The sequence below is a fragment of the Bacillus sp. LB7 genome (assembly GCF_030449715.1).
Taxonomy (GTDB): domain Bacteria; phylum Bacillota; class Bacilli; order Bacillales; family Bacillaceae; genus Bacillus; species Bacillus paralicheniformis.
In genome coordinates this window covers 57,672-113,789 of record NZ_JASGCA010000010.1, presented here as the reverse complement: position 1 = coordinate 113,789, position 56,118 = coordinate 57,672, and the positions used below count along the sequence as shown (strand labels likewise).

Below are 56,118 nucleotides of genomic sequence, written 5' to 3'. Positions count from 1 at the left end.
GGACTTACCATGCTGTTGTAGAAGGCGGGAAGTTACTTTTGACCTCAATAGAATAGTATAGTAAAGCAGATATAAGGGAATTGTATTTTAAAAAGATCAGGCTGTTGTATAAATAAGATGACACGAAAAAATTAATTGCGGACAGGATGGCATGTCAGTTTTGCTTGTAGAGAAAGCACTGTCTTCTCTGCAAGCTTTTATTTTATCTAGAAGGAATAACCCCAAATAAAATAATATACATCTTGGCTGGAACTTGCCTAAATCAGAACCATTTTTTGTGAGGATTGTGATCTACTTTAAACCCTAAATAATGAAAAACAATTAAAGAACACCATCAATAGTATCCATAAACTTAAAAAAGAGCTGTTGAAAGAAGGATTTTTAAGTCAATCGACGAAAATGTTATTCAATCAACAAGATGATGAAGTGCAAAATTAACGATGAGACATTTTTAATCCAGAAAGCAGGTGTAAAAGATGAAGGCCAAGCTTTGCATGGTATCCATTAAAGCAACAGATATGAAAGAGGCGAAGAAGTTTTATTGTGAAAAAATGAATTTCAATCTAGAAAAAGAGTATGGAGAGAATATCATTGAATTAAATGTAAATGGCTTTCCAATCATTCTTGAGAAAGCTTCGAAACCGAATACCTTAGAGTATGGAGAAAATTCACAAGTCGTACTTGGATTACAAACCGATGATCTTAATAAGGACTTAGATCATCTGAAAAAAAACGGTGTGAAAGTTTTGTACGAAGAACCGCAAAAATGTCCGCCGGGTCATTATACTGTCATTGTGGATCCGTTTGGTAATAAAATTGAGCTGCTTGAATTCTCCAAACCGATGGCATAACGGTTGTAGAATGCATACAACGTTCTTCATTTGCCATCAAATTCAAAACAGCGCCTCATCGACATCGCCAGTCTTTTCATCGGGGAATTTGAATAAATACATAAAACAGGCCGGTTTATCATAATCCGACCTGTTTTGGTGTAAACCCCTTTTTCCCTTGAGTCCTCTAAAACAACCGCCCTAAAATAGAGCCTCCGATCCTTCCGAAATATTCAAGAAACAAATCTCCCATGATCCGCACAGACATAAAGGTCAGCAAATAGACGATCAGCGTCGCGTAAATCGTATCAACAGAGCCTGCCGCTTTTTCGTGGTAGCTCAAGATGACAGCCGGCGGAATTAAAAAGGCGATACCGCAAAGGGCAAAGAAAAGAACGTATACAAACAAACCCGTTTGCATGAATGATAAGAGCAACGCGGCGAGCAGAAGCGCGACGAAAGGAATAAGAACCGTTCCGAACCGTCCGAGCACTTCTTTAAATGTCGCTTGCACACCTCGAATGCGCACACCTGCGTATGTAAAAACAAATAATAAGAAAATATAAATAGCAAAGGTAAAAGCGGGCTTGACGACGATATCAAAAAATGTCGGCATTGCGTAGGATCGGCCGAATAATCCGGAATAGTCCCCCAGGGAGTCAAAAAAGCCTTTGAGACCGAAATAAAACATTAGCGGCACTGTAAGCGCAAAGATCACCATTGTGATGATGCTGTTGAGGACGTGCTGTTCCCCCGCGTTTTTCATTTCGGTATACGGTCGTTTCAATACCTTTAAACAAAAGGAAAAGTACATGGAAGACGCTTGTTTTGCTGCCTCCGTATACCTCGCCGCCTGCGGCGTTTCAGCGGGACCCTTGCTGTCATCTACGCCGCCGGCCAAGCTTGTCCCGCACTGCTCGCAAAATTTTCCGCCATCTGTCTGATGGCCGCACTTTGAACATGTCATAAAACTAAAATCTCCTTTGAAATAGTTATTTTATCCTATAAAAAATTATTATAAAGGAAAGTGCCGCAAGATGACATTGTTTTTGAAAGTTTAATCGGTCAACGTCAGAGGTAAAAATCGATTACCCGCATTTTTTTAATGAGAAAGGAGTGGCAAACTGTGTTTGCTTTTATCATCCATGTTTTTGTATCATTGTTCGCCGTCACAAATCCGATCGGCAATGTTCCGATCTTTTTGGCGCTCACAGAAGGCTACGAAGCAAAAGAACGCACCGCATTGGCGAGAAAGGCTGCGATTTTATCGTTTTTGATTCTGATCGCGTTTCTCATATTCGGAGAATTCATCTTCAGGCTTTTTGACATCAACATCCATGCGTTGCGAGTTGCCGGCGGTATTTTTATTTTCGGAATTGCCTACAACCTGCTGAACGCGAAGCAGTCTCATTTGTTCAGTCGCTCCATCATGATGAGCACCGCGAGAGCAAGGAAAAAGAGGATATCTCGGTGACGCCGCTCAGCATTCCGATCATTTCGGGGCCCGGAACGATCGCAACGGTGATGAGCCTTTCGGCCGGCAGCCGCAGCCTCGTTCATTTTGGCGGTATGATCATCGGCATCGCCGCCGTCCTCCTGCTGACGTTTGCGGCTTTTCATTATTCGACGCTGATCAGCAACAAATTGGGGCAGACGGAAATGAATGTGATCACCCGGCTGATGGGCTTGATTTTGGCTGTCGTGGCGGTCGGCATGATCGGCACGGGTTTGAAAGGGATGTTTCCGGTTTTGGCGGGATGATTGGAGAAAAAGCAAAAAAAGCTGCTTCATTCTATGCAGCTTTTTTCGGTTTATGAAGGTTTCGGCACATGCTTGAAGATTTCTTCGCTTTCCAAAAACGCGATCAGATTGTCAAGCCACTCGCAGTAATCGATCCATTGTTTTGTTTCTGCCAGCAGCTCGTTGATTTTAGCTTCGGTTTCGGGTGAAATGCCTTCTTCCTCAAGGGCTTCCACCAGCTCTTTTCTAATTTTCTTTCCGATCATCCTGTTCTTTTTGACGACTTTGCTCCAGTTGGCCGTAAACAATGAAATAAACGTTTGATAATAATCTTGTTCGACATCGTACAGATCTTTGCGGACGCCTTTTTCAAAAACCTTTTCGGCGATATTTAAATCGAGCATTTCGCGGACGACCTGGCTCATTCTCGTTTTGCTCATGCCCGTTTCTTCTGACAGTTCATTTAAAGTCATCGGCTTTCTGTTCATATAGATGATCCCGAGCACGCGGCCGACAGTTGATGATATACCGTACGTATTCATGTTTTCCGCGATTTTTTCTATGAAATGTTCTTCCGCTTGTTTAATCGCCTTTAAAGCGTTTTCCTCCAAAGCACATCATCCCTTCGGGCAGCCAATTTTATTGTCAATATATCATAATTTTGTGAGCGGTTGAAAACACTAAAACGGCAGGAAAACAAAGAAATCAGCCGTAATTTTAAGAATAACCGGCAGATCGATGCCGTTAACATATATTTTTATGCCTTATATATATAATTTAAACACTTTGTAAACTTTTTATTTTATAAAGTGTATTTTATAATGAATGAGATGTTGAAATTTTTAAAAAACAGATGGAGGTGTGCGTTTTGCTGAAGCTAGAGAATGTATCGAAGGTTTATAAAGGCGGAAAAAAAGCGGTCAAGAACATTGACCTTGATATAGCAAAAGGTGAATTTATCGTCTTTATCGGACCGAGCGGCTGCGGGAAGACAACGACGATGAAAATGATCAACCGTTTAATTGAACCGACTTCAGGAAGCATTTACATCGACGGAGAAAACATAATGGATCAGGACCCGGTGGAGCTGCGCCGAAAAATCGGCTATGTCATTCAGCAAATCGGACTCTTTCCCCATATGACGATTCAGCAGAATATCACGCTCGTTCCAAGGCTTTTGAAATGGCCGGAAGAAAAACGGAAGAAGCGGGCGGAGGAACTGCTTCAGCTCGTTGATATGGGGCCGGAATATTTGAACCGCTATCCTCATGAACTAAGCGGCGGACAGCAGCAGAGAATCGGCGTGCTGCGGGCGCTTGCGGCGGAGCCGCCCCTGATTTTAATGGATGAACCGTTCGGAGCGCTGGACCCGATCACCCGTGATTCGCTTCAGGAAGAGTTCAAAAAGCTGCAGAAATCGCTGGACAAAACGATTGTCTTTGTGACCCATGATATGGATGAAGCGATCAAGCTTGCCGACAGAATTGTCATTCTTCGCGCCGGCGAGATTGTTCAAGTCGGAACGCCTGACGACATTTTGCGGAATCCGGCGGATGAATTCGTTGAGGAGTTCATCGGAAAAGACCGGCTTCTTCAGTCCCGTCCTGACATCGAGCATGTCGAACAAGTGATGAATCCGAATCCCGTTACGATTACGAGCGAGAAAAACCTGACTGAAGCGATTCAAGTGATGAGGGAGCGCCGCGTCGATTCACTGCTCGTCGTGGACGAACGCAATGTCTTAAAAGGATATATCGATGTTGAAATCATCGATCAGAACCGTAAAAAAGCCGTCACAGTCGGAGAGGTTGTCAATGAGAATGTTTACTCCGTTCAAAAAGGCACGCTCATCAGAGATACCGTCCGAAAAATTTTGAAAAGGGGATTCAAATATGTTCCCGTGCTTGATGAAGAAGGGCGCCTTGTCGGAATTGTCACAAGGGCAAACCTTGTCGACATCGTGTACGACTCGATTTGGGGAGATGAAGAAACCCTTGTCCAACGTTAAATGCAGGGAGGTGCATCAATTATGAATCAGATCGTCCAATTTCTCCAGCACAACGGCGGGGAAATGCTTTATAAAACATGGGAGCACTTATATATATCCATTTTTGCGGTGCTGCTCGGCATCATTGTCGCGGTTCCGCTCGGTGTCGTTTTAACGAGAATGAAAAAAGGGGCCGGCGCCGTGATCGGAATTGTCAATATCATTCAGACGCTGCCGAGTTTGGCGATATTGGCGTTTTTTATTCCGCTCCTCGGAGTGGGAAAAATTCCGGCGATTGTCGCGCTGTTTTTCTATTCAGTCCTACCGATTCTGAGAAACACTTACACGGGCGTAAAAGGCGTCAATCAAAATTTGCTTGAATCAGGAAAGGGAATCGGTATGACTGCATGGGAACAAATCCGCCTGGTCGAACTGCCGCTGTCCGTGCCGGTGATCATGGCAGGCATCCGGACATCCACCGTTTACTTAATCGGCTGGGCGACGCTCGCGGCTTTTATCGGCGGCGGCGGTCTCGGCGACTATATTTTTATCGGGCTCAACCTGTACCAGCCTGAGTACATTATCGCCGGAGCGGTGCCGGTTACGATACTGGCCATCTTGATCGACTATATGCTGTCGAAAACCGAAGACAAAGTCACGCCCCAAGGATTAAAAGGGATGAAGGAAGTATCATAAGGAGTGGGCTCTTATGCAAATAAAAAAACTGAGACGGCTCGGCGCCGTCATGCTGGTTCTCTCGCTTTTGATCAGCGGCTGTGCGCTGCCGGGTCTTGGCGGAGCTTCCGATAAAACGATCAAAATCGGGGCGCAAAACCTGACCGAATCCGAAATTCTTGCCAATATGATCTCGCTTTTGATCGAGCATGATACAGACCTCAATACGGTGCTTGTCAAAAACCTCGGCTCAAACTATGTGCAGCACCAGGCCATGCTCGGCGGAGACATCGATATTTCAGCGACGCGCTATTCGGGAACCGACCTGACCAGCACCCTTGGAAGGGAAGCGGAGAAAGACCCGGAAAAAGCGCTTCGCATCGTACAGCAGGACTTTAAAAAGAAATTCAACTACAAATGGTTCGATTCTTACGGATTTGACAATACGTACGCTTTTACAGTCACGAAAGAACTCGCTGAAAAAGGGAACTATGAAACCATATCCGATCTGAAAAAAGACGCGGATAAACTGAAGCTTGGCGTTGACAATGCCTGGCTGAAACGAAAAGGCGATGGATATCCGGGATTTAAACAAGAATACGGATTTTCATTCGGCTCGACCTTTCCGATGCAGATCGGACTTGTTTATGACGCCGTCAAAAACGGCAAAATGGATATCGTTCTTGCCTATTCAACAGACGGCAGGATCAAAGCCTATGATTTAAAGCTGTTAAAAGACGATAAACGCTTTTTTCCGCCGTATGACTGTTCGCCGGTCGTGCCGGAAAAAGTGCTCAAGGAACATCCAGAGCTTAAAGAGACCATCAATAAACTGATCGGAAAAATCGATACCGAAACGATGCAGGAGCTCAATTACGAAGTTGATGGAAAACTGAAAGAGCCTTCTGTCGTCGCGGCCGAGTTTTTAAAGAAGCACAATTATTTTGAGTAAAAGGAGGGGCTGACAAATGGAAGTGCTGCAACAGCTTTGGACGTATTACGCGCAAAACGGCGGCTATGTGCTGGGGGAATTTTACCGCCACTTTTTAATGTCGGCATACGGCGTATTGTTCGCCGCCGTCGTCGGCATCCCGGTTGGTATCTTGATCGCCAGATACCGGAAGATCAGCAAATGGGTCTTTTCCATCACCAATGTTATTCAAACGATTCCGGCGCTTGCGATGCTCGCCGTCTTGATGCTAGTTATGGGACTCGGCGCCAACACGGTGATTCTTTCATTGTTTTTGTATTCGCTTTTGCCGATCATTCGAAACACATATACGGGGATCGTCAGCATTGAGCACGCCTATCTGGAATCAGGGAAGGCTATGGGCATGACGAAATTTCAAGTGCTCCGGATGGTGGAGCTTCCGCTCGCCTTGTCGGTCATTATGGCAGGGCTCAGAACCGCGCTCGTCATCGCGATCGGCATCACGGCCATCGGCACGTTTGTCGGCGCAGGCGGCCTCGGGGACATCATTGTCAGGGGATCAAACGCGACGAACGGAACAGCGATCATTCTGGCAGGCGCGATCCCGACGGCGCTGATGGCGATCATCGCCGATCTGTTCATGGGCTGGCTCGAGCGTGCGCTGAGCCCGGTTAAGTATCGTAAAGGCAAGACGCCGAATCCGGATGCCGCTTAAATGGCAGCCGAAAAAAGCCGAATTTCTGCTAAAAAGAAATTCGGCTTTTTATGATTGGCGCTTTTTCGCTTCATTCACCAAAAAATGAAAGTACTGTTCGAGGCTGAGCAGGTCTTCGCGGGACAAACAGTCCCATTTTCCGGGCTCAAACAGCCACAGATCTTCGACGCCGTGCTTGGCCGCGATGTCCTGCATCGTGACATAGCCGCGCGGCTGTTCGCGAACCTCGTCAGCCCTCATATAACCGGCGATATCCATGAGCTGCTCGTACGGCATTTTAAGAGCATCGGCCAATTTTCTGATTGTCGCGGGCTTCGGAACGCCGCGGTGGCCGTTTTCGATTCTGGAAATGGCTGCGGCGCTCACACCGGCATAAATGGCAAGCTGATTAACCGACAGGCTTCTTTGTTCCCTCAGCTCTTTGAGCCGCTCGCCGAACATTGTCATCGCCATCCCCCCGCAAATTCATGATATGAACATTTTAATATAAATATTGACTAAAGGAAATACTTCGGCGGGAAAAACATTGACAAAAGTTAACATAAGGGATAAAATAACAGCAGGGTCGAAAACAGACGATAATGATAAAAAGGGGGGCGTGCGCTGCGGAGAAGGTATTCAGTTTTTGTTTCGGCTGCTTGCTTCCTGCACGAGAAAGTCGAAATATTTGTCCAGGTTTTCGATGTCTTTCTTTGAAAGCACCTTCCACTTTTCGCTGTCAAACAGAGAAAGGTCCTCTAAATCGTACTGTGAAACGATGTCGTAAATGGAATCGTAGCTGCTTCTTGCTTCCTGGACTGTAGACGCGCTGATATAGCCTGCAGATGCCATCAGTTCCTCATACGGAACTTTCAAAGCGTCCGCCAGTTTTCTGATCGTCGCCGGCTTCGGCACGCCGCGCTTTCCGTTTTCAATTCGCGAAATGCCGGCCGAACTGACGCCGGAATACATCGCCAGCTGATTGACGGTCAGTTTTTTCCGTTCTCTTAATTGTCGTAAATGGTATCCAAAGTTCGTCATGGCCAAAACCTCGCAATCTCTTATTATAAAATATTTTAGTACGAATATTGCCTATAGGAAACATATGGATGATAAAAGTATTGACAAAAGTTAACAAATCATTTATGTTCAATATAGACAAAAAGAAACGTAAGAGATTAGAAAGGGGAGTAATCATGGTAAAAAAGATTCATATCAAAAGAGATTTTGTTCTCCAGTATATGATTGAACACAATCTCTCCTTAAATCAGCTTGCCATTGAAATCGGCGTATCCCCGGCGACTCTGAGCAGAGTTTTAAATGGCGAAAGGAGGCCCGGACAGCTTGTGATCGGAAAGATGATTCAGTATTTCAACAAAAAATTTGAAGATCTCTTTTATTATAAAGATGTTGACAAATGTCAATGAATAAAGGAAAAAAGGAGGCTTTTCAAACGTGAAAAATACGGGAATTGTCCGGAGAATCGATGAGCTCGGCAGAGTCGTTCTCCCGGTCGAAATGCGCAGGGTGCTGAATATCAATGAAAAGGACCCGCTCGAAATATACACCGACGGAGAAAACATCATTTTGACAAAATACGCCGCCAACATGGCATGCTTGATGACCGGCGACATTACCACGAAAAATAAAACGTATGCGGGCGGCAAAATCGTACTCAGCCCGCGGGGAGCGGAAATGCTGCTGGAAGATATGATGGCGGCCTTGTCAGAAAAGTTATAAATGTGATTACATATTCCGCCTGATAAGGAGCATAGCCGCTCCTTTTTTTGTATACCTTATTCAGGCGCTGGGAAAAAATAAAAAAAGCTGTTCGAAACGCTCGTGACATGCGCTTGCTTTTCATGTAAAATAAAACTATTGTCAGCCAGTTTGTCTGGAGGTGTAGGTTATGGCCGCATTTTTAACGGTCTTATTAGTGATTGTAAGTATCGTACTGATCGTTGTCGTTTTACTGCAATCCGGCAAAAGCGCCGGATTATCAGGCGCGATTTCCGGCGGGGCCGAGCAGCTTTTCGGAAAGCAGAAAGCAAGAGGACTTGATTTGATTCTCCACCGGATGACGGTCGTTTTAACCGTGCTTTTCTTTTTCTTAACGATTGCGCTTGCTTACTTTGTATAAGACAATGAAGCATGAGGTCTGATGTTCAAGTCAGGCCTTTTTCCTATTTGCAGGTCTTTGTATGACGGGACCGGCCGATTGATAAAGTTTGTTTCAAGACTAAACGTGGAAGAATACATATGAAAAGGAGACAGTGAATCATGAAAATCGTCAAACCACAACCTTTCACATTTAAAGGCGGAAAAAAAGCCGTCCTGCTGCTGCACGGATTTACGGGCAACACGGCGGACGTGAGAATGCTCGGAAGATATTTGAATGAAAAAGGCTACACATGCCATGCGCCCCAATATAAAGGCCACGGCGTGCCTCCGGAAGAACTTCTCTCCACAGGTCCGGAAGACTGGTGGAAAGACGTCATGGACGGGTATGAATATCTGAAATCGGAAGGGTATGAACAAATCGCGGCTTGCGGTCTGTCTCTCGGAGGAGTTTTTTCATTGAAATTGGGTTACACTGTACCCATAAAGGGAATTGTTCCAATGTGCGCGCCGATGTATATCAAAAGCGAAGAGACGATGTACGAGGGTGTGCTTGAGTATGCCCGCAATTATAAGAAATTTGAAGGCAAGACAGCGGAACAGATTGACGCTGAGATGGAAGAATTCAAAAAAACGCCGATGAACACGTTGAAAGCACTGCAGGATTTGATTGCCGATGTCAGAGAGCATGTGGACATGATCTATTCGCCTACATTTGTCGTGCAGGCGCGCCACGATCATATGATTAATACGGACAGCGCGAACATCATCTACAATGAAGTTGAAACGGATGATAAGCAGCTGAAATGGTATGAAGAATCCGGTCATGCCATCACATTGGATAAAGAACGCGAAACACTGCACAAGGATGTGTATCAATTTTTAGAAACGCTGGATTGGCAGACATAAGGAGGTCTGGTTAGTGGAAAAAGAAGAATTTATGGATAAGCTTCTCTCCTTTATGAAAGAAGAAGCGTATAAACCTCTTACAGTTCAGGAACTGGAAGAGATGCTGGACATCACCGATTCTGACGAATACAAAGAGCTTGTCAAAGCTCTTGTTACCCTTGAAGAAAAAGGGCTTGTCGTCAGAACGAGAAGCAACCGCTACGGTTTGCCCGAAAAAATGAATTTGATCAAAGGGAAGGTGTCGGCGCACGCGAAAGGCTTCGCGTTTGTCCTCCCCGAAGATTCCTCGCTTGACGATGTCTTCATTCCGCCGTCTGAGCTGAACACGGCAATGAACGGAGATACCGTGCTTGTCCGCCTGAGTACGGAGTCCGGCGGTACAAAAAAAGAAGGGGCCATCATCCGCATCATTGAGCGCAGCATTCAGAAGATTGTCGGCACGTATACAGAGACGAAAAACTTCGGCTTCGTCATTCCCGACGATAAAAAAATCACGAATGACATCTTTATTCCGAAGCACGCCAAAAACGGCGCCGTTGAGGGGCACAAAGTCGTCGTCCGCCTGACAAGCTATCCTGAAGGCCGGATGAGTGCGGAAGGGGAAGTTATCGAGATTCTCGGCCACAAAAACGATCCCGGCATCGACATTCTTTCCATCATTCATAAGCACGGCCTCCCGGGAGACTTTCCGGCTGAGGCGATGGAACAAGCCGGCAATACGCCTGATACAATCGATGAAAAGGATCTTGAAAGCAGACGGGATCTGCGCGATCAAACGATCGTAACGATCGACGGCGCAGATGCCAAAGACTTGGACGATGCCGTTACCGTCACAAAACTCAAAAACGGCCATTATAAACTCGGCGTCCACATTGCCGATGTCAGCCATTATGTCACAGAAGGGTCTCCGATTGACCGGGAAGCGTATGAACGCGGTACGAGCGTCTATCTTGTCGACCGGGTGATTCCGATGATCCCGCACAGGCTGTCGAATGGAATCTGCTCTTTAAATCCGAAAGTCGACCGCTTGACTTTGTCGTGCGAAATGCTCATTAATCCTCAAGGGCAAGTCGTCGAGCACGAAATTTTTCAAAGTGTCATTAAAACGACCGAGCGGATGACTTATTCTGACGTGAACAAAATTTTAGTCGATGATGATGAAGAGCTGAAACAGAAGTATGAGACGCTTGTCCCGATGTTTAAAGACATGGAAGACTTGGCTGCGATTCTGCGCGGCAAGCGGATGGAACGCGGAGCCGTCGACTTTGACTTTAAGGAAGCGAAGGTTCTCGTCGACGAAGAAGGAAAAGCGAAGGACGTCGTCTTGAGAGAACGGTCGACAGCAGAAAAGCTGATTGAAGAATTTATGCTTGTCGCCAATGAAACGGTCGCCGAGCACTTTCATTGGATGAATGTTCCGTTTATTTACCGGATTCACGAAGATCCGGATCAGGAAAAGCTGCAGAGATTTTTGGAGTTCGTTACGACATTCGGCTATGTCGTCAAAGGGACGGCGGGAAGCATCCATCCGAAAGCGCTGCAAAGCGTGCTTGAAGAAGTCAGGGACCGTCCTGAAGAAGCCGTGATTTCGACGGTTATGCTCAGATCGATGAAACAGGCGAAATACGATCCGCAAAGCCTCGGACACTTCGGCTTGTCGACTGAATTCTACACGCATTTCACGTCACCGATTCGCCGCTATCCTGACTTGATCGTCCACAGGCTGATTAGGACGTATTTGATTCAGGGCAAGACAGACGAAGCGACAAGGGAGAAATGGGCCGAGAAACTGCCTGAGATCGCCGAGCATACGTCAAATATGGAACGCAATGCTGTAGATGCAGAGCGGGAAACGGATGATCTGAAAAAAACCGAATTTATGCTGGATAAGATCGGTGAAGAATTTGACGGCGTCATCAGCTCCGTCACGAACTTCGGCATGTTCGTCGAGCTGCCGAACACGATCGAAGGGCTTGTCCACGTCAGCTTTATGACGGACGATTTTTACCGTTATGATGAACAGCACTATGCGATGATCGGCGAGCGTACGGGCAACGTCTACCGGATCGGAGATGAGATTACGGTCCGCGTCGTTGACGTCAATAAAGACGAACGGAACATCGATTTTGAAATCGTCGGCATGAAAGGCTCCCGCCGCCGGCAGAAGCCGGAGCCAAAACAGAAAAAGGGTCCAAAAAAGGAAGCTCCATCGGCTGACAAAGGGGAATGGTTCACCAAGCCGAAAAAGAAAAAAGTAAAGAAAAAACGCGGTTTTCAAAACGCGCCGAAACAAAAACGCAAGAAAAAGAAAAAATAGACGGCACACGTCAAAAAAAGGGCGGCGAAATTGTAAGACGAACGTTCATTTGATAGAATAATACGTATTCGCCGCCCTTTCGAATGTGAGATTGAAGGCGGGAGGAGGTTGCCGTATGCCAAAGGGAGAAGGGAAGGTTGTTTCCCAAAATAAAAAAGCAAATCACGATTATTTTATAGAAGAAACATACGAAACAGGCATCGTGCTTCAAGGTACGGAAATCAAGTCCATACGCGCCGGACGGGTGAATTTAAAGGACGCGTTCGCCAAAATTGAACGCGGAGAAGTGTTCCTTCACAATATGCACATCAGCCCGTATGAGCAGGGGAACCGCTATAACCATGATCCGTTGCGGACGAGAAAGCTTTTGATGCACCGCAAGCAGATCAATAAATTGATCGGTTTGACGAAAGAGCAGGGATACTCGCTCGTACCGCTCAAGATTTATTTGAAGAACGGCTTTGCGAAAGTGCTGCTCGGACTCGGAAAAGGGAAGAAGAAATTCGACAAACGCGAAGACTTAAAGCGCAAAGACGCCAAACGCGAAATCGAAAGAGCATTCCGCGACAGGCAAAAAGGCTTGATCTAAAGCCAGAACCCATGTTATCCTATATGAACGTGATCACAGACATTACCATTTGGAATTGACGCGTGATCTTGTTATAATAGTGATGCAGCCAGTTATCCGACTTCCTTTTCATCCAAGGGGACGTTACGGATTCGACAGGGACGGATCGAGCTTGAGTTGCGAGCCGAGAGGCGATCTCGTAAAAACGCACCTAAATATAACTGGCAAATCTAACCAGAACTTAGCACTAGCTGCCTAATTAGCGCAGCGAGCTCTTGCCCGCATCGCCTATGTGCCGGTTAAGAGCCCATAACGAAGTAGGCTACGCTTGCGCTCCCGTCTGAGGGCGCAGGAAGAGACTCTTCAGACTAGCTCTCCGAGGGCCTGCCCGCAGGCACGAAGATGAGCGAAACTAAATATGCAGGGCTACGCTCGTAGACGCTGAAGCAATCGACGTTTCTGGACGTGGGTTCGACTCCCACCGTCTCCACCATACATATGATGGTGGTTTTTTTGTTTTTTGGGGAGTTTTGATGTTTGTGCAAGAGCCTTTGAAAGGCTTAATGAACATGTATGATACTGCGGAATATGTCGGGTCATCGGTCCTCATATCATGAGAAAAACGTTTTTACTGGAACTATAAAAGCTTTATTGAAATAATCAAAAAAGCCCTCTTTCAAGGGGGCTTAGGTTTATAAATTCCAACTTTTTAATTGTTATTCATCACTATCCATTTCCCATATTTTCTGACCGTCTGCTAAATATACTGCACTTGGTGGATCATCGTAAAGGGAAATTTCAACTAAGGAGCTTTCTCCTTGTCTCAACCAATCATATACACTGCCTTCGTTGTTAGTAGGGTGAGATATAATGTTATTCACTCTAAAGGCAACTGCATAATACTCTGTGTAATTGATATCGTCATCCTCTAATCCATTATCCGTTTCATAAAGTGTGTCTGGATTACCGATAATCTTTAATCCATTTTTCCATTCTAATCGCAGTTCTCTACCACCATATTCATCTAGTGTTTTTATTAAAGAGTTATATTCCATGAGTATCAATCCTTTTCTTATGGTTCTAACGGTTTTGCAGGAACTATGTGAGCACCGTCTTTTGAATAATGTATTGTTCCTCTGGTAGTTTCAATATATTTACCAGTTTTCATGTCATATGCTTTACCTATTTTTTGGCCGAAGTCAACAACTTCCCTTCCGTTCCTTGGGAATTCTCCCGTGCCAGCATATTTATCAAGCAACTCTTGTGCTTTTTTATTATCCCCATAGAAGATGCTCTTGGTTCTGCCATTGGCAACTTCTTGTTTGTAGTTTGGTGTTCCTGGAATATGTTTTTCTTGAGCTCCTGGTTTTACTTTTGCAGGGAAACCATTTACTTCACGGTACGGACCTTTTGGTACGGATTGTTTGCCGTAGGAAGGAGTTTTATCTACCTTCGCAACTTTCTTTCCAGCTTCTTCACCTTTAAATAACTTGAAGCCGCGCTTTCCGTACTTAAATGCCTTTCCAAAAGGAGTGACATTCAATGCGTCCATCAAACGGTCACCACTACCTTTAACGATTTCACCTGTCGCAAGGTCGTATCCAAACACTGCTCTTACTCCATCATACACACCTGTAAATTCCAAAGCGGTCTCTAAATATTTTTCCCATTCGCTTTTTTCAACATGATCAGGAAGGGTGTATGCAGGTTCTATCTTAACGATTGTATCACCATCTATGTATGCCCGGTAAAGCGTATCGTTAAATACTCTATACTCTTTTTTAAGTTCATTCAATTCCTCTTGAGTGTACTCTTTCTTGGAAACCTTTTGTGTCGCCAATTTTTTTAATCGATCTGGATCGGCAAGAGTGTTAATTTCGGCATCTTCTTTGTCTCCGACTTTTTTCAGCATGGCACCCATCGCTGTTTCTTGATTTCCACTCAAGGTATCCATCTCATCCGGCTTTAAAATCGCGCCTTTTTGATAACCGGTAATCTCGATTTTTGGGCCGGTATACATCTTTTCGAGCCGCGCCATGTATTTCTGCATCGTCTCAAGGTCATTTTCAGCGGTTTTAAGAGCGTTTGTCTGTTCGCGGTCAAACGCGTGCAGCTTTTCAAGAGTCGTGCTGATTTCCTTTAACGCTTTCTGATTCTGTTCATGAAAACCGCTGTCATTCAAATCCGGTAAGTCGACGATATGGCTAACTTTTGCGATTGTGGCGTTGGCCTTAGAAACCAAATGTTTTGTTGTACGATCGGCCGCATTTAAGCCATTCTCCAGCTCGTGTTCGAGAAAGGACTGTGAAATAAATCCGTTATGGTTGGGTTCCAGGGAATTCAGCGCGCTTTTCATTTTCTTCAGCGCGGAACTGTATTCCTCTATGAAAGTATCATAGAACTGTAGAAAAGGGGTGTGACATTCCTCGTAAAAGGCGCGGATCGCGTCGCCGCCTTTTCCTTTTAAAGCATCATCAAGTGATGTGATGCCGTCAACGGCTTTTTTGACTTTCGCGAATTCGTCTGATTGGTGTTTTAATTGTTCCAGCGTTTGATCTATTGCATGGTGCAACGCCTGAACATCCAGAGTCTTCATGGCATTCTCCTTTAATCCATTTTGTTACAACCCCTGCTCACTTTTACGAAATGAAAATGGATATACAAAAAAGAGAAATCCATCTTCTTAAGATTGCAATTTCAATTTTTTGGCCTGCCCATATGTAGTCACAAGCTCTCTGAAAGAATGAAGTTCATTTTCAAATGTGAAAAAGCGTTTCGGTATCAAAATCATCTGGCTGCTTGACGTTTTCATGAGAATGAGGCGTTTATATTCTGTTACTGCTGTCACTTCATACCATTGAAACAACGTATCGAAATTCTTAAATTGAATCTGAATTCCTTGTGGATTGATAGTGTAAGTTCTTTTACGTTTTAGCCGTTCATTTTTCCGATAGACAATTTGCATCCGGATATAAAAAAAACCAATTAAAAGTGAGGTTAATATGATTGAAAGTACAATCATGAGAAGTCCATTCAACAACAATTCGAGTGTTTCACTATAATAAACGGTAATCGGCATCTTCCCATCGACGGAAAACACCCAGACCAACAATAGAAAAATAAGAATAAAATAAAGGAATGCGTATTTTTTAAGCCAATAAAAAAAGAAGGATCTCATATCCTGTAATGTATATTCTCCCTCAAGAAAGACACTGTGTTGGATCGTAAGTTTACTGCACCTCAAACCTGTTTTCCTTTAATTTTAGCATAAAGTTTCATTTATTCGCAGAAATTGGCTTTTCTTTGGAATCGGTATAGCAGAGGCACCGTGTAATCGACTTAGGGATCGCTAAAAAAGGATCAGAGGGTATTATGTCGAACTTTGATTGTATATACATTCGAAGGAGCTGACCAAAAGGAGGTCTACCATGCTCATCATTGAATCGCTAATAGGATACGTTTGTTTCTTTACTGTTAATGCCATTTATGATACATACATCAAAAAAGCCAAGACTCCGTTTGGACACTTGGCTTTGATTTCGCTTGTTCAGACTGCGATTGCTTTAAGTCTTTTCTTTATTTTCTCCTGATTATAAGAGGTTGCCGCTTTCCTCAGCGGCACTCAGCTTTTCGATCATTCCTCCGGATTCAGCTCGCTTGTCAAGTCGCCGCCCGTTCCTTAAAAAATCCAAAACATGATGATTTATAATATCTCCGCTTTTCCGTCTTCGGGGAAGCTGTAATGCTCCGCTGATTCAACTTAAACTCTTTTTCTTTCCGCGATTAAGAATCACCTCTAGGTAACGTACGGATGTCTATAAAACAACCCTATTTTCTTTTAGAAAAATGAAATTAGTTCATAAGAATCAATTTTAGATTATGAAAAAGAAATGATAAAAGACACTTAATACGCTTGAAAAATTATGGTAAGTTTTTGAAGGTGCTAAATGTAAAAGTTTGTATGATCAACGCTTATGCAAAACGGTTATTAAATATGAACTACAGGAGGGGATGCGGAGAAAGAAGAGCAAAGCGCCGGCAGATAAATCACCGGTCAGGTTATTGCGGTTGGCCAAGATTCTGAACGCGTTCTTCCGGAAGAGGGCTAGGCTCGGCTTCGCGAAGGAATAGAGCTATGAAAGAAGCTGCTTCAAGATTAGAAATCGCCCCAAAGCCGGATCGCACTTTCCAAAGAAAGGGGCTTCTGCCGAAAAAATCGGCAACTCGCCTGATATAGATAAAAGGAGGATGTTGGTCATGAAAATGAAGTGCGGTGCATGTTTATTGGTTCTTGTGCTATTCATGAGCTGTATACCTGGGAAATCTGTACTTGCTGCCAGCACAACCATTGCAAAACATGTAGGGAATTCAAACCCGCTTATAGACCATCATTTAGGAGCGGATCCCTTTGCGCTGACCTATAACGGAAGAGTCTACATCTATATGTCCAGTGACGATTATGAATATAACAGCAACGGAACGATTAAGGATAATTCATTTGCCAATTTGAACAAAGTGTTCGTCATCTCTTCAGCGGATATGGTGAACTGGACAGATCACGGAGCCATTCCGGTGGCAGGTGCCAACGGGGCTAATGGCGGCCGGGGGATTGCGAAATGGGCAGGCGCGTCCTGGGCCCCGTCAGTCGCAGTTAAAAAGATAAATGGTAAGGATAAATTCTTCCTTTACTTTGCAAACGGCGGCGGAGGTATCGGGGTCCTCACCGCAGACAGCCCGACCGGGCCGTGGACAGATCCGATTGGAAAAGCGTTGGTTACAACAAGTACACCGGGAATGTCCGGCGTTGTTTGGCTATTTGATCCGGCAGTGTTCGTAGATGACGATGGCACCGGTTATCTGTATGCCGGTGGAGGCATCCCCGGCGGTTCAAATCCAACGCAGGAGCAATGGGCAAATCCTAAAACAGCACGAGTCATAAAATTGGGGAACGATATGACCAGCGTTGTTGGAAGCGCGTCTGTGATTGATGCGCCTTTCATGTTTGAAGACTCGGGAATTCATAAACATAACGGAAAATATTACTATTCCTATTGCATCAATTTCAGCGGTGTGCACCCGGCCAATATACCGCCGGGTGAAATCGGCTACATGACCAGCTCAAGTCCCATGGGGCCCTTTACGTATAGAGGGCATTTCCTGAAAAATCCGGGTGCATTCTTCGGGGCTGGCGGAAACAACCATCATGCTGTTTTCAATTTTAAAAACGAGTGGTATGTGGTGTACCATGCTCAAACTGTCAGTTTCGCTTTGTTCGGAGCCGGCAAAGGATATCGTTCTCCCCATATCAATAAGCTGGTCCATCTTGCAAACGGGTCCATTCAAGAGGTGGCGGCAAATTACAGGGGAGTGTCTCAGCTTGCCAATTTGAATCCGTATAACCGGGTAGAAGCTGAAACGTTTGCCTGGAATGGACGCATTTTGACGGAGAAATCCTCAGTACCCGGCGGACCGGAAAATAATCAAAACGTAACAAGCATTCATAACGGAGACTGGATTGCTGTAGGAAATGCTGACTTCGGCACGCGCGGAGCGAGGACATTTAAAGCCAATGTCGCTTCTACTGCAGGCGGTAAAATTGAAGTCCGTCTCGACAGTGTAACAGGTAAGCTTGTGGGAACTCTGAATATACCTTCAACAGGCGGAGCGCAGACTTGGAGAGAGATAGAAACCACTGTGAGCGGCGCAACCGGTGTTCACAACGTCTATTTTGTATTTACCGGAAACAGTTCAGGCAACTTGTTTAATTTTGATTACTGGCAGTTTACACAAAATGAGCACCGGTAACAGCAAAAGGTGGTCTCAGAAGGGTTTTCATATACCACTACCACAACAATGAGAGGATGAAAGCATGTGAAAAAAATAATTTGTGTATTGTTGGCATATGTAACGATGCTGTCGCTCATGTTAACCGGGCCTGCCGCTTCTGAAGTTTCAGCAGCCAGTGACGCAACAGTTCGTCTATCTGCAGAAAAACAAGTGATTCGCGGTTTTGGAGGGATGAATCATCCGGCTTGGATTGGGGATCTTACAGCAGCTCAAAGAGAAACCGCTTTTGGCAATGGACAGAATCAGTTAGGCTTTTCAATCTTAAGAATTCATGTAGATGAAAATAGAAACAATTGGTACAGAGAAGTGGAGACGGCAAAGAGTGCAATCAAACATGGAGCAATCGTTTTTGCTTCTCCCTGGAATCCGCCAAGCGATATGGTTGAGACTTTCAATCGGAATGGTGACACATCAGCTAAACGGCTGAGATACGATAAGTACGCCGCATACGCGCAGCATCTTAACGACTTTGTTACCTTCATGAAAAATAATGGCGTGAATCTGTATGCGATTTCCGTCCAAAACGAGCCTGATTACGCACACGACTGGACGTGGTGGACACCGCAAGAAATACTTCGCTTTATGAAAGAGAATGCCGGCTCGATTAATGCCCGTGTCATCGCGCCTGAGTCGTTTCAATACTTAAAAAATATATCGGATCCGATTTTGAATGATCCAAAGGCGCTTGCCAATATGGATATTCTTGGCGCTCATCTTTATGGTACACAGCTTAACAATTTCGCTTATCCACTGTTCAAACAAAAAGGAGCAGGAAAAGATCTTTGGATGACGGAAGTATATTATCCGAACAGTGACAATAATTCTGCGGACCGCTGGCCTGAGGCATTGGATGTTTCGCACCATATTCACAATTCGATGGTAGAGGGAGATTTTCAGGCTTATGTATGGTGGTACATCCGCAGATCATACGGTCCTATGAAAGAAGACGGTACGATCAGCAAGCGCGGTTACAATATGGCTCATTTCTCGAAGTTTGTCCGTCCCGGTTATGTCAGGGTTGATGCGACAAAGAGCCCCGCTTCAAACGTTTACGTATCTGCCTATAAAGGTGACAACAAAGTCGTTATAGTCGCCATTAATAAAAACAACTCAGGGGTTAACCAAAACTTCGTTCTGCAGAATGGATCTGTTTCTCAAGTATCCAGATGGATCACGAGCAGCAGCAGCAACCTTCAACCGGGAACGAATCTCAATGTAACAGACAATCATTTTTGGGCACATCTTCCGGCTCAGAGTGTGACAACATTTGTCGCTAACCTCCGCTAATATTAACGACGCCGCGCATGAAGCGGAGTTACAAGCCGCACAGTTCCGATATGCCGAGCTTAGCGGCTATTTAGTGAAAAGGCATACGAAAAATATTTAGTTCTCTCAATCCAGGGTGTATCTGTTAATGAGACAAAGAGGGTGCCGCCGCCGGCACCCTTTCTGTCGTTTTCGGTTTATTCCTTCGGAAACTTTACCTCCGGATATGACGGATTCGGCTTGCTGATCAAACCGCCGCCGGTTTCTTTTAGATGCTTGTTGAAAAAATCCAAAACGTACCGGTTCACGATATCCGCGCTTCGTTCGCCGTCGATGTCGCCCGTCATGCCGAGCTGCTTCAAAAGTTTTGAATAAAGCTGCAAGTCGGTGAAGTTGTAATGCTCCGTTCCTTCAATATACACCATTGACGCTTGATCAATGATTTTGTATTCCTTTTTTCGTTCCTCAATCATCTTGTTGAATTCTTCTTTCGTTAAACCCGAATTTTTGATTTCTTCATCAGAAATTTTTCCGCTGAGCGCCTTGTCTTTAATGTTCATAAAGCTGCTCGATTCCATGAATAGAAACGGCTTTGCAATCGCCTGCTTGCCGTTGACATTATACAGTGAACCGTCCATATTGATTCCGGCTTTAATTTTGGGATTTGAATATGCGGCGTTAAACGCCGTGGCGCCGCCGAATGAGTGACCCATCATCCCGATGTTGTCCATATCGAGTTTTCCCTCAAAGGCATCGCGATTCAGCTGATCCAACTGGTTGATGACAAAGTCGGCGTCCTGCGTCCAAATGTTCCCGAGCTTGCTGCTGTTTTCGGAAACGCCGTTCATATATGGCTCGGTTGTTAAGCTTGTCACCCGTCCGTCTGGAAAAGCCGTTGCCATCGTGCTGAAAGTATGATCGATTGCCACTGCGACAAATCCATGGCTTGCCAGATGCTCGGCTTGGGAAGCGTGCAGCAGCCGGCTTGTTCCGAAGCCGTGGCTGATTACGACGACTGGATATCGGGCTTCAGCTGATGAAATCGCGGCATTTTCGTATGAGTTTGTTTTGATGTAGCGCCAATAGTCCAAAGCAAACGCGGGAAGGCCGAATCCATCTGCGAACTTCTCGATATATTCGTGAAATGTGCTTGCGTCTTCGGGAAAGAGAGGTGCCCGTTTCTGTCCATGCAAACCTTGGGCGGGGTACCATACTTGGACCATCAGTTCTCTTTTATCGTGCGGATTTTTTGTCAGCGTTTCTTCTCTGTCGCGGTCGGTCAAATGAAACGTCTTCGTCCCGACCGAATAAACGCCGTCAGGCTTAGGCAAATCGAAAACGGGCAGGTATACGGACAGGAAGACGGAGACCGCCAGCATGGCGAATGTTAGAACATACAAGCCATATTTCAGCGGCTTCCACATCTTGATTTGAAGCCTTTTTCCGAAGATCGCGATAAAGGCGAGGGCGGCGGAGATCAAATAGATCAAAACCATTTGCCATCTGTATCCCTCAAAAAAAAGCTGTCCCGCCAACACGCCAATACTCGTAAATCCGGCTGCCGACGCAAGCTTTCTCGGCATTTTTTGCTGAAACAGCATGACAAAAGATAGAATCGTTAATAATATTTCGAAAATTCTCATGTTTTTCTCCCTTATGTAAGAGGTTGGTGGTCTTATACATAACGAATGTGTGGTTTGATTGGTTGCAAAAATATTCCTTGTGCTGCATTAAAAAAACCGCCGGGTTGCCCGGCGGTTGCAGCTTATGATATTGTGGGTCGCTATCAGCTAGTTTTCCTTTATCTGTTTCATGTAAGCGACAATTCTGTCTCTCTCTGTTTCCTCCAATGTGTAAATCTGCGGAGGAAGAGGCACATCAAACCCGGCGTGAGAGTGAAAAAAGTCAAAGAGCAGCGTCCCGGCAGGCTGTTGTTGCTGATCGGAGATGACAGCCCAAAACACCCGTGAGCGGCAGTCGTCAGCTCCCCATTTTTCCATGGACTGTCTAAAGTTTAAGCCTTTTCCGATGAAAAAACCGCCTTTTCCCGCATCTTGAATCGTTGTAAAGCCGGACTGTTCGAGACTTTCAAATACAGGAGGCAGCAGGTGGTCCAAGTAGACCCCGTAAGTCGCGTCTTCCAATTCGGGAAACACCTTTAAAAGCGCTTCGCGATGATCGTCAAGCGTTTGTTTCCAATTGGCGGCGACATAGCTTTGCACCTGTTCGCCGATTTCTTTGATCGACATGTCGGGTCTGAAACGTACCTTATACAAGAACGAAAACCTCCTTTTGATTACTTGAAATCCATTATATAACATTCTCCTGGATTGAACAGTGGATTCTCAATATAAGAGCGAACCGGACCTCTGCCGCGGATAAAGGATTTTATCAATGGTAAAAAACGAAACGGCAATCATGATTTCCGCCGAAGACGTCAGCAGAACGTCGTCCAGCAATTCGTCCGCTGTAAAAATCGCGGCCCATAAACATCCGATCGTGATGATTTCGGCGGCAAAAAACGTGATCCGCCGATTGATGCCCAGCAGCTTCATACTGTGGATGAGCAGCTTTTCAGCCGGTTCCAGGACAAAAGTCAGTGCGGTATAACAAAGCGTAAACAAAAGCAGGGACCCGACTGTTTGGTAAAATGCGCCCGGCAGATGAAACAGGATCGAAATGCCGAGAAAGTGAGCGAAAAAAACGAACATAACCGATAAGCAGCAAATAACGAAATGTTTCATAATACAACTCCTTTTAAATATGTACACAGCAGCCAAAGGCCTGCAGGATATGTCTCCTGCAAGCCTAGCTGGTTATTTCTTATCAAATTTCACGACCGGATGCTTTTCTTTAGAGAGCATGTTTGTAAACTCGCTGCCGACGTCAAGGTGCTGGCGGACAAGCTCTTCCGGAACGAGCGCAAGCCATTGGTTTAACGAAACGTCAGCATAGTGGTCGTCTTTGAAGATTTCGAGGAAGCGAAGCGGTTCGTCTCCTGTATTTTGGACGTAGTGTCCCATTGCGAACGGCACATAGCCGACATCTCCGGCCTGGTAGTTAAATGTTCTGGCATGCCCGTCGGACGCGAAAACGGTCATTTTCGCTTGTCCGGAAATGTAATACTGCCATTCGTCTGTATTCGGATGCCAGTGCAGCTCCCGGATGCCTCCAGGTTCGACTTCCACCAGCGCAGAGGCGATCGTTTTCGACGCTTTGAAATTCGTGGAATCAGCAATCCATACTTTGCCGCCGCTAGATACAATCGGTTCCTGTTCAAGCAATTTGTAGCTGAAAGATTGAGGAACCGTTCCGTTCGGGCTTTCGACTTTGTCTTTCTCAAGACATCCAGGGATCGCTTCTTGGAATATATACTTTTCTTGATCTGGAAGAGATGCGACGACGTCTTTTGAAATGCCGAAGTTTGCGGCAATCACCTCATCAGGCGTATGGGCCAGCCAATCCGTCACCTGGAAGGTGCTGTTTTCAGAGAAAGAGCCGTCATCGAAGACAAGCAGGAATTCGCAGCCGTCTTCAAGCGCTTGGATTGAATGCGGCAGACCTGACGGGAAGTACCAGAGATCTCCTTCTTTCACATCTTCAATAAAGTTTCTGCCGTCTTGGTCAACAGACGTAATCCGTGCTTTTCCGTACAGCATATACGCCCATTCTGCTTCCTTATGCCAGTGAAGTTCCCTGATGGCTCCAGGTTTCAGCCTCATGTTGACAGAGGCAAGCTTGTCTGAAATCGGCAGCTCGCGAACCGTGACTTCCCGTGCATATCCGCCTTTTTCGAGACGGTTATGGACATCGGAAAATGAAAATTTCATGTTTGGCACCGTTCCGTGGTCGGTTTCCGGCGGCGCGAGCATGTCTGGATTTTGGCGGTCGCGCTCAACGTTGTGCAGAATTTTCGTTTCCGCTCCTTTTTCTCCTCTGATCGGCTGTGGAACTGGTTTGTTTTTTTCCATGTGATATCCCCTCTTTCTCAAAATGTAAAGGAGAGCTGAAAGGCCTTTCGTTTTCCCCTTCTGTCATGTTAAGTGAAAAAAGTGAGGCCGATGTCAATCATCGGTGTCACTTTTTTCTTTGATCAATTCGATCAGTTCATCGATTTTCTTTTCAAAACGCGTGAGCAGGTAAATTGCCAATACAGCCGGAAAGCCGACATTGCCGATTTGTTTCGCTGCTTCCTCAATGAATGCACTGTCCATTCTTACCACCTCCTATGTTAAGAAGTGAAGAAAGTTTGAAAAATGTAAGCAAAGAACTATTTTCTCTGAATGGGAACTTATGTTTGCATGTTAATAGAAGAGATGAGTTTACTTTTTTTTCATTTCTTTCATCTAAATAAATAGGAGGCGGTTTTTATGATAGATCAAACGTTACTGCGTGCGAAAATCAAGGAAATCACAGGGCATCCGCTTGTGAAGCATTTTTTGAGCAACCCCCGGTATGAGCGGCTTTTCAACCACGTTTTGGAACATCCGGATTCTGAAGAGGCAGAGTGTCTCGATCGCGAATTTAAGCGGTTTTACAAAAACATCCGCATGATCAAATACATCAACTCGATGATCCGGATTTTCTCCGTCGACTTTGATAAAAGAGCCCGGAAAAATCGAGAGCGTTTTCCATTGATGATCGACGACAGTCCGACTTTGCCCGAGCCGCCCCGAGGGGACCTGTTAGACGATGTCTTGGAACAGGAAGAGGATTTAAGTGAACATCTGCAAGACCCGATGCTTTATGAAGCGTTTTTGCAATTGACGGACAAGCAGAAAAAAGTGCTTGCGCAAATTTACATTCACGGGGTATCCATGCAGGAAATGGCTGACTCTTTGGGAGAATCAAGGCAAAATATTTCAAGAATTCATAAAAGGGCACTCGAAAAGATAAGAGAACTGCTGAATTCTAAAGCAGAGGGGAATGATAACAGTGAGTCTGCACGACGAAAAAGAGATTGAGAAATTGCTGGAAAATTTCACGCCGATGATCAAAAGCAAATTAAACAACACATCCTATCAAGAGAGGGAGGATCTTGAACAGGAGTTGAAGATGAAAATTTGCGAAAAAGCGGAGATGCTTTTATGTCAAGAAGTACCTGGATTTTGGGAGTTTATAACAGAATTGCTGAAAGTCCTTTAACCTGAGCTGTTTTGCTTGCGTAAAGCCGCCGGAAGTGTTAAAATTTCTAACATTTGATTAATGGAATGTTCAAGCTGCTTCATTGAAATCATGGTGATGATTTGTTTTAATATGAATGAAGCTTTGGGAATGTAAATGGATTTATATTCCATTTCCATCTTGTAAAAACACGCATCAGATAGGTGGTAAGATATCATGAAAAATCAATACCGAGTATTGTTGTATTATAAATATGTTCATATCGAAGACCCCGAGCAATTTGCCGAAGATCACCTCAAGCTCTGCAAAGATTTGGGCCTGAAAGGGCGCATCCTTGTGGCGGGTGAAGGAATCAACGGAACCGTGTCAGGAACCGTAGAGCAGACAGACCGCTATATGAGTGAAATGAAAAATGATCCCCGCTTTGAAGATATGGTGTTTAAAATCGATGAATCAGAAGGGCACGCTTTCAAAAAAATGCATGTCCGCCATCGCGATGAGCTGGTGACGCTCCGCCTGGAAGATGATATCGATCCGAATGAATTAACGGGAAAATACCTTGAGCCAAAAGAATTTTATGAGGCGATGCAGCGGGAAGATACGATTGTCGTCGACGCACGGAACGACTATGAGTACGATTTGGGACATTTCCGCGGCGCGGTCAGACCGGACATTAAAGCGTTCCGCGAATTGCCTGAATGGATCCGCGATAACAAAGAAAAGCTCGAAGGCAAGAAAATATTGACTTACTGCACGGGCGGTATCCGCTGTGAAAAATTTTCGGGATGGCTGAAAAAAGAAGGGTTTGAAGACGTGTCCCAGCTTCACGGCGGGATTGTGACGTACGGAAAAGACCCTGAAGTTCAAGGTGATCTGTGGGACGGGCAGTGCTATGTTTTCGATGAAAGAATCAGCGTTCCGGTCAACCAGAAAGAACACGTCATCGTCGGCAAGGATTATTTCACCGGCGAGCCTTGCGAGCGCTATGTCAACTGCGCCAACCCTGAATGCAACAAGCAGATCATCTGCTCTGAAGAAAATGAGCACCGCTATTTGCGGGGCTGCACGCACGAGTGCCGGGTTCATCCGCGCAACCTGTATGTCAAAGAGCACGGTCTTTCAGAAGAAGAGGTGCAAGAGAGACTCGAAAAGCTGAAAGAAGAGGGGCATGCAGCGCAGTCATAAAAGTTGCAAACAAGAATATCATTTAAAAAATCGAAGATGCCGCGAGCATCTTCGAAGTGGCATTGCTCCTGCAAGGGAGTCGGCTTTGGTTTTGAATCCTGGAACGCCTTGATCTGAAAAATCGGGGCGTTCCTATTTTTTATTCGTGAAATGAAAGCAGAGTGAAAATATCGCAACGATCAGGATACCGAACGAAAGCATCAATTGAAGTGCACTTTCTACTGCCATGCCTTTCCCTCCCTTCACCTGACGCTTTTGCTCCTGCCGCTAGTAAAAAAACGCAAAGCCGGCAATCAATAGTAATATTGCTCCGCTGATCAGCGTGCCAAACTGCCCGACAGTAAAATGGCCAAAGCGAATATGAGCCAGTTTGGAACCGCAGGCGGCACCTGCCCACACCGTCAGAAAACTTCCGGCGGCTGCCAAAATCGAAATCAGAAGCGGCGAATAGCCGAAGAGGCCAGCCCCGACTCCATTTGTAAGGGCATTTGCTGACAGTGCGATTCCGAGAAGGATCGATTCGAAAAAGCCAACGGTCTGTAGAGGCGAGCCAGTGCTTCCGTTTTCTTTCAAAGGGGAAGGCTTACGACGCGGAACGGCCAAAAGCATGATTCGCAGACCGATAACGGCCAGTAAAACAGAACCTGCCAGAACGGGGAGAATCCCGGGTAAAACCGTTGATATCCAAAGTCCGAAGTGGATGCCGCACACGCTAAAGAGAAAACATATAAGTGAAATGACAATATTAGAAAAAAGGCTGATGCGAATTTGCCGAATCCCGTATGATAAACCGACCCCCAAATTGTCAACGCTTGATGAAACGGTTAAGCCTGCAATGATGATCCATGATGTCATGATGAGCAGCTCCTTTTTCCAGTAAGTTTGCTCTTACAGTATGTATCGTTGAGAAAAATGTGCCAGTACCATGAAAAAGCTCAACAAAAAATCAAATTTCTCAACATATTCACATATCATGAGTTAAGAACCGTTGTGGAAAGGGGAGGGGAGATGGGACAGCCGAAAGAAAGTCATATCGGACATCTGATTAAAGAGCTGCTAAAAAAGCGATCGCTTTCAATGCGACAGCTCAGCAGCCTCTCCGGAATGGACGCCGCGACAATCTCGCGGATCGCTAACGGCAAGCAGCAACCTAAGCTTGTTCATCTAAAAGCTTTTTCCGAACATCTCGATATTTCACTTGATAAATTGATTGAAGCCTCGGGTTTTCAAGTTCATGGCAAAAAAGAACAAAACGGTACCGAGGTCCTTGGCTCTCTTGACGCCATGCTGGAAATGTTAGGGGCCTCCAAGCTGTACGATCCCCAAGAGACGAGACAGCGTATTGAACAGGAATTGAACAAATATGAGCAATATGCGCTGACAGAGGAAGGACACAGCATCATTTGTGAGGAATTCGACAACAAAGTAAGCCAGGTAAATGGAGCCGGACCGTTCATCAATCATTTGAAAAAAATGCATCACCGCTATTGTGACAATGCTACTTCTGAAAAAGACCGATCCGTTTTGGGGAGTGCGCTCCTGTATTTTATCCTGTCTGCGGACATTATTCCCGACTATACGTTTCCGATCGGCTACCTGGACGACGCCATCGCTGTTCACCTTGTATTGGACCGGCTGAACCATCGGGACGACACAGTATAATCCGATTTCCCCTGAATATTTGCCCGGCAACGTTCCATACTAACCAATATCAAAATAAAAAGGCAGGTAGCAAAAGAGATGACAAAAACCCTTTACATTACCGCTCACCCGCATGACGAAAGGGCATCATACAGCATGGCGGCGGGGAAAGCATTTATCGAATCTTACAAAGAAGCTCATCCGGATGATGAAGTCATACATCTTGATCTTTACAAGGAAAACATTCCGCAAATTGACGCGGACGTCTTCAGCGGCTGGGGAAAATTGCAGTCGGGATCGGGTTTTGAACAGCTTTCTGAACACGAAAAGGCAAAAGTCGGCCGTTTGAATGAGCTGAGCGAGCAATTTATCACGGGAGACAAATACGTGTTTGTCACGCCGCTTTGGAATTTCTCTTTTCCGCCGGTGATGAAAGCGTACTTTGATGCGGTCGCTGTAGCGGGAAAGACGTTTAAATATACCGAGCAAGGACCGATCGGTCTGTTAACCGATAAAAAAGCCCTGCACATCCAGGCGAGAGGCGGCTACTATTCGGAAGGGCCGGCTGCGGAACTTGAGATGGGGCACCGCTATATCAGCATCATGATGCAGTTTTTCGGAGTGCCGGAATTTGAAGGTTTATTTATAGAAGGGCATAATGCTGAGCCGGATAAAGCCGAGGAAATTAAACGAAATGCGATTGCCCGAGCCGAAGAATTGGGCCGGAACTTTTGAAAAAACCGCGGACGTGATCCGCGGTTTTGTTTTATTTGTTTAAGAACACCGTTTGATTCGTTTCGCTGCTTTTTTGCGCGGCTTCGATGATGCGGATGACGTCGCGTCCTTCTTCAGCCGTGACAGGCAGGCTGCCGCCTTCAAGAATACTTGAAGCAAGCTGCTTGTAATAGGTTAAGTATGAACCCGGGATGCTTTCAACTGTTTCCTTAATGACCTCGTCGCCTTCAACTGTGGCCAGTTCCCCGTAATATTCGGGTTGATCGGCTCCCCACTCATCGCCTGCAGGTTTTTGACCCGCTCTGAGTGCATCCTCCTGGCCGTCGATACCGTATTTAATAAAGCTTCCTTTTGAGCCGTGGATTTGGTAGCGGGGACCGTTGGCCGGAACAATCGAACCTGAGTGGAGAATCACTTGGCGCTGATCATAGTGAAGGACGACATGGAAATAATCGTCTGTTTCCGCATTGGCTCTTTGAGCGGTCACTTGAGCGGTGACGCTATTCGGCATGCCGAATAGATGAAGCGCCTGATCGATCAAGTGTGAACCCAAATCGTACAGTGCGCCTGAGCCCGGCCCTTTCTGCTCTCTCCAGCGCTGTCTGACATTCGGCCGGAACCGGTCGTAGGAGGCGTGGTATGTGTTGACCTCACCGAGGCGCCCTTCTTTGATGAGCTGTTTGATCGTCAAAAAGTCGTTATCCCATCTTCGGTTGTGGTAGACGCTGAGAAGCACGCCTTTTTCTTTCGCGGCATTGATGAGCTTTTCCGCTTCTTCCGCCGTTGCCGTCATCGGTTTTTCTAGGACGACATGCTTTCCGGCGCGGATGCACTCTTTCGCCATTTCGTAATGAAGGCCGCTCGGCGTGGTGACGATGACGAGATTAATGTCCGGGTCATTTGTGATGTCTTCGATCGAGCTGACGGCTTCCGCTTCGGGGAGGTCCTGTTTGACTTGTTCTTTCCTCGAAGTCATCACCTTCCGAATCTCATAATCTTCTAACACCGATAATAAAGGCGCATGAAACACCGATCCTGACAAACCGTATCCTAATATCCCTGTGTGAACCTTATTCACCATTCATTCTCCTCTCCCATGTTCGTTTTTAATATGTAATCAACACACCTTTATTTTACCCTGTTTGCCTATAGGAACAAACCTAAAGACCTTTTTCAACCGGGGAATGGAAGATTTTGTCACAATTTTGTTCAATTTGAAGAGATGTCCGGTTATCGTTAAAAACAAAAAGGGAGGATTTTGAAAATGGAGCATGATTGGGGCGCTTTTATGAATAGGGATTTGGCTGTCGAGCTGGCATCAGTTGAAGGAAGCTTGAAAAACCTTTCGTTTGCGGTAAAGGATGTGTTTGCTGTAGAAGGCCATACAAATGCGGCGGGAAACCCTGATTGGCTGAGGACGCACGAACCTGCCGAAAAAAACGCGGAAGCCGTTGACTTGCTGCTGCGTGAAGGGGCAAGGCTTAAGGGTGCTGCACACACGGATGAGCTGATGTACAGCCTTGACGGAGAAAATGTCCATTATGGAACGCCTGTCAATCCTTGTGCAAAGGACAACATTCCTGGAGGATCTTCAAGCGGTTCGGCCGTGGCGGCAGCCTCCGGTATGGCCGATTTTGCTCTTGGGACAGACACCGGGGGTTCTGTCAGAATCCCTTCTTCCTACTGCGGAATTTTCGGATTTCGGCCGACGCACGGCGAGGTGCCGGTTAATGGTGTCATACCGCTGGCGAAAAGCTTTGACACCGTCGGATGGATGTCAAAAGATATCGGCGTTCTTCATGCTGCAGGCCGCGTCCTGCTTAGCGGACAGGAGGAGGCAGGGGCCTGTTTCAACCGGATTTATTTTGAAAAAGAGGCGTGGAGCCTGCTTGAAGAAAGCAACCGGACACAAGTATACGCTCATGCATTAAGCCTGATAGACGGCGAATTCGACTGGTGCGTTGCCGCTGACGGCGGCCTCGCGGAATGGGCGGAAATGTTCAGGGTGCTGCAGGCCCTGGAGATTTGGGAGGAGCATGGAGCTTGGATCGACCGCACAAATCCGGTGTTCGGCCCTGGAATCGCAGAACGATTTGAATGGACGTCAAGTCTTAGGAAACGCGATTATGAGCATGTGTTTATGAAAAGAGAAGCGGTGAAAAGGAGACTGTCGGAATGGCTCGCAGAAGACGGCTTGCTCGTCATTCCAACTGCTCCCGGCACGCCGCCGCTCCGCGGGCTGCCGGAAAACGAATTACATGAGAGAAGGGCGCGCACGATGAAACTGACGTGTATTGCCGGGCTCGGCGGGCTTCCGCAGATCACCGTTCCGCTACCGGCAAAAAACGGCGAGCCTTTGGGGCTTTCATTCATCGCCGGCCGCAAACAGGACCTGAAGCTTCTGGCCTGGACTGAAAAGCACGTGTTATCTCTTCAAGTATGAGGGAAGCATATGCTGCGGATCTTTTCTGCATCATATGCTTTTTGCTTGCTTCTATTATTGTTAACTGGTAAACTATTAAATAGTTAACCGGTTAACGATAATGGAAAGGATATGATGATCGTGGAAAACAAGACGTATGAGCAAGCATTTCAAGCCGTTCAGGATTTTATTCTCAAAAGAGAAAAGCGGGCTCAGCATGAACAGCAGACGCTCGTAAAGGAAGCTTTTCAAGAAGACGACAGCATCCGGAAGCATTGGACACTGACCCAGCTTCACATGATCTCGCTTATCAGCGAAAACGAGGCAGACGTCAACAACGCTTTCCTGGCAGCAAAACTTCAAATATCAAAAGCGGCAGTGACAAAAGCGGTCAGTGTCCTCATAAAGCACGGGATGATCGAATCGCACAAAAAACCGAACAACAACAAAGAATTGTATTACACATTAACAGACGAGGGGAAGAAACTGGCCGACGTTCATGACAGGATGCACGAAATTGCAAAGCAGCGCTATATCGAGCTGTTTGATCGGTTTTCCGAATCCGAGCTGGGAACCGTCATCCGCTTTTTAAACGAATGGTCAAAACACATTTAATCAAGAGGAGAAGCGAATGAATAAAAGTGAAGCCCAACAGTTTTTAAGCAGCATGTATCAGGACATCTTGAGAGAAATGAATACTGAAAAAATTCCCGATTATTTCAGCGAGAATTATGTTCAAGTAACCGACGGCAGTCAAATTGACCTTGTGCAGTTTAAAGATCACATGAGGACGCTGAAAAAGGTTGCCCGCACCATAACGGTGTCGCCCTTTCATGAGTTTTTGTTTGACGAGCGGCTGCAAAGCGCAGCGGTCAGGTATACGGTCAATGTTGTCAAAACAAACGGAGACCGGGGGAGAATTGAAATCATCGCGATGTTTAAAATGAATGGTTTTAAAATCGTTCAATGCCACGAACTTTCACATGCGATCGAAGGTAAGGAGGATTTTGAAGAGCTGGCGAAGATCAGTGAGGCGGCAATTGAAAAAGCCTCCTCTCGGGAGGAGAAGGCTTTTTCACAAGATTAATGTTTGACGTCAAACCTGATGTTGAGCGAGACGGGTCCGCGCGTGTAAAGGCCTGTCTCGCGGTAAACGAAGTCTTCCTCCAGCTGGATATTCTTCAGCTGATCCAGAACGATATTTGCGACAAGCTCGATTTCCGTCTTCGCAAACCCCGCTCCTACACAGTTGTGGACGCCTGAACCGAATGCGAGATGCCTGGCTGCGCCGCTGAATGCGCTTTTGACTTCCAGGTCGCTGCGATGAATGTTGAACTCGTCTGGCTTCTCAAACGCTTCAGGATCGCGATTGGCCGCGCCTATCATGCAAAATACAGTCGTCCCTTCTTTGAGCTCGACTCCGCCGATCACCGCGTCTTGTGAAAGCTGGCGCGGAATGAGCTGCACCGGCGGCTTGTAGCGCAGCGTCTCTGCGATGGCCTGAGGCAGGAGCGTGCGGTCTTCCAGCACGTCATTCATTTGATCGGGATGATGAAGCAAATGATAAATCATTAATGCGAGCGTCTTGTCCGCCGGTTCTGTGGCGGCAAGCAATATATTGAGAATCAGCGCGCGGATGTCCCGGTCAGACATCGCCACTCCCTCGTATTCGGAAGTGCAAAGGATGGATATTAAATCATGGCCGGGGTTTTTGCGCCTTTCCTCGATAATCGGATTCAAATATTCCGCGAGTTGTTCACTGCATTTGAGGGAATGCTCCCGGTCCTCAGGCGCCTGATTCAAACTGGTAATGAAATCGGCGACGCCGCTGTGCCAGTTTCTCACTGTTTGGTGGTCGTTCTTGTCCAAACCTAAAATGTCCATCGTCACACAAACGGCGAACGTTTTCCCGAAATCATTGACAAGATCGATCCGCCCTTTCTCCAGATGAGGGGCCAATAGCCTTTGTGCATTGTCTTTAATGAGCGGCGTGAGGTGATCAAGGGATTCTCCGATAAAACGGCGCAGAACGATTCTCCTTTTCGCCGTGTGCTCTTTGCCTTTCATTTGGGCGAGCACAGGTCCGCGCATGACGGGCTCGGCCCGTTTGGCCAGCGATTTCGTTGTAAAGACGTCCTGATTCTGGAGCACGCGGCGCACATCCTGGTAGCGGCTGATAAAATAGCTGTCCAGCGATTCTTCATAATGGACGGGATCAGATTCGCGAAGGTATGAGAAATATTGATACGGATTCTCGTGATATTGTTCTGACAACACGCTGAATGTTTTTAGCGATTGATTCATACTCGTTCCTCCTGCATGCTTTTAGATTCCACACTTTCGTCTGATTCGGAAACCATAAGATATCCTTGATTCGGGCGCATTTTGACGGCAAATTCATTTCGGGAGATCTGTTCGCCGAGCTTCCATGGACGGTGATAAGCAAGAAGCGTTTCTTCGACGCCTAAAATATCAGGGGCGGCGATGAAAAACGGAAGTTCAGCGATGACGTATTCAACAGCCAGCTCCAGCATGGCGGCGCTGACCTCCCGGACATCCATCCGAATGCCCCGGGCCCGTCCGAGTATCGCCGCATGCGACATCTCCAGGCAGGCTTTGCGAAAATGCGGCTGGTCAAAAAAGGCGTCTTCGACTTCCATCCGCAAACGCTGGTATGCGGTCTGGTTCGCGAAATCGGAAAATGTATGGATGGCCTCGGGATTGCCGCCATGCGCTTGCAACGCCTTTTCAGCGAATCTCCGGTTCCGTGAGACTTCTTTCCTGACTTTCCGTTCGGCCTTTCCATTCGGGGTGCCAAGCGCTTCGAGAAGGTTGGCTGCTTCCTTTCCTGCTAAAAGCACGGATACATGGTGAAATTCACGGACGGCCCAGCCGATAAGCCGATGAATGTAATCTTCGGAAAATCGGCTGTTAAACGGACTGATGCCAATGAGAATATGGCGTCTGCGTTTTAGTATTTCATTGCAGTTTCGGGTAAGAGTTTCAGTTTTGAATGGCCAGTGTTTGCTCTCCATTGTAAGCTCTGTCATTGATTTCCTCCTTAACGGACATAGAATGACTTCTTTTGCAATCAATGATGGATACGTGCGGTTTATCGAGCTGGGAATAGGCTGGTCTCAACTTCACGATGAATCCAGAAGAATACAGCGATGGTGCGGGTCATGATGAAGGGGTGTCGCATTTGTTCAATTGTTAAAGCAGAGCAAGAGTTTGAGCTCAAAATCAGGCAAGGTACAGCATAAAAGTTTACTAGTAAACAATAGTCATTTTATCCCTAACTTTTCCAACTGTCAACACAATTCAAATTCAAAATATGAAAATATTCGTAACGTTTTTTGCAAATCTGAGGAATTTTAATCAGAATGAACCTTTTTTAAAGGCGTTTTTCGAGTAAAGGAACCCGATAAGTAAAAAATATGTAAAAAACTTTAAAGCTGCAATAAGAAATGTTCGTTGACATTGATTAAGGAGTCATCTACAATTATTATTGTTAACTGGTAAACAATATTGGGATAATTGTTAACGAATAAACAAAAATAAGGCAGGCGGTTTGACATGAGACCAATGAAATTGAATGCTTCTTTCATTATGTATTTTGTATGTATCAGCGCCTTTTTCGCATCGTTGAATCAAAATATTTATTCACCCATCATTCCGTTAATCAGAGACTCGTTTCACGTTTCTGTATCGATGGTCAACCTGTCCGTCTCGCTGTTCATCTTCATTACCGCTGTGATGCAGATCATTGTCGGCTCAATTGTCGATTTTAAAGGAGCGAGGTTTGTGATGATGGCGAGCATGATCGTAACGGTCATCGCCACAATCGGCTGCGCCGTCGCCCGGGACTTTGGCCTGTTTCTTTTTTTCAGGGTGCTGCAAGCTTTGGGGACGGCTGCGCTTCCATTAATTGCGGCAACCACAATCGGATCTCTGTTCCAGGGAACGAAGCGGGGCAGTGCGATGGGGACTTATCAAATGCTGCTTTCCCTTGCACCGGCAGCGGCGCCTATTCTCGGCGGTTTTATCGGGGAACGCTATAACTATCCGGGGATTTTTTGGTTTTTGACGGTATTGTCTGTTCTTTTGCTTTTCGGAAATGCGTTTTGCTTTCCGCAGAGCCATGCGGAGAAAAAGACCAATCTCAGCGCGGGCAGCCTGTTGTCGCATTATAAGGACATTTTCAAAAACAGGACAGGAAATGCCGTTTTGATATTAAGCTATCTTCTTTTCTTTATTTATTTTTCAGTGATCGTATATTTGCCGATTTTGCTGACTGATCATTATCACCTTGATCTGCAGATCGTCGGCTTGCTGTATTTGCCGATAGCCGTCAGTACGGTTGCCGGCAGCGTGCTGTTTAAGTGGATACAAAAGAGAGTATCGCTCGGACGCCTGTTTCTGATCGGCAATCTGACCGCCGCGGGCAGCGTCGTCTGTTTTGGCTTTACCCACTCGTTTTCACTTTTCGCCATGTCGGCGGCCCTCGTTCTTTTCGGCGTTACGATGGGGCTGATCCCGCCGCTGTTCTCGACGATGATGGCAAATGAGTTTGAGGAGAATCGCGGCAGTGCGATGGGCATGTTTAATTTTATCAGGTATACGGGAATGGCCTGCGGTCCTGTTATATCAGGCGTGTTATTAGGAATGTCATCTTCTGTTTTCGTTTTCGGCTGCTTCGGCATCGTCTATGCCGCGGCCGCCCTTTTGATGATCGCGGTCATGCGAAAAGCAGCTCACACAAAGACGTTGCAAGAACCAAACAAAAAAGCTGCCAGGTCTTAAAACCGGGCAGCTTTTTTGATTACAGATCCGTTCTCCACATTTCTTCTTTCACTTGTCTTTTCTCAGACACAAAGGCGAACATCGTCAGCATCAGTCCGCACATGGTCATAAGCGCACCGCCTGTGGCAAGGTATGTGTAGGACTCTGACGCATTAAGAATGAGTCCGCCGATCCATGCCCCGAGCGCGTTGGCCAAGTTAAATGCAGCGATGCTGACAGAGGTGGCGATCGTTGTTCCGTGTTCAGACGCAGCCACGACTTTTGTTTGCAAAAGGGGCACCGTTCCGAAAGCGCCGGCTCCGAATAAAAACGTCACGATGATGGCGCCGGCAGGGTGTCCGCTGACAAAAGGGAAGGCCGCAAGGATCGCCATGAGCGCGATCATCACGCCGATCATGGAGCGGGTTAACAGGTGAAACGGCACCTTTCCGGCGTAGAAATTGCCGACGACTCCGCCAAATCCGTAGGCGAAAAGGGCGGCTGTAATGCCGAGGCTGCCGAAACCGGCAGAATGCCGCAGCATCGGTTCAATAAACGTGTAGGCGATGAATACGCCTGAATAGCCGAAAATCGTGATAGCAAAAGAGAAAAGAACTTGTTTATTTTTAAACACATCCCATTCATGGATCAATTTAAGGACGACTTTCGGTTTTCTGTGCGGCACCGTCAGCCAAATGCCGGCGAGGCCGATCAATCCGAGGCAGGCGATCATCAGAAAGACGATCCGCCAGTTGAAAAGGTCGCCTAAATAAGAACCGAACGGAACGCCGAGCATCAGGGCGATGGTCAAGCCGCCGTTCATTGAAGCGGCAGCGGCGGCCCGCTTTTCGGGCGGTACCATTTCGCTGACGAACACCATCGTCGTTGCAAAAAATGCACCATGAATGGATGCGGATAGGATTCTTGAGATCAACAAAACGGTGAAGTTCGGTGCCAGGAAACTGAGCGCATTCGACAGTACAAACACAATCATCAAGCCGAGCAATACCGGTTTGCGCGGCATTTTTACAGATAATATGGTGACGATCGGCCCCGTCAGACAGACGCTTCCCGCGTATGCCGTTACCAATAAGCCGGTAGACGAAATCGGAACAGAGAGATCCTTTGAAATGGAAGTCAATATACCCATAACGACGTACTCTGTAAAGCCGATAGAAAATGTACAAATCATAAAAATTGCGATGATCAGTTTGACTGGTGCGTGCAGTGTTTTTTTCATCCTGACCCCTCCTTTTAAAAAACATGAGTTTACATATTAAAAGATTAAAAGCCGATTTTCAACCGTTTTTTGCGGATCAATATGTTCCCAAAACGGTATGCCGGCGGCACAAAAAGCGCCATCAACATGATGCCAGCGCTTTCTTGAAAATCTGACATTTTATTTTCACAATCAAAGGTTAAAACATTCCTGACCCCGACGAACGCTTGCTGTTGGGGGTTTTTTATTTATAGACCGATTGGAACAGCTCTATCATTCCGAAAAAAGCGCTTACAAATCAAAACAAAATATGTTACTCTTAAAACAAACGTATTCAAAAACAAACAAACAAAAACGGAGTGATACGCATGGTGGATTATTTATGGTCAGAAACTGAGGCTGCATCGCTGCGTCCGGGTCTTGACGAACTCGTCTACCGTTCCAACCTGATCGGCTCTGACCGCTCGGTCTGCAACTGGGGCGGGGGAAACACATCGATGAAAACGACAGAAAAGGATTTCAGGGGCAGGGACATCGAGGTGATGTGGGTGAAAGGCAGCGGCTCGGACTTGGCGACGATGTCAGCGGGTCAATTTACCGGGCTGAGGCTCGATGATATTCGTCCGCTGATGAAACGGAGCAGTATGACCGATGAAGAAATGACGGCATATTTGTCTCATTGCATGATGGACGGAAAGCACCCGCGGCCGTCGATCGAAACGCTTCTTCATGCTTTTTTGCCGTTTCCGCATGTCGATCACACCCACCCAGATGCGATCATCAGCATCTGCTGCGCTGATAATGGAAAAGAGATCGCAGAGGAGATATTCGGCAGCCGCTTTGTATGGGTGCCTTATGTCAGACCGGGCTTCGCTTTATCGAAGATGATAGCAGAAGGTGTGAAAAACAACCCGAATGCAGAGCTTGTTTTAATGGAGAAGCATGGACTCGTCACGTGGGGGGAAACGGCGAAAGAAAGCTATGATCAGACGATTGCCGTGATTCGCGAAGCGGAAGCATACATTAAAAGCCGTTCGGAAGATCATCAGCCGTTTGGCGGACAGATGGTCGAGCCGTTTGCACCGGAGGAGCGGAAACGGATTTTAGCCGATATCTTGCCGATTATCCGCGGCGCTGTCAGAGGAGAGAAACGCATGCTGCTCACCTGGTGCGATGCTGACGATGTACTCGAATTCACGAACAGCAGGCGCGCTCCGTCGCTTTCACAGGTCGGCGCCGCTTGTCCGGATCACCTTGTGCATACAAAGCGGACGCCTGCCTATATTCCGTGGAATTCTGCTGAACAGGACACAGAGAAGCTGGTCGAACAGATCAAAACCGAGATTGCTAGGTTTAAAGAGTCATATGCCGCCTATTTTCAACGAAACCGGCGTGAAGGAGACGAGATGTTTGAATCGGCGCCGCGCGTGATGCTAATCCCGGGAATCGGCATGGTGGCATCAGGTAAAAGCCTGGCGATGGCAAAGGTCAGCCGAGATTTATACCGGCGGGCGATTGCTGTCATGAAGGGAACGGAAGTCCTTGGAAACTTTGTATCTCTCAATGAGGAAGAATCCTACAATGTTGAATATTGGCCGCTTGAGCTTTATAAATTAACGCTTGCTCCGCCGGAAGACGAATTTTCCCGCAAGATCGCATTTGTGACGGGGGGAGCGGGCGGAATCGGCAGCGAGACCTGCCGCCGCCTTGCTTCAGAAGGTGCGCATGTTGCGGTTGCTGATATTAATATAGAAGGCGCAGAAAAAACAGCCGCAGAGATTAATGAACAGTACGGTGCAGAACGAGCTTCCGCCGTCCGCATGGATGTGACGAAAGAAGAGGACGTTCAGGCGGCCTTCGAGGAAATCGTCCTTAAATACGGCGGGATCGACATTCTCGTCAACAACGCGGGGCTTGCGACATCCAGCTCTCTTGACGAAACGACGCTCGAAGAATGGAATTTGAATATGAATGTACTCGGAACAGGATATTTTCTCGTCGCCAGAGAAGCTTTTAAGCAAATGAAAAGACAGGAGTCAGGCGGCAGCATGGTGTTTATCGGCTCGAAAAATTCCGTTTATGCAGGCAAAAACGCTTCGGCATACAGCTCTGCAAAAGCGCTTGAGGTTCATTTGGCGAGATGCATCGCCGCTGAAGGCGGACCGTATGGAATCCGCGTGAATTCAGTGCTTCCGGATGCGGTGCTTCAAGGCTCGGCCATCTGGGACTCCAAGTGGCGCGAAGAAAGAGCCGCCGCCTACGGGATTGAACCCGACCGGCTTGAAGAGCATTACCGCAAACGTACGACTCTTTCCGTCAACATTTATCCCGCCGACATCGCCGAAGCGATCGCTTATTTCGCTTCAGAAAAAACGGCAAAAACGACGGGATGCATGTTGACGGTTGACGGGGGAGTGCCGGCCGCATTTTCAAGGTAATTGGAAAGGAGCGGCTTCGGCTGCCCTTTCAGAAAACAAAGGGGGAAAAGGGAGATGAAGGGCGAGATCCATTGGATCATACCGGACGGTTTTATTCCTCCGGAAAGTTCCGGAAGCTTGACGAGCCATGAAGCCATTTGTGTTTTAAATTGCCATGAAGAAGACGCAAACCTTTCGATCACAGTATACTTCGAAGACCGTCCGCCGCTCGAAGACATTCTCGAGACGGTTCATGGCAAGAGAACGAAGCATATTCGCACAAGTTCTTTGCAACGATCAGGAGAACGCATTCCTGAAAATGTGCCTTATGCGATCGAGATCGCAAGCGATGTACCTGTGATCGTCCAGTACAGCCGGCTGGACACAACCCAGCCGGAACTTGCGTTAATGTCAACTATGGCATATCCGTTAAAAACAAGGGGGATGGGTGTACATGATGAATGACCGGGCTTACGCTTTATTTGAAGAACAGCAGAAAGACAGGGGCATCAGCCTTTCTGAAGCAAAGGAAAAATTGAAAGCGCTTAAAATCGAGACGCCTTCATGGGGATACGGGGACTCGGGCACGCGCTTCAAAGTGTTTCAGCAAGAGGGCGTACCGAGGGATCCGTTTGAAAAAATGGAAGATGCATCAGTCGTTCACAAATTAACCGGAACCTGTCCTTCCGTCGCCATCCATATTCCGTGGGATCAAGTTGATGATTACGGAAAGCTGAAAGCGCACGCCGAGCAGCTTGGCCTTGCCGTCGGCGCCGTGAATCCGAACTTGTTCCAGGACGATGACTACAAATTCGGAAGCGTCACAAACGTTAAAGCGGACATTCGCCAAAAAGCAACCGAGCAATTGCTCGAATGCGTCGATATTGCAAAACAAACAGGCTCCAAGGAAATCAGCCTCTGGCTTGCCGACGGAACCAACTATCCCGGTCAGGGCGACATCAGAAAACGGAAAAACTGGATGTATGAGTGTCTGGCTGAAGTATACGAAGCGCTTGACGATGATATGCGGCTCTTGATTGAATACAAGTTTTTTGAGCCGGCTTTTTATCATACAGACCTGGCGGATTGGGGGATGGCTTACAAGTTGGCGCAAAAGCTCGGGCCGAAGGCCGAGGTGCTCGTCGACACCGGCCATCATGCCCAAGGGACGAACATCGAGCACATTGTCGCTTGTTTGCTTGACGAAAAACGTCTCGGAGGCTTTCATTTCAACAGCCGCAAATACGCTGATGACGATTTGATCGCGGGCGCGCACAACCCGTACGAACTGTTTCTCATTTTTTATCAAATTTTGGACGCCTGCCGCGATTCCGACCCGAATGTCCGGAAGACGGCCGAACATATTTCGTATATGCTTGATCAGTGCCATAATCTCGAACCGAAAATCCCGGCTGTGCTGCGCTCAGTCATGAATGTGCAGACTCAATTTGCAAAAGCGCTTTTGATCAACTTCGAAGATGTGAAGAAAGCGCAGGAAGATCATGACGTGCTTGCCGCAGAGGCTGCGATCCGCGAAGCATTTGAAATTGACGTCAAACCGCTCCTTTACGCCGTGCGGGAGGAAATGAACGTTCCGCCTGATCCGCTCAAGGCTTATGCGGAAAGCGGGTATGCGGAAAAAATACTGGCGCGCGGCAAAGGCGGTGCAAGCTGGTGACGATTCTCGCTTTTGATCTTGGTGCGTCGAGCGGCAGAGCTTATGCAGGTCATGTGGACGGCGGTCTGATCAAAGCGGAGGAAATTCACCGTTTTCCAAATCAGCCCGTTCAGGCGGGAAAACACCTTTATTGGGACATTCTCAGGCTGTATCATGAAATCAAACAGGGCATTTTAAAGGCGAAAAACGGCTGCGGACGAATCAGCTGTATCGGCATCGATTCATGGGCGGTTGATGTCGGTTTTCTCGATCGGAACGGAGAGCTGATAGGGAACCCTTTTCATTACCGCGACCCTTACACGGACGGAATGATGCGGGAGGTGCTGAATGAAATCGGAAAAGAAGAGCTGTTTTCCAGAACCGGTATTCAGCTTTTGCCGTTCAACACCATCTTTCAGCTCCGGGCGCTGAAAAAAGCGAATTCTCCGCTGTTGGAACACGCGGAAACGCTTTTAATGATTCCTGATTTGCTGCGCTATTTTTTAACGGGCGAGAAAAAAAGCGAGTTTACAAATGCGACGACAACTCAGCTGTTCAACCCGAAAACGTCTGACTGGGATTGGGAGCTCATCAGCCTTATGGGGCTCCCGGCCAATCTTTTTCCAAAGGATATAGCAAAACCCGGAAGCGAAGCGGGGAGGCTGTCACAATCAGTGTGCAGCGAATTGTCGGTGCCTGCCGTACCGGTCATTGCCGTCGGCGAACATGACACGGCTTCTGCAGTTGTCGGCGTTCCCGCTGAAACGGAAGACTTTGCATATTTGATTTGCGGCACCTGGTCGCTGATCGGAACCGAACTTGACACTCCGCTGATGACAAAACAGGCGCTCGATTGGAATTTTACAAACGAGGGCGGTGGCGGCGGCACATTCCGCTTTTTAAAAAACATTATGGGATTGTGGCTGTTCCAGCGCTGTCAGGCGGATTGGGAAAAAGACGGGATCAGCTATTCAAGCGCCGAGCTTGTCAAACTTGCCGGACAGTCGGAAGCGTTCAGGTCGGCGGTTGACCCGGATGACCCGGTGTTTCTCAATCCCGTGCATATGCCTGAGGCGATCAGGGAGTACTGCCGTGCAACAGGACAGCACGTGCCGGAAACGCCCGGACAGGTGATCCGCTGCGTGCTGGAAAGTCTTGCATTTAAATACCGGTTCACGCTTGAACGGATTGAAACATTGACAGGAAAAGAATATGACGGACTTCACATGGCGGGCGGAGGGATTCGAAATGAATTGCTGTGCCAATACACGGCGAATGTACTGGCCAGAAATGTGTGGGCTGGACCGGCAGAGGCAAGCGCCATCGGCAACATTGCCGTACAGGCCATCGCGCTCGACATGTTTTGGGATATTCAAAGCGCCCGAAAAGCGATCAAAGCTTCCTTCCCTCAAAAAACGTATGTACCGGAAGATACAGAAGCGTGGGAGGCGGCATACCGCCGCTATACAAGTCAGATTCTCGGCGCCGCTTCCCGCTGAAAACATTTCCTGTATCGGCGCTGATGCGCTATCATGAAAGTAACAGTGACTTTTACCAAAAAAGGAAGGAAGTAAACGGATGCTTGTAGCTGAAAGACACCAAAAAATCGTCGAGCTTGTCAATCTGCGCTCGAGCGTACGCGTCACAGAACTGAGCGAGCTTTTTTCCGTCACGGAAGAAACGATCAGGCGCGACTTGGAAAAGCTTGAGAAGGAAAATAAGCTGAAAAGAAGCCATGGCGGCGCGGTCAGCGTGCAGACTGAAGAAGCAGAGGTGCATTTTCGCGAGCGCGAAATTACAAACGTAAACGAAAAAAAGATGATTGCATTTGAAGCCGTCAAGCATGTGAAAAGCGGGGAACGGATTATTCTTGATGCCAGCACGACGGCGTGGTACATGGCAAAAGCACTTGAAAACATCCCGCTGACCGTCATCACCAATTCAGTCAGAGTCGCGATTGAACTCAGCAAAAAAGAAAAGGTGACGGTCATTTCAACCGGCGGGATGCTGCTGCCGCAATCGATGTCATATGTCGGCCCTTTGGCTGAGCGCTCCCTTGATATGTATCATGTCAACAAAACATTTCTGTCTTGCAAAGGCGTCGACCCTGCGAGCGGCTTGAGCGATTCAAACGAAATGCAGGCGCTGTTGAAAAAACGGATGATCGAGATTGCGGACGAAACGATTTTGATGGCGGACAGCAGCAAATTCGGAACCCGTGCTTTCTCGCAAATCGACCGCCTTCATAACGGTTACAGGATCATCACAGATTCAGGAATTGACAAAGCAAACCTTGCCCTCTTGCAAGACATAACAGAGACCATCACGATCGTCGGCTGAAACCAAGCTTTTCAAGCACTTGATTTTAAAATCAGGCGCAAATGGGATAAAATAGAAGAGTAAAAAAGGAAAGGAGATGTTTTTGATGGCGAAAAAGATTTTGATCGTAACGGGCGACGCAGTTGAAGCGCTGGAAGTGTATTATCCTTATTACCGCTGTCTTGAAGAGGGCTATGAAACGACGATCGCCGCACCGAAAAAGAAAAAGATTCATACGGTTGTTCATGATTTTCTGGATTGGGATACATACACCGAAAAGCCGGGCTATTTAATTGACGCGCATGCTTCATTTGATGAGATTGATCCGTCCGAATACGACGGCATCATCATTCCGGGCGGACGCGCGCCGGAATTTATCCGGATGTACGATTCCCTGCTGAAAATTGTTGCTCATTTCTTTGAGGAAAATAAACCGGTCGGCGCGATTTGTCACGCGAGCCTTATTTTCACAAGCCTGAGAGAACATCTGAAAGGTCGGGAGCTGACGGCTTACATCGCCTGCAAACCGGAAGTCGAAGCCGCGGGCGCGACTTATGTTGAGGAGAAGCTTCACGTGGACGCCAACCTGGTCTCAGGCCATGACTGGTCCAATCTGCCGGAGTTTATGAGAGAGTTTTTTAAAGCGTTAAACAAATAATATGCAGGGACGACCCCGCAGCAGTTTGGGGTTGTCTCTTTTTTTAGACATGTTCCGCTTCGCATTTTATAATGGTACAAACGGGTAACTTGGACAAAATATAATGGAAAGAGAGGTGCTCCGATGTCAGCAGATCATCATGAACACACATTAAATCCCAAAAGCTCTAAAGGAAAAGAACAAATCACAAACCGCTTAAAGCGGATTGAAGGGCAGGTCAGGGGCATTCAAAACATGATCGAAAATGACCGCTACTGCGTCGATATTCTCGTTCAAATCTCAGCTGTGCAAGCCGCGATGCAAAAGGTGGCTTTCAGCCTGCTTGAAGATCATACCCACCATTGCGTCGCAAACGCGATTAAAAGCGGTGAAGGCGAAGAGGCCATCGAGGAGCTGCTTGATGTGTTTAAGCGGTTTTCAAAGTCGTGAACGAAAAAAGAGAAAAACGCTTTCTTGAAATACCCTACAGGGGTATGGTAATATAAAACCGATCAATATCATCAAACCATAGGAGGTTTTCAATATGGAACAAAAAACACTGAAAGTCGAAGGCATGTCTTGCAACCACTGTGTTCAGGCAGTAGAAGGAAACGTCGGAAAGCTTGGCGGAGTAGAGTCCGTTAAAGTGAATTTAAGCGAGGGCAAGGTCGAAGTGTCGTTTGATTCAGGCAAAGTATCGCTGAAAGAAATCATCGATACGATCGAAGATCAGGGGTATGATGTCGCAGGCTAATGTATACCTATAAGGGGTATATAAGGAGTGAAGGATATGGACGAACAAAAAGAAGCCACCCTCCAAATCTCTGGCATGACCTGTGCCGCCTGTGCGGCGCGGATCGAGAAAGGGTTGAAAAGGCTTGACGGCGTTCAGGACGCAAATGTGAACTTGGCGCTGGAAAAATCAAAAATCGTTTATGATCCGGGGCAAATCGAAGTCGGACAGCTGGCTGAGAAAGTCGAATCGCTCGGCTATCAAGTTCCAGCGGAAAAAGCCGAATTCGCAATTTCCGGCATGACGTGTGCGGCTTGCGCCAACCGGGTGGAAAAGCGCCTCAACAAGCTGCCGGGCGTCAAAAACGCCGCTGTCAACTTTGCCTTAGAGACTGCGGCAGTCGACTATCAGGCCGGTGCGGTTTCGCCGGAGGAAATGATCGAAGCCGTTGAAAAGCTCGGCTACAAGCTTGAGTTGAAAAAAGACCGAGCTGCGGATGGAGTGGCGGAACAAAGAGAAAAAGGCATTCATTGTCAAACCGGCAAATTTATTTTTTCAGCCATTTTATCGTTTCCGCTGCTCTGGGCAATGGTCAGCCATTTCAAATTCACGTCATTTATATGGCTGCCGGGGATGTTCATGGATCCCTGGGTTCAGTTCGCGTTGGCGACACCGGTTCAATTTATCGTCGGGAAACAGTTTTACACAGGGGCTTATAAAGCGCTGCGGAACAAAAGCGCCAACATGGATGTGCTGGTCGCTCTCGGCACGTCTGCCGCCTATTTCTACAGCTTATATTTAAGCATTGAAAGCCTCGGCACGAACCGGCATCCGGACGGCCTTTATTATGAAACAAGCGCCATCCTCTTAACTTTGATCATTTTAGGAAAGCTGTTTGAAGCGAAAGCGAAAGGGCGCTCATCCGAAGCAATCAAAAAGCTGATGGGGCTGCAGGCAAAGACAGCGACCGTCGTCAGGAACGGCGAAGAGATGACCGTGCCGATTGAAGATGTTTTGACAGGCGACATCATGTACGTGAAGCCAGGTGAAAAAGTACCGGCAGACGGAGAGATTGTCGAAGGGCGTTCTGCGCTGGATGAATCGATGATCACCGGTGAAAGCATCCCTGTTGACAAGACGGTTGGAGATCCGGTTATCGGTGCTACAATCAATAAAAATGGATTTTTAAAAGTAAGGGCAGAAAAAGTTGGCAAAGATACTGCGCTGGCGCAGATTATCAAAGTCGTGGAAGAGGCGCAAGGTTCAAAAGCGCCGATTCAGCGGCTTGCAGACCGGATTTCCGGGGTTTTTGTACCGATTGTCGTGGCGATCGCGGTCATCACATTTTTCGTCTGGTATTTGGCGGTTAGCCCCGGCGAATTCGGCACGGCGCTGGAAAAGCTGATTGCGGTGCTTGTGATCGCATGTCCGTGCGCGCTCGGTTTGGCAACACCGACATCGATCATGGCCGGATCGGGCCGTGCGGCTGAATTCGGAATTTTATTCAAAGGCGGCGAACATTTGGAGACGGCTCACCGCTTGGAGACGATCGTGCTTGACAAGACGGGGACGGTCACAAATGGAAAGCCTCAGCTCACAGATGTGCGCCCTGAACCATGGATCGATGAAACATCGTTTCTCAAGCTTATCGGTGCTGCGGAAAAAAGCTCTGAACATCCGCTTGCAGAAGCCATTGTCGAAGGCGTTAAAAAGAGAGAGATAGAACCGGCCTCAGCAGACAGCTTTGAAGCGATACCCGGCTATGGTATCGAAGCCGCAATCAGTGAAAAACGGATTTTGATCGGCACAAGACGGCTGATGGAAAGCCGTAATATTGACATTCAAGAGGCGCACAGCAAAATGGAAGAGCTCGAAACACAAGGAAAGACGGCGATGCTTGCCGCCATCGACGGTCGGTTTGCCGGGATGATCGCCGTCGCCGATACGATAAAAGACACGTCGAAAAGAGCGGTGAAAAGGCTGCATGATATGGGGCTTGAAGTCGTCATGATCACCGGGGACAACCGGCGGACGGCAGAAGCGATTGCTGCTGAAGCCGGCATTCAGCACGTCATCGCAGAAGTTCTGCCTGAAGGAAAAGCAGATGAAGTGAAGAAAATCCAGGCAAAAGGCAAAAAAGTTGCGATGGTCGGCGACGGCATCAATGATGCGCCGGCACTGGCGGCAGCCGATACCGGAATGGCGATCGGAACGGGGACTGACGTCGCCATGGAAGCCGCCGACATCACCTTGATCCGCGGCGATTTAAACAGCATCGCTGATGCGATCCTCATGAGCAGGCTGACGATCAAAAATATTAAACAAAACCTTTTTTGGGCGTTTGCCTACAACAGCATCGGCATTCCGTTCGCGGCTGTCGGGCTTTTGGTCCCGTGGATCGCAGGTGCCGCGATGGCGTTCAGTTCGGTCTCTGTCGTTCTGAATGCACTCAGGCTGCAAAAGGTGAAGCTTGATTGGAGGAATCCGTCTTGAAGGATAAAACAGTGCTCGTTTGGACGGTTTCGGCGGTTGTTTATGTAGGAATTGTCATGCTCGTATACAGTATATTGGCCGCTCAGGAACCGATACCCGATGAAAAGCCTCATGACGGTCATGTTTTAGAAGAGCATAGCAGATGATTTGCTAAAAAGCCGGATGTTAAAGAACATCCGGCTTTTTGTATTAGTATCTGTTATTGCTCATACACATCAAAATCTTTTCCTGAACGATTTCTTTCATGGCTTCTTTGGCGGGGGCCATATATTTTCTTGGGTCGCTTGCTTCGGTGTGTTCATGCAGATAACGGCGCAGTTTATCTGAAAAAGGAATTTTTAATTCAGTCGCGATATTTACTTTTGCACAGCCGAGCTTGATGCACTTTCTTACATCTTCTTGCGGAATTCCCGAGGCGCCGTGCAGGACGAGCGGAACTGAAACACGTTTTTGAATCGCGGCCAGCCGGTCAAAATCGATATTGGGCTCTTTTGAGTAAAGCCCGTGGGCTGTACCGATTGCCACCGCCAGCGAATCGATTCCGGTTTTCTCGACGAACTCTTTTGCTGCATCCGGATCGGTGTAATAAGCGTCGGCTTCATCCACGATTAAATCATCTTCCTGTCCGCCGAGCCTTCCGAGCTCGGCTTCTACAGTGGCATCTTTTTGCCGGGCATATTGTACGACGCTCGCTACAATTGCGGTATTTTCGGCAAATGGACGGTGCGAAGCATCAATCATCACAGATTTTGTCCCTAATGATAAAGACTCGCGAATATCATCAATCTCTTCATGATGATCGAGATGGAGGGCGACCGGGATTGAGCAGCGCGCTGCGGCCGTTTCTGCAATCGCTTGAATATAGTCGCGGCCTGCATAGCTAAAGGTTCCGGGAGTAGCCGCAAGAATCACGGGGGACCTTAAGGCTTCAGCCGCTTCTGTCACGGCTTGCACGGTTTCAAGGTTGTGTATGTTAAAGGCCGGCACCGCATAGCCGTTTGTTTGTGCGTCCAACAGCATTTTCTTCGTATTTGTCAGCATATCGATTCCTTCTTTCTGATCAAAATTAGGATATATATATCGAAAAGGTGTTCAGAATGTCGTCAGGACTCGAGGCTTCAAGCAGCTGCTGCCTCGCATCTTCGTGAACAAGCATGCGAGACATCGATGATAATAGATTAAGATGTGTGCTGCCTGCCTCGGCATCTGGTATTAATAAAGCAATAATAAATGTGACAGGGTTTTGATCAAGCGCGTTCCATTCGATTCCCGTCTGGTTTTGAATGATGATGACAGATGCTTCTGTGATGTCCTTCAGTTTTGCATGGGGAATGGCAAAGCCTTCAATGAAGCCGGTCGTACTTTCAGCCTCTCTTTGTGCCAATCCGTGAATGACCGCTTGTTTTGTTTTGGCGGCTCCCGATTCATATGCGATCTGAGCCACCCGGTCAAACGTTTCCGCTTGGGAAGATAACGTTTCTTGAAGATAGATGTGCTCTTTTTTGATTAAAGCTGCTGTGCCCATATTTGATCAGCCTTTCTGTTTTTCATATGTCCGTTTTTGGTAAAAGCCGTATAAGAAGGCGCCGATAAGCGATCCGATGATAATCGACAACACCCACTGAAAGGCTCCTGTGACAACGGGAAGTACAAGGAATCCGCCGTGCGGAGCAGGTACTTGAACTGCGAATGAGTATGTTAATATCGCCGATACCGAAGAGCCGATCATCAAAATCGGAATGACAGGGATCGGTTTTTTTGCGGCGAACGGGATAGCACCTTCGGTAATATGAGTGGCGCCGAGAATAAAATTGACAAGCCCTGCATTTCGGTCCTGCTGGCTGAAATATTTGCGGAAAAGCAAAGTGGCAAACGCAATGACGAGCGGCGGTGTGATGCACGCGGCGGAAACGCCTGCCATGAAATATTGGTTCCCTTCAGCGAGAAGAGCAGTGCCGGTGACATAAGCGGCTTTATTGACCGGTCCGCCCATGTCAAATGCGCTCATACAGCCGATAATCAAGCCGAGAATGACGGGGTTCGCCCCTTGAAAATCGGCTAAAAAGTCCTTCATCCCTTCATTGATGGCCGTCATCGGCTCGACGAGGAAAAACATGACCGCACCGATCAGAAAAATGCCGATAACCGGATATAGAAAAATTGCTTTTAGCCCTTCAAGGGACTGAGGCATTTTTTTAAGTGCATACGAGAGACCGTAAATGATCAGTCCCGCCAAAAAACCGGATACGATGCCGCCCAGAAAACCCGCTCCACCCGTGCTGGCGATCATGCCGCCGATAAAACCGACAATCAGGCCGGGGCGTTTGGCCATTGAATCGGCGATATAGGCGGATAAAATCGGAACCATCAGCTGGAAGCCGAAGGCACCAGTTTTATTCAGCAATTCGGCAAAAGCGTTGTAGCTTGGATGTTCAGGATCTGCTGAATGGATACCGAATAAAAAGGATAGTGCTATCAAAACCCCTCCGCCGACGACAAATGGGAGCATGTGGGAAACCCCGTTCATCAAATGTTTATATATTTTACGGCCGATGGAAGCGGCTTCGCCTGTTTGGGGTTCATCATCTGTTTTTGCCGTTGTTTGTCCGCGGTAAATCGGCGCTTCGCCGTTCATCAGCGCCTGAATTAAAGATTCCGCATCTCGGATGCCCCGCGCAACCGGGACGTCAAGGACGCGTTTGCCTGCAAAACGCTCGGCGCCTACATCCTTGTCAGCTGCGACAATGACTCCGTCGGCTTGTTTAATGTCTTCTGGTGATAGTTCGTTTTGAACGCCGATTTGTCCGTGTGTTTCGACTTTGATTTCTACACCCAGTTTGGCGGCGGCCTGTTTTAAGGCCTCTTCAGCCATAAATGTATGGGCAATTCCTGTTGGACAGCCGGTTGCCGCGATGATTTTGAACTTTTTCATAAGAAAACCCCCTTTATAAATGAGTGATTTGAATTTGTGAAGCGGTTTGATCGAGTTTGGACACATCTCCGAGTCCTTTCGAGAAAGCCGTCAAGGATCCGGCGGCAGAGGCGTGTCTGAGTGCTTCAGGAACAGAACAGCCGAGCTCCTGTTTTCCGACGAACACGGCAAGCATGGCATCGCCGGCACACGCTGTATTGACAACTTTGCCTTTCGCGGCGGTCGCTTTTAAGGTTCTTTGGCGGTCCAAATAAAGGGCACCGTCTTTGCCGCGGGAGATGAGAACCCTTTCAGCGCCGCGGTCGAGAAGCTCCTTTCCGTAATGGATGATGTCTTCTTCAGACAGCGCTTTCTTCCGGCTGAAAAAAGCGGCAAGCTCCTGTTCATTCGGTTTAATCAGGTAAGGATAGTATGAAAGACAATCTAATAGGACAGGAGAACTGATATCCAAGATCAATTTCAGTTTGTTTTCGGCGGCAATCTCGGAAAGCGAAAGGTAGATGTCATCGGGGACTCCTCTCGGAAGACTGCCTGAAACAAATAAAAAGCGGCCGGACGGAATTTGACGGATTTTGTTGAGCAGCTCCTGTGTTCGACCAACAGATATAAGCGGACCTTTGTTTACGATTTTGAATTCCCTGGTGGCATTAATAAAAATATTAATCCGTGAGATGCCTTCGACTTCGACAAAGTCTGTGACGATTTTTTCATTGAGCAGTTCATTTTCAATAAAACGCCCGGTAAATCCGCCTGTAAATCCAAGCGCGGTATTGTTAAGGCCGAGGCGCTTGAGCATAAAAGAAATATTGACACCCTTTCCGTTTGCCTGATAATCTTCATCTTTAGTGCGGTTGACGACATCGGGAAGCAGCTCGTCGGTTTCAACGAATAAGTCGACCGCGGTGTTCATCGTGCATGTATAAATCATGCTGTATCCCCCCTTTATCTGTGGCTTCACAGACATTATGTCACAGATAAAAGGGGGGATGTTTACAGGTTGTGTAAAGGTTTTCAGCTATGAGCGGTGCGGATGACGTATGAGTCAAGCATGATGCGGGAGAGGACTTGCAGAGGGAGGCGAGAGCGGACTTCATAATCGGGAAAAAATGATTGTTCACCTTTAAACCCGACCAGTACGATCTCTGATAATTTCGCAAGACGCGAATCGATCCTTGTTGTTAATGTAATGGTGGAAATGGCTTGCAATTTGAAATTTTGAGCGGCTTCAACAAGCTCTTCTGTCTCGCCGTTCAGGGAAACAAAAAGGCCGAGGTCTTTTTTGGCCAGTGTTTTTGACTTGCCTCTAATAATATTCGGGTCGCTGTGCATCTCGCAGTTTTTGCCGAGCAGCTGAAGCTTGATCGTCATCTCGGTCCCAATCATTTCCGACAATCCTCTTGCGAAAATGTAAACTTTTTCGGCATTGCTGATTTTTTGAATAGCATCTTCGATCAACCCGATATCAAGCATTTTAATCGTATCCAGAACTTCTCTTTCATTCTTTAGCACGGCCTGTTTAATTTGGCTGTCGATATCATCCATCAGCGGAGCGTGTCCGAGGTGGTGTTTTTCTTTTAATGCGTACTTAAAAGAAGTGTAGCCGTCATAACCGAGCTTTTTCATTAACCTGACAATCGTGGCTGTTGAAACATTTGCATCCTCGCTTAATTTTACAATTGATAAAGTGGCGATGACATCTAAGTGCTGATAAATGTACTCGAGCAAATGCCGTTCTGAATCGCTGAGCGACTGATATGTGTCAGAAGTCATTTGAAACACGCTGTCTTTCATATTAAAACCCCCTTTTATAGTCATATTGTATCAGTTTGGCAAGGGGGGAGGAGAAAAAATAAACGTTTCCGACATAACAATATCCGGCCCGAGAGCCGGATATTTCAAGTTAAGAAGCGATTTTTCTGCATGCTTCCGCACATGCAAAGCAGCTTTCAGCGCAAAGCTGGCAGTGGTCATGCTTGTGCAGGCTGCATTCATTGCCGCAAGCTTCACAAACCTTTGCGCATAGCTGGCAAATGTCTTCGGCATACGGGCTGTTGCGCGTCATTGCTTGAAGTGCGAATCCGCACATCTCTGCGCATTCCCGGTCAAGCCGGATGCATTCGGCCATCATCCCCGCGTCTTCTTCCATCAGACATTTGTCAAAGCAGTGATTGCAGGCTTCAAGACATTCCCGGCAGGCTTTGATGCATTCCTCATATACAGATTCCACGACATACACTCCTTTTTTCTGCGTTTTCCCTTTGTTGTACCCTGCTTTAAAAGCGGGAAAACATACGAAAAACTGCTGTACATCGTGTACAGCAGTTCGTCGGTTATTCGCCGAGACCTTGATGGATCCGGTCAAGGTTTTCTTTCATCATATTATAATAGGAATCACCCGCTTCACCGGGCTTTCCGATCGAATCGGTGAAGACTTTTGCTTTAATCGGCACGCCCGTTTCCGCTGACAGGCTTTCCATGCTTCGCGGGTCAACGCTTGTCTCCACGAATAAGGCCGGGACGTCCTTTTTCTTCACCGTGTCGACGATTTTTTTCATCTGACCGGGAGTCCCTTCATTTTCGGTATTGATTTCCCAAATATACTGCGCGTCGACGCCGTAGGCTGAAGCGAAATATTTAAAAGCTCCTTCGCTCGTCACAAGGACGCGGCGCTCTTTCGGTATATCTTTAAAGCGGTTCACCGCTTCATTATGAAGCTTTTGCAGCTTGCCGATATAGGCTTCCGCGTTTTTCTCGTAATCTTCTTTATGGTCGGGATCGTTTTTGATCAGCGCATCTCTTGCGTTTTTGGCATATTGAATCCCGTTTTCTATATCGAGCCATGCATGGGGATCTTCTTCCGTTTCTTTACCTTTAGCTGTGAGATGCTTTGGCTTGACCCCTTTGCTCAGCTTGTAGACAGGGGCGTCATCGCCGTCTTTTTCAGCTGTTTCCAGCAGCTTGTTAAACCAGCCGTTTCCTGTCTCCAAATTGAGGCCGTTGTAAAAGACGATATCGGCGTCCGTCGTTTTTTGCACGTCTTTAGGCAGCGGATCGTATTCGTGCGGGTCTGTTCCGACAGGTACAATGCTGTATAAATCGATGTGATCTCCTCCGACTTGTTTGACGATGTCATAGAGAATGGAGTAGGTGGTGACGACCTTTAGCTTTCCGTTTTCTTCACTGCTGCTTTTCGAGGAGCAGCCGGCGGCAAGAATAAGAATCAATGCCGCCGCAATAGCTAATGTTTGCTTCCATTTCATGTTTTGTTTTCCCCCTTTATATTGCGGTTATGATTGAAGTGCTGCCCGTTTTCTTCTTGATTTCAAAGCTCTCCAAAGCACGCCTTGTTTCGGTGAAAATGTAAAGGAAAGTCCGAACAAAATCGTAGCCACGAGCACGATCGCCGCTCCTGAGGAGAGGTTGTACGTATAGCTTAATCCAAGGCCGACGACCGCTGACAAAGCGCCGAGGAAAGCGGACAAATAGATCATCACCCACAGCCGGTCCGTTAATAAATAAGCGGTTGCGGCAGGCGTGATCAGCATCGCGACGACGAGGATAATGCCGACGGTCTGAAGCGATGCGACCGTGACCATCGTTAAAAGCGTCATTAAAAAGTAGTGAATCAGCCGGTTCGGCAAGCCGTAGACGGCCGCCATCGTCGGGTCGAAAGAGGTGATGAGCAGCTCTTTGTAAAACAAAAAGACGGCGGTAAGAATAATGACTCCGATGACGAGCGTGATCCACATGTCGGATGAACGAACGGCCAGCACATTTCCGAATAAGATGTGGTACAGATCGCTTGAGCTTTTGACAAGCGTAATCAAAATGATCCCGACGGCGAAAAAGGCCGTGAAGACGATACCGATGGCCGAATCGTTTTTAATCCGGCTGTTTTGGCTGACATAGCCGATTCCGAGAGCCGTCAGGATGCCCGTAAAGACGGCCCCGAAGAAAAAATTGACGCCGAGCATATAAGAGATGGCGACGCCGGGAAGGACCGCGTGTGAAATCGCATCTCCCATCAGCGCCATTCCCCTGAGAATGATAAAGCAGCCGATGACGCCGCAAATGATGCCCACCATAATCGATGTGAACAGCGATTTTTGCAGAAATGAATATTCCATCAAACCATGGATAAATTCCATCAGATCGCACCTCTTTTCGATTGCAGGAACGGAAGCTGAGATTCATAGGCTTTCATCATCACGTCGGGATTGAGGATGTCTGAGACAGGGCCTTTTTGAATCAGCTCTTTGTTCAGCAAAATTAATTCATTGAAGTAGCTGTCCGCTTTGCTCAAATCGTGATGGACGACAAGAACGGTCTCTCCTTGATCACGAAGTTCCTTTAAGATGCTGACGATCATTTCTTCGCTAGTCACATCAATTCCGACGAACGGTTCGTCAAGACAGAACAGCTCTGCTTTTTGGGCGAGCGCCCGGGCGAGAAAAACGCGCTGCTGCTGCCCGCCTGACAGTTCACCGATCTGGCGCTTGGCGTATGCTTCCATCCCGACTTTTTCTAGACAGTGATATGCCCAGTCTTTATCGCGTTTTTTCGGACGTCTGAAAAGGCCGAGTTCAGGATACGTACCGAGGATGACGGTGTCGAGGACATTGATCGGGAACGTCCAATCCATATCATTCCGCTGCGGAACATAGGCAATTTGCTTGCGTACATCTTTGAGCGGTTTTCCGAGCAGACGGACGTCGCCTTTATCCTTTGGAATCAATTGGAGCATGGCTTTTAACAGTGTTGATTTTCCTGCGCCGTTCGGTCCGATAACGCCCGCCATCATTCCTTGATCGAGCGAGAAATTGATATTACGGAGCGCTTCTGCGCCGTGATAAGAAACATATAAATCTTTTACAGTAATCGCGGGCTTCATAGGTTCATTGACCCCTTTCTATGTCTATATGAAAGTTAACCTGAATACAATATTTTTGTTACAGTAATATTTTATTGCCTTATGACATTTTTTTTACCTAATGCAACTTTTGATTGAATTCTAATATATCATTCCTAAGTTGTAAAGCGCTAAAATTGCTGAAAAACGGTAGAAGCCATGCAGATCAAGCTGCATGGCTTAAAAAAAATTTCTTCTGTGCCGGTTTATCGTTCAAATTGAAACGTATCGATTGCGACTTTTCCATTGAAGACAAAGTAGATGCGATGGGTACCTGCCGATTTTCGGACGGAAGCTTTTATCGTTTTCCAATTTTGCAATCCGGATGTGTCAGGAACTTTTAACGAGCCGATTTGCTTTCCTTTTTGAGGATGATCGAGGAAGATGCCGATTTCGCCGCCGCCTCTGCTTGCAACCTTTGCTTTTATCCTTTTTTCGCCTTTGAAGCGGACATCATGGAAGGCGATCCACGCGTTTGCTGTACTGCTTTTTACCGCATCGCCGCCGTATCTGGATTCTTCGGTGATGAGCACGCCTTTGTAGTCGTCGTAGTTTTCAGCTTTTGTCTGCCGCCGCAAGTTCCGTTCTCGAATCGTTTCACCTTGGACGAAAATCCGCTTTGTCTTGCGGATGTCCGCCGTCGAGCTCCCGACCGATATTTTGTATGCGCCTCTTTCAACGGCAAACGTTTCGCTCGTTACATCCCAGAAGGCAAGGTCTGTCTGTTTCAGCTTGAATGTCACGGTTTTCGTTTCTTTCGGTGCCAGTTCAACCCGATGAAAGTTTTTTAAGTCCAGATTGGGCTGGTTAACCCGCGTTTTAAACAGGGGAGAAGTATAGAGCTGAACGACCTCATCTCCTTTTCTTCCGCCTGTGTTGGTGACGTTGACGCGGATCGTGACGGAGCCGTCTTTTTTGATGCTGTCAGAGGAAACGCTTAAACCGCTGTAGCGGAACGCTGTATAGGATAACCCGTGGCCGAACGGATACAGCGGCTTGCCTTCGAAATATTTATAGGTTCTTTTCCCTTT

At 47.1% G+C, this 56,118-nt stretch carries 62 protein-coding genes, 1 other RNA gene and 1 pseudogene (2 of these 64 running past the window's edge); 36 read left to right on the top strand and 28 right to left on the bottom strand.

Annotated features, from left to right (window positions below; translation table 11 throughout):
* On the top strand, positions 1–56 hold the 3' portion of the coding sequence (locus QMZ64_RS14355; RefSeq protein ID WP_265625632.1) for a zinc ribbon domain-containing protein. It extends 1,723 nt beyond the left edge of the window; 56 of the gene's 1,779 nt are visible here — the last part of the coding sequence; the start codon falls outside the window, past its left edge; its stop codon occupies positions 54–56.
* A gap of 420 nt (positions 57–476) precedes the next feature.
* Complete coding sequence (locus QMZ64_RS14350; RefSeq protein ID WP_265625633.1) at positions 477–851, top strand: VOC family protein; 375 nt, start codon at positions 477–479, stop codon at positions 849–851.
* Positions 852–1,017: 166 nt separating this feature from the next.
* On the opposite strand, the gene QMZ64_RS14345 is transcribed toward QMZ64_RS14350, so the two are convergent.
* On the bottom strand, positions 1,018–1,797 hold the full coding sequence (locus QMZ64_RS14345; protein WP_265625634.1) for a zinc ribbon domain-containing protein: 780 nt from the start codon (positions 1,795–1,797) through the stop codon (positions 1,018–1,020).
* A 138-nt stretch (positions 1,798–1,935) separates the two neighbouring features.
* Here QMZ64_RS14345 and QMZ64_RS14340 point away from each other — a divergent pair.
* A pseudogene (locus tag QMZ64_RS14340) lies at positions 1,936–2,591 on the top strand (NAAT family transporter).
* A 50-nt stretch (positions 2,592–2,641) separates the two neighbouring features.
* Here QMZ64_RS14340 and QMZ64_RS14335 read toward each other — a convergent pair.
* Positions 2,642–3,181: a GbsR/MarR family transcriptional regulator gene (locus tag QMZ64_RS14335; protein ID WP_265625635.1), complete on the bottom strand. Its 540-nt coding sequence runs from the start codon at positions 3,179–3,181 to the stop codon at positions 2,642–2,644.
* A 257-nt stretch (positions 3,182–3,438) separates the two neighbouring features.
* On the opposite strand from QMZ64_RS14335, the gene QMZ64_RS14330 reads away from it, so the two are divergent.
* From QMZ64_RS14330 to QMZ64_RS14315, 4 genes are read left to right on the top strand one after another with little or no spacing between them, the layout of a single operon-like run.
* Positions 3,439–4,578 (top strand): betaine/proline/choline family ABC transporter ATP-binding protein, encoded by a 1,140-nt coding sequence (locus QMZ64_RS14330; protein WP_265625636.1) that lies wholly within the window; start codon positions 3,439–3,441, stop codon positions 4,576–4,578.
* Between the two features lie 21 nt (positions 4,579–4,599).
* Complete coding sequence (locus tag QMZ64_RS14325; RefSeq protein ID WP_265625637.1) at positions 4,600–5,253, top strand: ABC transporter permease; 654 nt, start codon at positions 4,600–4,602, stop codon at positions 5,251–5,253.
* 13 nt (positions 5,254–5,266) lie between these two features.
* Entirely contained in the window at positions 5,267–6,184 is a 918-nt protein-coding gene (locus tag QMZ64_RS14320; protein ID WP_409365378.1) for an osmoprotectant ABC transporter substrate-binding protein, read from the top strand.
* Between the two features lie 16 nt (positions 6,185–6,200).
* On the top strand, positions 6,201–6,878 hold the full coding sequence (locus tag QMZ64_RS14315; protein ID WP_265625638.1) for an ABC transporter permease: 678 nt from the start codon (positions 6,201–6,203) through the stop codon (positions 6,876–6,878).
* A gap of 48 nt (positions 6,879–6,926) precedes the next feature.
* On the opposite strand, the gene QMZ64_RS14310 is transcribed toward QMZ64_RS14315, so the two are convergent.
* Entirely contained in the window at positions 6,927–7,325 is a 399-nt protein-coding gene (locus QMZ64_RS14310) for a helix-turn-helix domain-containing protein (protein WP_265625639.1), read from the bottom strand.
* A 171-nt stretch (positions 7,326–7,496) separates the two neighbouring features.
* Positions 7,497–7,898, bottom strand: coding sequence for a transcriptional regulator (locus QMZ64_RS14305; RefSeq protein WP_020452987.1), 402 nt, complete (start codon positions 7,896–7,898; stop codon positions 7,497–7,499).
* A 152-nt stretch (positions 7,899–8,050) separates the two neighbouring features.
* Between QMZ64_RS14305 and QMZ64_RS14300 the strand changes: the two genes are divergently transcribed.
* The 7 genes from QMZ64_RS14300 to ssrA all read left to right on the top strand — a co-directional run bounded on the left by QMZ64_RS14300 (position 8,051) and on the right by ssrA (position 13,262).
* Positions 8,051–8,284, top strand: coding sequence for a helix-turn-helix domain-containing protein (locus QMZ64_RS14300; RefSeq protein ID WP_164470226.1), 234 nt, complete (start codon positions 8,051–8,053; stop codon positions 8,282–8,284).
* A 28-nt stretch (positions 8,285–8,312) separates the two neighbouring features.
* Complete coding sequence (locus QMZ64_RS14295; protein ID WP_105979765.1) at positions 8,313–8,597, top strand: AbrB/MazE/SpoVT family DNA-binding domain-containing protein; 285 nt, start codon at positions 8,313–8,315, stop codon at positions 8,595–8,597.
* Between the two features lie 169 nt (positions 8,598–8,766).
* Entirely contained in the window at positions 8,767–8,997 is a 231-nt protein-coding gene (gene secG, locus QMZ64_RS14290) for a preprotein translocase subunit SecG (protein WP_003185418.1), read from the top strand.
* Positions 8,998–9,137: 140 nt separating this feature from the next.
* The gene (locus QMZ64_RS14285) at positions 9,138–9,884 is read left to right on the top strand and encodes an alpha/beta hydrolase (RefSeq protein ID WP_075751411.1); all 747 of its coding nucleotides are present in this window, start codon (positions 9,138–9,140) and stop codon (positions 9,882–9,884) included.
* 13 nt (positions 9,885–9,897) lie between these two features.
* Positions 9,898–12,201 carry a ribonuclease R gene (gene rnr, locus QMZ64_RS14280; protein WP_265625640.1) on the top strand — a complete coding sequence of 768 codons (2,304 nt, stop codon included), beginning with the start codon at positions 9,898–9,900 and terminating at the stop codon, positions 12,199–12,201.
* 115 nt (positions 12,202–12,316) lie between these two features.
* Complete coding sequence (smpB, locus tag QMZ64_RS14275) at positions 12,317–12,790, top strand: SsrA-binding protein SmpB (RefSeq protein ID WP_009329604.1); 474 nt, start codon at positions 12,317–12,319, stop codon at positions 12,788–12,790.
* Between the two features lie 116 nt (positions 12,791–12,906).
* Positions 12,907–13,262, top strand: a transfer-messenger RNA (tmRNA) gene (gene ssrA, locus QMZ64_RS14270).
* Between the two features lie 223 nt (positions 13,263–13,485).
* Here ssrA and QMZ64_RS14265 read toward each other — a convergent pair.
* The 3 genes from QMZ64_RS14265 to QMZ64_RS14255 form a co-directional block, all read right to left on the bottom strand.
* Positions 13,486–13,824, bottom strand: a complete 339-nt coding sequence (locus tag QMZ64_RS14265) for a hypothetical protein (protein WP_165428097.1) — start codon at positions 13,822–13,824, stop codon at positions 13,486–13,488.
* Positions 13,825–13,841: 17 nt separating this feature from the next.
* Positions 13,842–15,365: a T7SS effector LXG polymorphic toxin gene (locus tag QMZ64_RS14260; RefSeq protein WP_265625641.1), complete on the bottom strand. Its 1,524-nt coding sequence runs from the start codon at positions 15,363–15,365 to the stop codon at positions 13,842–13,844.
* A gap of 87 nt (positions 15,366–15,452) precedes the next feature.
* Positions 15,453–15,848, bottom strand: coding sequence for a YcxB family protein (locus QMZ64_RS14255; RefSeq protein WP_301441391.1), 396 nt, complete (start codon positions 15,846–15,848; stop codon positions 15,453–15,455).
* Positions 15,849–16,197: 349 nt separating this feature from the next.
* Between QMZ64_RS14255 and QMZ64_RS14250 the strand changes: the two genes are divergently transcribed.
* The 3 genes from QMZ64_RS14250 (at position 16,198) to xynC (ending at position 19,903) form a co-directional block, all read left to right on the top strand.
* Positions 16,198–16,359: a hypothetical protein gene (locus QMZ64_RS14250; protein WP_153247050.1), complete on the top strand. Its 162-nt coding sequence runs from the start codon at positions 16,198–16,200 to the stop codon at positions 16,357–16,359.
* 667 nt (positions 16,360–17,026) lie between these two features.
* A complete protein-coding gene (locus QMZ64_RS14245) occupies positions 17,027–18,574 on the top strand; it encodes a glycoside hydrolase family 43 protein (RefSeq protein ID WP_301441390.1) in 1,548 nt (515 codons plus the stop codon).
* 105 nt (positions 18,575–18,679) lie between these two features.
* On the top strand, positions 18,680–19,903 hold the full coding sequence (gene xynC / locus QMZ64_RS14240) for a glucuronoarabinoxylan endo-1,4-beta-xylanase XynC (protein ID WP_265627899.1): 1,224 nt from the start codon (positions 18,680–18,682) through the stop codon (positions 19,901–19,903).
* 176 nt (positions 19,904–20,079) lie between these two features.
* Here the strand turns inward: xynC and QMZ64_RS14235 are convergent, their stop codons facing one another.
* The 5 genes from QMZ64_RS14235 to QMZ64_RS14215 form a co-directional block, all read right to left on the bottom strand.
* Entirely contained in the window at positions 20,080–21,525 is a 1,446-nt protein-coding gene (locus QMZ64_RS14235) for an alpha/beta hydrolase family protein (RefSeq protein WP_265625643.1), read from the bottom strand.
* Positions 21,526–21,672: 147 nt separating this feature from the next.
* Positions 21,673–22,158, bottom strand: a complete 486-nt coding sequence (locus QMZ64_RS14230; RefSeq protein WP_265625644.1) for a DUF6022 family protein — start codon at positions 22,156–22,158, stop codon at positions 21,673–21,675.
* A 69-nt stretch (positions 22,159–22,227) separates the two neighbouring features.
* Complete coding sequence (locus QMZ64_RS14225; protein ID WP_165428091.1) at positions 22,228–22,626, bottom strand: YrvL family regulatory protein; 399 nt, start codon at positions 22,624–22,626, stop codon at positions 22,228–22,230.
* 72 nt (positions 22,627–22,698) lie between these two features.
* Positions 22,699–23,853, bottom strand: a complete 1,155-nt coding sequence (locus tag QMZ64_RS14220) for an oxalate decarboxylase family bicupin (protein ID WP_265625645.1) — start codon at positions 23,851–23,853, stop codon at positions 22,699–22,701.
* Positions 23,854–23,946: 93 nt separating this feature from the next.
* Positions 23,947–24,096: a YvrJ family protein gene (locus QMZ64_RS14215; protein ID WP_020452973.1), complete on the bottom strand. Its 150-nt coding sequence runs from the start codon at positions 24,094–24,096 to the stop codon at positions 23,947–23,949.
* A gap of 156 nt (positions 24,097–24,252) precedes the next feature.
* Between QMZ64_RS14215 and QMZ64_RS14210 the strand changes: the two genes are divergently transcribed.
* The 3 genes from QMZ64_RS14210 to trhO all read left to right on the top strand — a co-directional run bounded on the left by QMZ64_RS14210 (position 24,253) and on the right by trhO (position 26,191).
* Positions 24,253–24,846 carry a sigma-70 family RNA polymerase sigma factor gene (locus tag QMZ64_RS14210; protein WP_265625646.1) on the top strand — a complete coding sequence of 198 codons (594 nt, stop codon included), beginning with the start codon at positions 24,253–24,255 and terminating at the stop codon, positions 24,844–24,846.
* Positions 24,847–24,871: 25 nt separating this feature from the next.
* Positions 24,872–25,027, top strand: coding sequence for a hypothetical protein (locus QMZ64_RS14205; protein ID WP_228767692.1), 156 nt, complete (start codon positions 24,872–24,874; stop codon positions 25,025–25,027).
* A 195-nt stretch (positions 25,028–25,222) separates the two neighbouring features.
* Complete coding sequence (trhO, locus tag QMZ64_RS14200) at positions 25,223–26,191, top strand: oxygen-dependent tRNA uridine(34) hydroxylase TrhO (RefSeq protein ID WP_265625647.1); 969 nt, start codon at positions 25,223–25,225, stop codon at positions 26,189–26,191.
* Between the two features lie 132 nt (positions 26,192–26,323).
* Here the strand turns inward: trhO and QMZ64_RS14195 are convergent, their stop codons facing one another.
* Both QMZ64_RS14195 and QMZ64_RS14190 read right to left on the bottom strand, forming a co-directional pair.
* On the bottom strand, positions 26,324–26,419 hold the full coding sequence (locus tag QMZ64_RS14195) for a putative holin-like toxin (protein ID WP_222426460.1): 96 nt from the start codon (positions 26,417–26,419) through the stop codon (positions 26,324–26,326).
* Positions 26,420–26,458: 39 nt separating this feature from the next.
* A complete protein-coding gene (locus QMZ64_RS14190; RefSeq protein ID WP_265625648.1) occupies positions 26,459–27,046 on the bottom strand; it encodes a manganese efflux pump in 588 nt (195 codons plus the stop codon).
* A 153-nt stretch (positions 27,047–27,199) separates the two neighbouring features.
* Between QMZ64_RS14190 and QMZ64_RS14185 the strand changes: the two genes are divergently transcribed.
* Together QMZ64_RS14185 and QMZ64_RS14180 are read left to right on the top strand one after the other, a co-directional pair.
* Positions 27,200–27,853, top strand: a complete 654-nt coding sequence (locus QMZ64_RS14185) for a helix-turn-helix domain-containing protein (protein WP_265625649.1) — start codon at positions 27,200–27,202, stop codon at positions 27,851–27,853.
* A gap of 78 nt (positions 27,854–27,931) precedes the next feature.
* The gene (locus tag QMZ64_RS14180; protein WP_265625650.1) at positions 27,932–28,567 is read left to right on the top strand and encodes an FMN-dependent NADH-azoreductase; all 636 of its coding nucleotides are present in this window, start codon (positions 27,932–27,934) and stop codon (positions 28,565–28,567) included.
* 31 nt (positions 28,568–28,598) lie between these two features.
* Here the strand turns inward: QMZ64_RS14180 and QMZ64_RS14175 are convergent, their stop codons facing one another.
* Entirely contained in the window at positions 28,599–29,648 is a 1,050-nt protein-coding gene (locus QMZ64_RS14175) for an oxidoreductase (RefSeq protein ID WP_301441389.1), read from the bottom strand.
* Between the two features lie 183 nt (positions 29,649–29,831).
* On the opposite strand from QMZ64_RS14175, the gene QMZ64_RS14170 reads away from it, so the two are divergent.
* The 3 genes from QMZ64_RS14170 to QMZ64_RS14160 all read left to right on the top strand — a co-directional run bounded on the left by QMZ64_RS14170 (position 29,832) and on the right by QMZ64_RS14160 (position 32,076).
* Positions 29,832–31,010: an amidase gene (locus tag QMZ64_RS14170; RefSeq protein ID WP_265625652.1), complete on the top strand. Its 1,179-nt coding sequence runs from the start codon at positions 29,832–29,834 to the stop codon at positions 31,008–31,010.
* Between the two features lie 114 nt (positions 31,011–31,124).
* Positions 31,125–31,604 carry a MarR family transcriptional regulator gene (locus QMZ64_RS14165; RefSeq protein ID WP_265625653.1) on the top strand — a complete coding sequence of 160 codons (480 nt, stop codon included), beginning with the start codon at positions 31,125–31,127 and terminating at the stop codon, positions 31,602–31,604.
* Positions 31,605–31,620: 16 nt separating this feature from the next.
* The gene (locus QMZ64_RS14160) at positions 31,621–32,076 is read left to right on the top strand and encodes a radical SAM protein (protein WP_265625654.1); all 456 of its coding nucleotides are present in this window, start codon (positions 31,621–31,623) and stop codon (positions 32,074–32,076) included.
* On the opposite strand, the gene cypX is transcribed toward QMZ64_RS14160, so the two are convergent.
* Both cypX and QMZ64_RS14150 read right to left on the bottom strand, forming a co-directional pair.
* The gene (gene cypX / locus QMZ64_RS14155) at positions 32,073–33,293 is read right to left on the bottom strand and encodes a pulcherriminic acid synthase (protein ID WP_243942127.1); all 1,221 of its coding nucleotides are present in this window, start codon (positions 33,291–33,293) and stop codon (positions 32,073–32,075) included. The genes QMZ64_RS14160 and cypX overlap by 4 nt on opposite strands.
* Entirely contained in the window at positions 33,290–34,039 is a 750-nt protein-coding gene (locus QMZ64_RS14150) for a tRNA-dependent cyclodipeptide synthase (protein WP_265625655.1), read from the bottom strand. Before QMZ64_RS14150 ends, cypX begins: the two co-directional genes overlap by 4 nt.
* Before the next feature lie 526 nt (positions 34,040–34,565).
* Here QMZ64_RS14150 and QMZ64_RS14145 point away from each other — a divergent pair.
* The gene (locus tag QMZ64_RS14145; protein WP_243942131.1) at positions 34,566–35,792 is read left to right on the top strand and encodes an MFS transporter; all 1,227 of its coding nucleotides are present in this window, start codon (positions 34,566–34,568) and stop codon (positions 35,790–35,792) included.
* Positions 35,793–35,811: 19 nt separating this feature from the next.
* On the opposite strand, the gene QMZ64_RS14140 is transcribed toward QMZ64_RS14145, so the two are convergent.
* Positions 35,812–37,011, bottom strand: coding sequence for an MFS transporter (locus QMZ64_RS14140; protein ID WP_265625656.1), 1,200 nt, complete (start codon positions 37,009–37,011; stop codon positions 35,812–35,814).
* A 347-nt stretch (positions 37,012–37,358) separates the two neighbouring features.
* On the opposite strand from QMZ64_RS14140, the gene QMZ64_RS14135 reads away from it, so the two are divergent.
* From QMZ64_RS14135 to QMZ64_RS14090, 10 genes are all read left to right on the top strand, one after another.
* Positions 37,359–39,428: a bifunctional aldolase/short-chain dehydrogenase gene (locus QMZ64_RS14135; protein WP_265625657.1), complete on the top strand. Its 2,070-nt coding sequence runs from the start codon at positions 37,359–37,361 to the stop codon at positions 39,426–39,428.
* 54 nt (positions 39,429–39,482) lie between these two features.
* Positions 39,483–39,872, top strand: coding sequence for a sensory rhodopsin transducer (locus tag QMZ64_RS14130; RefSeq protein WP_265625658.1), 390 nt, complete (start codon positions 39,483–39,485; stop codon positions 39,870–39,872).
* Complete coding sequence (gene rhaI, locus QMZ64_RS14125; protein ID WP_265627900.1) at positions 39,865–41,085, top strand: L-rhamnose isomerase; 1,221 nt, start codon at positions 39,865–39,867, stop codon at positions 41,083–41,085. The genes QMZ64_RS14130 and rhaI overlap by 8 nt, the downstream gene beginning before the upstream one ends.
* Complete coding sequence (locus QMZ64_RS14120; protein WP_265625659.1) at positions 41,082–42,563, top strand: rhamnulokinase; 1,482 nt, start codon at positions 41,082–41,084, stop codon at positions 42,561–42,563. The genes rhaI and QMZ64_RS14120 overlap by 4 nt, the downstream gene beginning before the upstream one ends.
* Before the next feature lie 79 nt (positions 42,564–42,642).
* Positions 42,643–43,404 (top strand): DeoR/GlpR family DNA-binding transcription regulator, encoded by a 762-nt coding sequence (locus tag QMZ64_RS14115; RefSeq protein ID WP_265625660.1) that lies wholly within the window; start codon positions 42,643–42,645, stop codon positions 43,402–43,404.
* Between the two features lie 85 nt (positions 43,405–43,489).
* The gene (locus QMZ64_RS14110) at positions 43,490–44,041 is read left to right on the top strand and encodes a DJ-1/PfpI family protein (RefSeq protein ID WP_003185255.1); all 552 of its coding nucleotides are present in this window, start codon (positions 43,490–43,492) and stop codon (positions 44,039–44,041) included.
* 123 nt (positions 44,042–44,164) lie between these two features.
* The gene (gene csoR, locus QMZ64_RS14105) at positions 44,165–44,470 is read left to right on the top strand and encodes a copper-sensing transcriptional repressor CsoR (RefSeq protein WP_020452956.1); all 306 of its coding nucleotides are present in this window, start codon (positions 44,165–44,167) and stop codon (positions 44,468–44,470) included.
* 94 nt (positions 44,471–44,564) lie between these two features.
* Positions 44,565–44,774: a copper chaperone CopZ gene (gene copZ, locus QMZ64_RS14100; RefSeq protein ID WP_020452955.1), complete on the top strand. Its 210-nt coding sequence runs from the start codon at positions 44,565–44,567 to the stop codon at positions 44,772–44,774.
* A gap of 36 nt (positions 44,775–44,810) precedes the next feature.
* Complete coding sequence (locus QMZ64_RS14095; RefSeq protein WP_265625661.1) at positions 44,811–47,246, top strand: heavy metal translocating P-type ATPase; 2,436 nt, start codon at positions 44,811–44,813, stop codon at positions 47,244–47,246.
* Complete coding sequence (locus QMZ64_RS14090) at positions 47,243–47,392, top strand: hypothetical protein (RefSeq protein ID WP_265625662.1); 150 nt, start codon at positions 47,243–47,245, stop codon at positions 47,390–47,392. Before QMZ64_RS14095 ends, QMZ64_RS14090 begins: the two co-directional genes overlap by 4 nt.
* Before the next feature lie 43 nt (positions 47,393–47,435).
* Here QMZ64_RS14090 and QMZ64_RS14085 read toward each other — a convergent pair whose 3' ends face one another.
* The 10 genes from QMZ64_RS14085 to QMZ64_RS14040 all read right to left on the bottom strand — a co-directional run.
* A complete protein-coding gene (locus tag QMZ64_RS14085) occupies positions 47,436–48,287 on the bottom strand; it encodes a tagatose bisphosphate family class II aldolase (protein ID WP_265625663.1) in 852 nt (283 codons plus the stop codon).
* Between the two features lie 25 nt (positions 48,288–48,312).
* Complete coding sequence (locus QMZ64_RS14080) at positions 48,313–48,771, bottom strand: PTS sugar transporter subunit IIA (protein ID WP_265625664.1); 459 nt, start codon at positions 48,769–48,771, stop codon at positions 48,313–48,315.
* A gap of 6 nt (positions 48,772–48,777) precedes the next feature.
* The gene (locus QMZ64_RS14075) at positions 48,778–50,178 is read right to left on the bottom strand and encodes a PTS fructose transporter subunit IIC (RefSeq protein WP_265625665.1); all 1,401 of its coding nucleotides are present in this window, start codon (positions 50,176–50,178) and stop codon (positions 48,778–48,780) included.
* Positions 50,179–50,191: 13 nt separating this feature from the next.
* Positions 50,192–51,106 (bottom strand): 1-phosphofructokinase, encoded by a 915-nt coding sequence (gene pfkB / locus QMZ64_RS14070; RefSeq protein ID WP_265625666.1) that lies wholly within the window; start codon positions 51,104–51,106, stop codon positions 50,192–50,194.
* 83 nt (positions 51,107–51,189) lie between these two features.
* Complete coding sequence (locus QMZ64_RS14065; protein WP_003185233.1) at positions 51,190–51,969, bottom strand: MurR/RpiR family transcriptional regulator; 780 nt, start codon at positions 51,967–51,969, stop codon at positions 51,190–51,192.
* A gap of 109 nt (positions 51,970–52,078) precedes the next feature.
* Positions 52,079–52,405 carry a four-helix bundle copper-binding protein gene (locus QMZ64_RS14060; protein ID WP_065644319.1) on the bottom strand — a complete coding sequence of 109 codons (327 nt, stop codon included), beginning with the start codon at positions 52,403–52,405 and terminating at the stop codon, positions 52,079–52,081.
* Positions 52,406–52,508: 103 nt separating this feature from the next.
* Complete coding sequence (locus tag QMZ64_RS14055) at positions 52,509–53,438, bottom strand: metal ABC transporter substrate-binding protein (protein WP_265625667.1); 930 nt, start codon at positions 53,436–53,438, stop codon at positions 52,509–52,511.
* 27 nt (positions 53,439–53,465) lie between these two features.
* Positions 53,466–54,326 (bottom strand): metal ABC transporter permease, encoded by an 861-nt coding sequence (locus QMZ64_RS14050; RefSeq protein ID WP_075751382.1) that lies wholly within the window; start codon positions 54,324–54,326, stop codon positions 53,466–53,468.
* Positions 54,326–55,069, bottom strand: a complete 744-nt coding sequence (locus QMZ64_RS14045) for a metal ABC transporter ATP-binding protein (protein ID WP_265625668.1) — start codon at positions 55,067–55,069, stop codon at positions 54,326–54,328. Before QMZ64_RS14045 ends, QMZ64_RS14050 begins: the two co-directional genes overlap by 1 nt.
* A gap of 224 nt (positions 55,070–55,293) precedes the next feature.
* A protein-coding gene (locus QMZ64_RS14040) for a glycoside hydrolase family 3 protein (protein WP_301441388.1) crosses the window boundary here: on the bottom strand, positions 55,294–56,118 show its 3' portion. Its footprint extends 210 nt past the window's final position; only the last 825 of its 1,035 coding nucleotides appear in the window; its start codon lies off the right edge, out of view; it ends in the stop codon at positions 55,294–55,296.

Coding starts and splice junctions, on each gene's coding strand:
- rhaI (WP_265627900.1), top strand. CDS start 39,865: ATGAATGACCGGGCTTACGCTTTATTTGAAGAACAGCAGAAAGACAGG.
- QMZ64_RS14325 (WP_265625637.1), top strand. CDS start 4,600: ATGAATCAGATCGTCCAATTTCTCCAGCACAACGGCGGGGAAATGCTT.
- QMZ64_RS14110 (WP_003185255.1), top strand. CDS start 43,490: ATGGCGAAAAAGATTTTGATCGTAACGGGCGACGCAGTTGAAGCGCTG.
- QMZ64_RS14190 (WP_265625648.1), bottom strand. CDS start 27,046: ATGACATCATGGATCATCATTGCAGGCTTAACCGTTTCATCAAGCGTT.
- QMZ64_RS14045 (WP_265625668.1), bottom strand. CDS start 55,069: ATGAAGCCCGCGATTACTGTAAAAGATTTATATGTTTCTTATCACGGC.
- QMZ64_RS14235 (WP_265625643.1), bottom strand. CDS start 21,525: ATGAGAATTTTCGAAATATTATTAACGATTCTATCTTTTGTCATGCTG.
- QMZ64_RS14315 (WP_265625638.1), top strand. CDS start 6,201: ATGGAAGTGCTGCAACAGCTTTGGACGTATTACGCGCAAAACGGCGGC.
- QMZ64_RS14080 (WP_265625664.1), bottom strand. CDS start 48,771: ATGGGCACAGCAGCTTTAATCAAAAAAGAGCACATCTATCTTCAAGAA.
- QMZ64_RS14050 (WP_075751382.1), bottom strand. CDS start 54,326: ATGGAATTTATCCATGGTTTGATGGAATATTCATTTCTGCAAAAATCG.
- QMZ64_RS14285 (WP_075751411.1), top strand. CDS start 9,138: ATGAAAATCGTCAAACCACAACCTTTCACATTTAAAGGCGGAAAAAAA.
- QMZ64_RS14265 (WP_165428097.1), bottom strand. CDS start 13,824: ATGGAATATAACTCTTTAATAAAAACACTAGATGAATATGGTGGTAGA.
- xynC (WP_265627899.1), top strand. CDS start 18,680: ATGCTGTCGCTCATGTTAACCGGGCCTGCCGCTTCTGAAGTTTCAGCA.
- QMZ64_RS14055 (WP_265625667.1), bottom strand. CDS start 53,438: ATGAAATGGAAGCAAACATTAGCTATTGCGGCGGCATTGATTCTTATT.
- QMZ64_RS14145 (WP_243942131.1), top strand. CDS start 34,566: ATGAGACCAATGAAATTGAATGCTTCTTTCATTATGTATTTTGTATGT.
- QMZ64_RS14210 (WP_265625646.1), top strand. CDS start 24,253: ATGATAGATCAAACGTTACTGCGTGCGAAAATCAAGGAAATCACAGGG.
- QMZ64_RS14220 (WP_265625645.1), bottom strand. CDS start 23,853: ATGGAAAAAAACAAACCAGTTCCACAGCCGATCAGAGGAGAAAAAGGA.
- QMZ64_RS14350 (WP_265625633.1), top strand. CDS start 477: ATGAAGGCCAAGCTTTGCATGGTATCCATTAAAGCAACAGATATGAAA.
- QMZ64_RS14150 (WP_265625655.1), bottom strand. CDS start 34,039: ATGACAGAGCTTACAATGGAGAGCAAACACTGGCCATTCAAAACTGAA.
- QMZ64_RS14135 (WP_265625657.1), top strand. CDS start 37,359: ATGGTGGATTATTTATGGTCAGAAACTGAGGCTGCATCGCTGCGTCCG.
- QMZ64_RS14170 (WP_265625652.1), top strand. CDS start 29,832: ATGGAGCATGATTGGGGCGCTTTTATGAATAGGGATTTGGCTGTCGAG.
- QMZ64_RS14250 (WP_153247050.1), top strand. CDS start 16,198: ATGCTCATCATTGAATCGCTAATAGGATACGTTTGTTTCTTTACTGTT.
- QMZ64_RS14095 (WP_265625661.1), top strand. CDS start 44,811: ATGGACGAACAAAAAGAAGCCACCCTCCAAATCTCTGGCATGACCTGT.
- QMZ64_RS14065 (WP_003185233.1), bottom strand. CDS start 51,969: ATGAAAGACAGCGTGTTTCAAATGACTTCTGACACATATCAGTCGCTC.
- QMZ64_RS14075 (WP_265625665.1), bottom strand. CDS start 50,178: ATGAAAAAGTTCAAAATCATCGCGGCAACCGGCTGTCCAACAGGAATT.
- QMZ64_RS14260 (WP_265625641.1), bottom strand. CDS start 15,365: ATGAAGACTCTGGATGTTCAGGCGTTGCACCATGCAATAGATCAAACG.
- QMZ64_RS14215 (WP_020452973.1), bottom strand. CDS start 24,096: ATGGACAGTGCATTCATTGAGGAAGCAGCGAAACAAATCGGCAATGTC.
- QMZ64_RS14245 (WP_301441390.1), top strand. CDS start 17,027: ATGAAAATGAAGTGCGGTGCATGTTTATTGGTTCTTGTGCTATTCATG.
- QMZ64_RS14085 (WP_265625663.1), bottom strand. CDS start 48,287: ATGCTGACAAATACGAAGAAAATGCTGTTGGACGCACAAACAAACGGC.
- QMZ64_RS14255 (WP_301441391.1), bottom strand. CDS start 15,848: ATGCCGATTACCGTTTATTATAGTGAAACACTCGAATTGTTGTTGAAT.
- secG (WP_003185418.1), top strand. CDS start 8,767: ATGGCCGCATTTTTAACGGTCTTATTAGTGATTGTAAGTATCGTACTG.
- QMZ64_RS14180 (WP_265625650.1), top strand. CDS start 27,932: ATGACAAAAACCCTTTACATTACCGCTCACCCGCATGACGAAAGGGCA.
- copZ (WP_020452955.1), top strand. CDS start 44,565: ATGGAACAAAAAACACTGAAAGTCGAAGGCATGTCTTGCAACCACTGT.
- QMZ64_RS14115 (WP_265625660.1), top strand. CDS start 42,643: ATGCTTGTAGCTGAAAGACACCAAAAAATCGTCGAGCTTGTCAATCTG.
- QMZ64_RS14320 (WP_409365378.1), top strand. CDS start 5,267: ATGCAAATAAAAAAACTGAGACGGCTCGGCGCCGTCATGCTGGTTCTC.
- QMZ64_RS14195 (WP_222426460.1), bottom strand. CDS start 26,419: ATGGCAGTAGAAAGTGCACTTCAATTGATGCTTTCGTTCGGTATCCTG.
- QMZ64_RS14185 (WP_265625649.1), top strand. CDS start 27,200: ATGGGACAGCCGAAAGAAAGTCATATCGGACATCTGATTAAAGAGCTG.
- QMZ64_RS14225 (WP_165428091.1), bottom strand. CDS start 22,626: ATGAAACATTTCGTTATTTGCTGCTTATCGGTTATGTTCGTTTTTTTC.
- QMZ64_RS14305 (WP_020452987.1), bottom strand. CDS start 7,898: ATGACGAACTTTGGATACCATTTACGACAATTAAGAGAACGGAAAAAA.
- QMZ64_RS14345 (WP_265625634.1), bottom strand. CDS start 1,797: ATGACATGTTCAAAGTGCGGCCATCAGACAGATGGCGGAAAATTTTGC.
- QMZ64_RS14140 (WP_265625656.1), bottom strand. CDS start 37,011: ATGAAAAAAACACTGCACGCACCAGTCAAACTGATCATCGCAATTTTT.
- trhO (WP_265625647.1), top strand. CDS start 25,223: ATGAAAAATCAATACCGAGTATTGTTGTATTATAAATATGTTCATATC.
- QMZ64_RS14175 (WP_301441389.1), bottom strand. CDS start 29,648: ATGGTGAATAAGGTTCACACAGGGATATTAGGATACGGTTTGTCAGGA.
- QMZ64_RS14130 (WP_265625658.1), top strand. CDS start 39,483: ATGAAGGGCGAGATCCATTGGATCATACCGGACGGTTTTATTCCTCCG.
- csoR (WP_020452956.1), top strand. CDS start 44,165: ATGTCAGCAGATCATCATGAACACACATTAAATCCCAAAAGCTCTAAA.
- QMZ64_RS14205 (WP_228767692.1), top strand. CDS start 24,872: ATGATCAAAAGCAAATTAAACAACACATCCTATCAAGAGAGGGAGGAT.
- QMZ64_RS14165 (WP_265625653.1), top strand. CDS start 31,125: ATGATCGTGGAAAACAAGACGTATGAGCAAGCATTTCAAGCCGTTCAG.
- QMZ64_RS14160 (WP_265625654.1), top strand. CDS start 31,621: ATGAATAAAAGTGAAGCCCAACAGTTTTTAAGCAGCATGTATCAGGAC.
- pfkB (WP_265625666.1), bottom strand. CDS start 51,106: ATGATTTATACATGCACGATGAACACCGCGGTCGACTTATTCGTTGAA.
- cypX (WP_243942127.1), bottom strand. CDS start 33,293: ATGAATCAATCGCTAAAAACATTCAGCGTGTTGTCAGAACAATATCAC.
- smpB (WP_009329604.1), top strand. CDS start 12,317: ATGCCAAAGGGAGAAGGGAAGGTTGTTTCCCAAAATAAAAAAGCAAAT.
- QMZ64_RS14310 (WP_265625639.1), bottom strand. CDS start 7,325: ATGACAATGTTCGGCGAGCGGCTCAAAGAGCTGAGGGAACAAAGAAGC.